At 69.7% G+C, this 57,671-nt stretch carries 43 protein-coding genes, 1 tRNA gene and 1 pseudogene (1 of these 45 running past the window's edge); 18 read left to right on the forward strand and 27 right to left on the reverse strand.

Annotation, left to right across the window (positions count from 1 at the left end; genetic code table 11):
* Both ACT3S3_RS11000 and ACT3S3_RS11005 read left to right on the forward strand, forming a co-directional pair.
* Positions 1-791, forward strand: a 791-nt coding sequence (locus ACT3S3_RS11000) for a hypothetical protein (protein WP_444626783.1), incomplete at its 5' end; no start/stop codon positions are given.
* Between the two features lie 56 nt (positions 792-847).
* Entirely contained in the window at positions 848-1,951 is a 1,104-nt protein-coding gene (locus ACT3S3_RS11005) for a hypothetical protein (RefSeq protein ID WP_444626785.1), read from the forward strand.
* A gap of 152 nt (positions 1,952-2,103) precedes the next feature.
* Here ACT3S3_RS11005 and ACT3S3_RS11010 read toward each other — a convergent pair whose 3' ends face one another.
* On the reverse strand, positions 2,104-2,535 hold the full coding sequence (locus ACT3S3_RS11010) for a hypothetical protein (protein ID WP_301442626.1): 432 nt from the start codon (positions 2,533-2,535) through the stop codon (positions 2,104-2,106).
* Between the two features lie 178 nt (positions 2,536-2,713).
* Entirely contained in the window at positions 2,714-3,637 is a 924-nt protein-coding gene (gene glfT1 / locus ACT3S3_RS11015; RefSeq protein ID WP_441578794.1) for a galactofuranosyltransferase GlfT1, read from the reverse strand.
* A gap of 153 nt (positions 3,638-3,790) precedes the next feature.
* Between glfT1 and ACT3S3_RS11020 the strand changes: the two are divergent.
* The 5 genes and pseudogenes from ACT3S3_RS11020 to ACT3S3_RS11040 form a co-directional block, all read left to right on the forward strand.
* Positions 3,791-5,104 (forward strand): annotated as a pseudogene (locus ACT3S3_RS11020) (NAD(P)/FAD-dependent oxidoreductase); the annotation flags it as partial.
* Between the two features lie 63 nt (positions 5,105-5,167).
* Complete coding sequence (locus ACT3S3_RS11025) at positions 5,168-5,941, forward strand: DUF1365 domain-containing protein (RefSeq protein WP_441582261.1); 774 nt, start codon at positions 5,168-5,170, stop codon at positions 5,939-5,941.
* 3 nt (positions 5,942-5,944) lie between these two features.
* On the forward strand, positions 5,945-7,240 hold the full coding sequence (locus ACT3S3_RS11030) for a class I SAM-dependent methyltransferase (protein ID WP_441578793.1): 1,296 nt from the start codon (positions 5,945-5,947) through the stop codon (positions 7,238-7,240).
* Complete coding sequence (locus ACT3S3_RS11035) at positions 7,237-8,610, forward strand: class I SAM-dependent methyltransferase (protein ID WP_444626787.1); 1,374 nt, start codon at positions 7,237-7,239, stop codon at positions 8,608-8,610. The genes ACT3S3_RS11030 and ACT3S3_RS11035 overlap by 4 nt, the downstream gene beginning before the upstream one ends.
* Positions 8,600-9,442 carry a DUF1295 domain-containing protein gene (locus tag ACT3S3_RS11040; protein WP_301443488.1) on the forward strand — a complete coding sequence of 281 codons (843 nt, stop codon included), beginning with the start codon at positions 8,600-8,602 and terminating at the stop codon, positions 9,440-9,442. Before ACT3S3_RS11035 ends, ACT3S3_RS11040 begins: the two co-directional genes overlap by 11 nt.
* On the opposite strand, the gene ACT3S3_RS11045 is transcribed toward ACT3S3_RS11040, so the two are convergent.
* The 3 genes from ACT3S3_RS11045 to ACT3S3_RS11055 form a co-directional block, all read right to left on the reverse strand.
* Complete coding sequence (locus ACT3S3_RS11045) at positions 9,387-9,881, reverse strand: MarR family winged helix-turn-helix transcriptional regulator (RefSeq protein WP_301443487.1); 495 nt, start codon at positions 9,879-9,881, stop codon at positions 9,387-9,389. The genes ACT3S3_RS11040 and ACT3S3_RS11045 overlap by 56 nt on opposite strands.
* A gap of 334 nt (positions 9,882-10,215) precedes the next feature.
* Entirely contained in the window at positions 10,216-10,470 is a 255-nt protein-coding gene (locus ACT3S3_RS11050; protein ID WP_301443486.1) for a helix-turn-helix domain-containing protein, read from the reverse strand.
* Entirely contained in the window at positions 10,386-10,715 is a 330-nt protein-coding gene (locus ACT3S3_RS11055) for a helix-turn-helix domain-containing protein (protein ID WP_301443485.1), read from the reverse strand. The genes ACT3S3_RS11050 and ACT3S3_RS11055 overlap by 85 nt, the downstream gene beginning before the upstream one ends.
* A gap of 360 nt (positions 10,716-11,075) precedes the next feature.
* Between ACT3S3_RS11055 and ACT3S3_RS11060 the strand changes: the two genes are divergently transcribed.
* On the forward strand, positions 11,076-11,447 hold the full coding sequence (locus tag ACT3S3_RS11060) for a histone-like nucleoid-structuring protein Lsr2 (protein WP_301443484.1): 372 nt from the start codon (positions 11,076-11,078) through the stop codon (positions 11,445-11,447).
* 198 nt (positions 11,448-11,645) lie between these two features.
* A complete protein-coding gene (locus ACT3S3_RS11065) occupies positions 11,646-13,463 on the forward strand; it encodes an amino acid transporter (protein ID WP_444626800.1) in 1,818 nt (605 codons plus the stop codon).
* A gap of 4 nt (positions 13,464-13,467) precedes the next feature.
* Here the strand turns inward: ACT3S3_RS11065 and ACT3S3_RS11070 are convergent, their stop codons facing one another.
* From ACT3S3_RS11070 to ACT3S3_RS11080, 3 genes are read right to left on the reverse strand one after another with little or no spacing between them, the layout of a single operon-like run.
* Complete coding sequence (locus ACT3S3_RS11070) at positions 13,468-14,268, reverse strand: anti-sigma factor domain-containing protein (protein WP_444626789.1); 801 nt, start codon at positions 14,266-14,268, stop codon at positions 13,468-13,470.
* 1 nt (position 14,269) lies between these two features.
* Entirely contained in the window at positions 14,270-14,869 is a 600-nt protein-coding gene (locus ACT3S3_RS11075; RefSeq protein ID WP_301442985.1) for a sigma-70 family RNA polymerase sigma factor, read from the reverse strand.
* A gap of 21 nt (positions 14,870-14,890) precedes the next feature.
* Positions 14,891-16,240, reverse strand: coding sequence for a hypothetical protein (locus ACT3S3_RS11080; RefSeq protein WP_301442984.1), 1,350 nt, complete (start codon positions 16,238-16,240; stop codon positions 14,891-14,893).
* Positions 16,241-16,483: 243 nt separating this feature from the next.
* Between ACT3S3_RS11080 and ACT3S3_RS11085 the strand changes: the two genes are divergently transcribed.
* Positions 16,484-17,908, forward strand: coding sequence for a hypothetical protein (locus ACT3S3_RS11085; RefSeq protein ID WP_444626791.1), 1,425 nt, complete (start codon positions 16,484-16,486; stop codon positions 17,906-17,908).
* Between the two features lie 4 nt (positions 17,909-17,912).
* On the opposite strand, the gene ACT3S3_RS11090 is transcribed toward ACT3S3_RS11085, so the two are convergent.
* The 11 genes from ACT3S3_RS11090 to wzm all read right to left on the reverse strand — a co-directional run bounded on the left by ACT3S3_RS11090 (position 17,913) and on the right by wzm (position 36,453).
* Positions 17,913-18,974, reverse strand: a complete 1,062-nt coding sequence (locus ACT3S3_RS11090) for a TRAFAC clade GTPase domain-containing protein (RefSeq protein WP_301442982.1) — start codon at positions 18,972-18,974, stop codon at positions 17,913-17,915.
* The gene (locus ACT3S3_RS11095; RefSeq protein WP_301442981.1) at positions 18,971-19,993 is read right to left on the reverse strand and encodes a hypothetical protein; all 1,023 of its coding nucleotides are present in this window, start codon (positions 19,991-19,993) and stop codon (positions 18,971-18,973) included. The genes ACT3S3_RS11090 and ACT3S3_RS11095 overlap by 4 nt, the downstream gene beginning before the upstream one ends.
* An 11-nt stretch (positions 19,994-20,004) precedes the next feature.
* On the reverse strand, positions 20,005-21,603 hold the full coding sequence (locus ACT3S3_RS11100) for a GAP1-N2 domain-containing protein (protein WP_301442980.1): 1,599 nt from the start codon (positions 21,601-21,603) through the stop codon (positions 20,005-20,007).
* 1 nt (position 21,604) lies between these two features.
* Positions 21,605-23,926 (reverse strand): cell surface glycoprotein, encoded by a 2,322-nt coding sequence (locus tag ACT3S3_RS11105; protein WP_441578791.1) that lies wholly within the window; start codon positions 23,924-23,926, stop codon positions 21,605-21,607.
* A 10-nt stretch (positions 23,927-23,936) separates the two neighbouring features.
* Positions 23,937-26,774 carry a hypothetical protein gene (locus tag ACT3S3_RS11110; protein ID WP_301443520.1) on the reverse strand — a complete coding sequence of 946 codons (2,838 nt, stop codon included), beginning with the start codon at positions 26,772-26,774 and terminating at the stop codon, positions 23,937-23,939.
* The gene (locus tag ACT3S3_RS11115; RefSeq protein ID WP_301443519.1) at positions 26,774-30,409 is read right to left on the reverse strand and encodes a tubulin-like doman-containing protein; all 3,636 of its coding nucleotides are present in this window, start codon (positions 30,407-30,409) and stop codon (positions 26,774-26,776) included. The genes ACT3S3_RS11110 and ACT3S3_RS11115 overlap by 1 nt, the downstream gene beginning before the upstream one ends.
* Before the next feature lie 58 nt (positions 30,410-30,467).
* Positions 30,468-33,206 (reverse strand): vWA domain-containing protein, encoded by a 2,739-nt coding sequence (locus ACT3S3_RS11120; protein ID WP_441579489.1) that lies wholly within the window; start codon positions 33,204-33,206, stop codon positions 30,468-30,470.
* 3 nt (positions 33,207-33,209) lie between these two features.
* The gene (locus ACT3S3_RS11125; protein ID WP_444626793.1) at positions 33,210-33,740 is read right to left on the reverse strand and encodes a hypothetical protein; all 531 of its coding nucleotides are present in this window, start codon (positions 33,738-33,740) and stop codon (positions 33,210-33,212) included.
* A gap of 360 nt (positions 33,741-34,100) precedes the next feature.
* Positions 34,101-34,574: an NINE protein gene (locus ACT3S3_RS11130; RefSeq protein ID WP_301442256.1), complete on the reverse strand. Its 474-nt coding sequence runs from the start codon at positions 34,572-34,574 to the stop codon at positions 34,101-34,103.
* 169 nt (positions 34,575-34,743) lie between these two features.
* The gene (wzt, locus tag ACT3S3_RS11135; RefSeq protein WP_301442257.1) at positions 34,744-35,535 is read right to left on the reverse strand and encodes a galactan export ABC transporter ATP-binding subunit Wzt/RfbE; all 792 of its coding nucleotides are present in this window, start codon (positions 35,533-35,535) and stop codon (positions 34,744-34,746) included.
* Between the two features lie 12 nt (positions 35,536-35,547).
* The gene (gene wzm, locus ACT3S3_RS11140) at positions 35,548-36,453 is read right to left on the reverse strand and encodes a galactan export ABC transporter permease subunit Wzm/RfbD (protein WP_441579490.1); all 906 of its coding nucleotides are present in this window, start codon (positions 36,451-36,453) and stop codon (positions 35,548-35,550) included.
* Positions 36,454-36,641: 188 nt separating this feature from the next.
* On the opposite strand from wzm, the gene ACT3S3_RS11145 reads away from it, so the two are divergent.
* Positions 36,642-37,949: an aminotransferase class V-fold PLP-dependent enzyme gene (locus tag ACT3S3_RS11145; RefSeq protein ID WP_301442258.1), complete on the forward strand. Its 1,308-nt coding sequence runs from the start codon at positions 36,642-36,644 to the stop codon at positions 37,947-37,949.
* Here the strand turns inward: ACT3S3_RS11145 and ACT3S3_RS11150 are convergent.
* Entirely contained in the window at positions 37,946-38,932 is a 987-nt protein-coding gene (locus ACT3S3_RS11150; protein WP_301442267.1) for an NAD(P)H-quinone oxidoreductase, read from the reverse strand. The two genes, ACT3S3_RS11145 and ACT3S3_RS11150, sit on opposite strands and share 4 nt — an antisense overlap.
* 120 nt (positions 38,933-39,052) lie before the next feature.
* Here ACT3S3_RS11150 and ACT3S3_RS11155 point away from each other — a divergent pair.
* Positions 39,053-39,140 (forward strand) — tRNA-Ser (locus ACT3S3_RS11155).
* A 188-nt stretch (positions 39,141-39,328) separates the two neighbouring features.
* Entirely contained in the window at positions 39,329-40,837 is a 1,509-nt protein-coding gene (locus ACT3S3_RS11160) for a GntP family permease (RefSeq protein WP_301442259.1), read from the forward strand.
* Positions 40,838-40,850: 13 nt separating this feature from the next.
* On the opposite strand, the gene ACT3S3_RS11165 is transcribed toward ACT3S3_RS11160, so the two are convergent.
* Both ACT3S3_RS11165 and ACT3S3_RS11170 read right to left on the reverse strand, forming a co-directional pair.
* Positions 40,851-41,447 (reverse strand): L,D-transpeptidase, encoded by a 597-nt coding sequence (locus ACT3S3_RS11165; RefSeq protein WP_301442260.1) that lies wholly within the window; start codon positions 41,445-41,447, stop codon positions 40,851-40,853.
* A gap of 77 nt (positions 41,448-41,524) precedes the next feature.
* On the reverse strand, positions 41,525-42,304 hold the full coding sequence (locus tag ACT3S3_RS11170; protein ID WP_301442261.1) for a hypothetical protein: 780 nt from the start codon (positions 42,302-42,304) through the stop codon (positions 41,525-41,527).
* A 441-nt stretch (positions 42,305-42,745) separates the two neighbouring features.
* On the opposite strand from ACT3S3_RS11170, the gene gltB reads away from it, so the two are divergent.
* The 5 genes from gltB to ACT3S3_RS11195 all read left to right on the forward strand — a co-directional run bounded on the left by gltB (position 42,746) and on the right by ACT3S3_RS11195 (position 51,081).
* Positions 42,746-47,338, forward strand: a complete 4,593-nt coding sequence (gene gltB, locus ACT3S3_RS11175) for a glutamate synthase large subunit (protein WP_301442268.1) — start codon at positions 42,746-42,748, stop codon at positions 47,336-47,338.
* A complete protein-coding gene (locus tag ACT3S3_RS11180) occupies positions 47,338-48,915 on the forward strand; it encodes a glutamate synthase subunit beta (RefSeq protein WP_301442262.1) in 1,578 nt (525 codons plus the stop codon). Before gltB ends, ACT3S3_RS11180 begins: the two co-directional genes overlap by 1 nt.
* A 57-nt stretch (positions 48,916-48,972) precedes the next feature.
* On the forward strand, positions 48,973-49,626 hold the full coding sequence (locus ACT3S3_RS11185) for a LysE family translocator (protein WP_301442263.1): 654 nt from the start codon (positions 48,973-48,975) through the stop codon (positions 49,624-49,626).
* A 277-nt stretch (positions 49,627-49,903) separates the two neighbouring features.
* Entirely contained in the window at positions 49,904-50,263 is a 360-nt protein-coding gene (locus ACT3S3_RS11190; RefSeq protein WP_301442264.1) for an RNA-binding S4 domain-containing protein, read from the forward strand.
* Entirely contained in the window at positions 50,263-51,081 is an 819-nt protein-coding gene (locus ACT3S3_RS11195; RefSeq protein WP_301442265.1) for a VOC family protein, read from the forward strand. Before ACT3S3_RS11190 ends, ACT3S3_RS11195 begins: the two co-directional genes overlap by 1 nt.
* 104 nt (positions 51,082-51,185) lie before the next feature.
* Here the strand turns inward: ACT3S3_RS11195 and ACT3S3_RS11200 are convergent, their stop codons facing one another.
* From ACT3S3_RS11200 to ACT3S3_RS11220, 5 genes are all read right to left on the reverse strand, one after another.
* Positions 51,186-52,850 (reverse strand): glycoside hydrolase family 25 protein, encoded by a 1,665-nt coding sequence (locus ACT3S3_RS11200; RefSeq protein ID WP_444626795.1) that lies wholly within the window; start codon positions 52,848-52,850, stop codon positions 51,186-51,188.
* 256 nt (positions 52,851-53,106) lie between these two features.
* Entirely contained in the window at positions 53,107-53,607 is a 501-nt protein-coding gene (locus ACT3S3_RS11205; RefSeq protein WP_441579428.1) for a hypothetical protein, read from the reverse strand.
* 58 nt (positions 53,608-53,665) lie between these two features.
* Positions 53,666-54,826, reverse strand: a complete 1,161-nt coding sequence (locus ACT3S3_RS11210) for a PrsW family intramembrane metalloprotease (RefSeq protein WP_441579429.1) — start codon at positions 54,824-54,826, stop codon at positions 53,666-53,668.
* Positions 54,816-55,703, reverse strand: coding sequence for a hypothetical protein (locus ACT3S3_RS11215; protein ID WP_301443219.1), 888 nt, complete (start codon positions 55,701-55,703; stop codon positions 54,816-54,818). The genes ACT3S3_RS11210 and ACT3S3_RS11215 overlap by 11 nt, the downstream gene beginning before the upstream one ends.
* Positions 55,704-55,713: 10 nt before the next feature.
* Positions 55,714-57,671: the 3' portion of a M13 family metallopeptidase gene (locus ACT3S3_RS11220; protein ID WP_444626796.1), read on the reverse strand. Its footprint extends 112 nt past the window's final position; only the last 1,958 of its 2,070 coding nucleotides appear in the window; the start codon falls outside the window, past its right edge; its stop codon occupies positions 55,714-55,716.

Genomic DNA, 57,671 nt, shown 5'->3' on the forward strand with positions numbered 1-57,671 from the left:
TGAGGAGCGTCAGGGATCCTGACGAGGACGCCTGGTTTCTTGACCGGATCTACGGGAATGGCTCCCTCCGGGACGGAGACGGTGAGGACATCGCACTGGATTCACCGTACCTGCGTGGCCTTATCCATGAGTACGGAATTAGTGACAAGCTTCTTGTGTTCTGTGAGCTGGAAGGCGGTCTCGACGAGTGCTTGGCCATCAACTACGGCATGCTGCGATATCCACCGCATTCCATTATCCTCGTCGATTCGGAGGTAGGTAAGACCAAGCTTGTGGCACGGTCTTTCTCCTCATTTCTCAACCGACTCCGCGAAGAGGAGGAACCAGAATGGCTAATACGAAGTAAACTGAGGGCTAAGTCCGGCGAGTTCTCTGAAGAGTTGCGTCAGGTTATGGACGTATCATGCCTTACGAGCGAGGTTCTCCGTGAGCAAGCGCGACGCGTTGCTAAGGAGCAAGATAACTTTGTCCTTCGAGGGGAGGATGAAGGTTATGTCATGCGGGATATTCTCTTTCTTGGCATGTCACAGTTTCGGCAGATATGCGATAAAAAAGACTACGTCGAAGATCCCGTGGAGGGCCCGAGCTACATCAGTATGTTCGGCCTGGTCGGCGAGGAGGACGACGACGAACGTTTTGGGCCCGGAATCTGTAGCCCGCTTTTCGAGTACAAGTGGTGGGATAAGAGGGCTGAGGAGGGAAAGATCGTCTCCACGGAGCACGGATACAAGTTCGCTGACTGGTACGAGGCCGAGGTAGTGATGAAGGTAGATGAGTTGTCAGGAAAGTAGTTCCACCGTCAACTACCCCTGAACGAAGCGCACGGTAATTACTCGGAAGGTCATTGATGTTCGGATTCGGTAAGAAGAAGTCACAGTCAAGCACAAGCCAGGAACCGGCCCCGCGCCCGGCACAGTCAACCGCGGAGCCGGTCGGTGATGTCACCCCGGGTGCTGTTGATGCTGCTGCTGCAACGAAGGCTGTTCAGCTCGTCGCTTCTGGTGCGGGCCTGACCGCCGTGAGTGACGGAACCACCAGACTGTGGTTGCAGTCAGCGGCTCTCGGGCTGGATGAGCTGGACCTGGGTGGCATCGACCTGCGCATCGATGTCTCTGGTTCGTCAGAGTCTCCGCTGGCCCATGATGCGGTGATGGATTGGCACGGCACCCTCGATGATCTGGATCCGATTGATATCCAGCGGGTGGTCAACACGTGGAATGACAGTTTCGTGGCCCCGCGGGTGTTCTCCTACGAGGACAGCCAGGGCCACACTCGGGTGCGCGGTGAGATGATCACGAACTGGTGGGAGGGGCACACCGTCGCCCAGCTCGACGAGTACCTGCGTGCCGTCGTTTTCGGTGCGATGAACCTGAACCAGTGGCTCGACGAGCAGTGGCCTGACGCTGTCCGGCAGCTACCCGACACCGAAGCTAGCCCCGGAGGGGTAGCACTGACTGGGCAACCCCAGGATATCGCTGCCACAGAGAAGATGGCCGCCCAGTTCATCATTCCTGGCAACGCCTTCGGGTTCGTCTTTGGTGACACTGCACCGGTGACGCCGCAGCGTATCACCGAAGACTTCGCGTCGCGGTCCGGGCAGCTTTCACGGGTCGATGAGGACGGGGTGCTGCGGATCCGCTGGGGTCAGCCGGCGGTGGATATTGCCGTCAACGGTGACGTGCTCAGTGTGTCGTCCAGTGCTGAGGTGATGCTCGCCGACCCGGAGAACGCGGATCCGCTGTTACCGGTGGCGTCGAGGTGGTCGACGAACCGGGCGGGTGCGGTGGTCGTCGTGCATCGCAATGCGGATGGGTCGACCTCGGTGATTTACGCGCTGCATCAGTTTGTTGGTGCGGGGATGACCGACCGGCAGTTGTCGGCGACGATGTCTCAGACCTGCGAGTTGGTTGCGGACTGCATGATGGGGCTGGCCGACGAGATCACTGGCTGATTTCATTCCTGCATTCACAGGAGAGGGTCCCATGCCTCCGGAGCTGAACCCCGGGTACGGCAGTTTGTAGAGGGGAATGCAGCGTGGCGGATGGGCTACGGCCGGCGTGGTGGACCGCGACCGGCGGACGGCGTCGCGGACGCCGTGCTCGGTCAGGAAGGGGGTGCTGACGAGGACGGAGGTTCTGTCGTACGGCAGATCTCTTCCCAGTCCTGGGGATAGGCGAGCGTCTGGTCGCCGCTCTTATGGGGTTTGCCGACCACAATTTGGCCGGCGGAGTCACTGATCCTGGAACGAGTGGACTCGGCATTCCGGAATTGAGTGTTGGAGTCTGCATCGCTGAGTTCTGGTGTGACCGTGATCTTTGAGTCCGGGTCTGTGGTCGTGGTGCCGACCTCTGAAACATCCCAGGAAACAGGCTCGGACGGTGCCGGGTCCCCGAGTACGAAAGTGAATGCGCCGGAGGCCGGTTCCGCAGGCGTGTACTCGGCGATGGTGGTGCCGTCCGAGGCTACGGTGACCCCCTCGATCTCCTCGCCGCAGGTATTGACGAAGACGGTCAGCCGCCCTGATTCGTCCTCCATCGTCCCGGAATCCCCAACGAAGGTCGATTGGCCGCATGCTGCCAGCGGGAGAAGCGCAAGCGTGGGAACGAGGAGTTTCCTGCGGTACACGGGTGATCATCCTTGATTCGGGTTGACACTGTTTCTGTCCACCGTACGGTGTCGAACGCCGCGTGGCGGCGAGACTGTGGCGGGCAGCCTACGGCCGGAAGAACTTCTCCCCGCGACCCTTCGCCTGCAGTGCCAGCCAGTCGCGGAAGCCCTTCACGTCGCGTCGCTGCACCAGGAAGAACCAGCCGAAGCGTGCGTATTCCTGCGGCAGCAGCCGGCGCATGCCGGGCTGGTTCATCAGGAAACCGCGGTTGCGGTAGGTGAAGTAGCGCTTCGTGTCGTTGTCCGGGTACTGGGTGTGCATCCGTCCGCCGAGGATCGGCTTGAACTCGTCGGCGCCGTCGGGGTGCAGGTAGGACGTCGTCAGGCAGGTGCCGAACGGCAGGCCCGAGCGCACCAGCCGACGGTGGTACTCGACCTCGTCGCCGCGGATGAACAGGCGGTAGTCGGGCACACCGATGACCTTCATCGTCTCGGCGCTCACCAGTGCACCGTTGAAGAGGCTCGCGATGCCGGGCAGGAAGTCGCCCTGCAGTTCGTGCAGGTAGCGTCGCCACACCACGCCCTGGCGCAGGGGGAAGGCCAGTCGTTCCGGCTCGTCGATGTTGCACACGGCGGGGGAGACCTCGGCCAGCCCGTGGGACTCGGCGACGTCGTAGAGGTTCTCCAGGACGTGGTCGTCGGCGGGACGCCCGTCGTCGTCGGCGCACCACACGGCGTCCACGCCGAGGGAGAGGGCGGTGAGGAAGCCCAGGGCGAAGCCGCCGGCGCCGCCGAGGTTCGTCTTCGAGGGGACGTACACGGCGCGGTCGCCGGCGAGCTCCTCGAGCAGGACGCGCACCTCGTCCTGGTCGCCGTTGTCGACGACGATGACCTTGTCGACCGGGTGCGTCTGCCCGCAGACGATGGCGAGGGAGTTGCGCAGGAGCGCGACGCGTCGGTGGGTGACGATGACTGCTGCGGTGGTCCCGTCGCGGTGGAGCTGAGCTGCTGACGGCATGGGGGTCTGCATGGATGTCATTGTGCCACGCGGTCGCCGTCGAACCGGGGTCGGCGCGGTCGGAAGAAAATAGCTAACCTGGTTGAACTAACCACGACCGGCAGATCCACCGCACCACTGACCCGGTGCAGGACAGGAAGTGACCCCATGGACCCCACGGAACCTATGGACACGTTGGACCCCGCCGCGACGCGACCACGCATCGCCGTGGTCGGCGCGGGCGTCAGCGGACTGACCGCCGCCCACGAACTGTCCACCCGAGCGCAGGTCACCCTGTACGACGCCGACGACCGGGCCGGCGGCCACGCCGACACGACCACGGTCACCACCGCCGGTGGCGAGGTGAACGTGGACACCGGCTTCATCGTCCACAACGACCGCACCTACCCGGTGCTGACCCGGCTCTTCGACGAGCTGGGGGTGCGCACCCGGCCGGCGGAGATGTCCCTGTCGGTGCGGGCCGACGACGCGCACGGTGGCGCGGGGCTGGAGTACGCCGGCGCCCGCGGCGCCGCCGGGCTCTTCGGCGACCGGCGCAACCTGCTGCGTCCGGCGTACCTCCGGATGCTCGGGGAGGTCCTGCGTTTCCACCGCCGGGCCCGCCGGCTGCTGGCGGTGGACGCAGGGACCTCAGAGGAACAGACCCTGACCCAGTTCCTGCACGAGGGCGGTTTCTCCGACTACTTCGTGCGGCACTTCATGACGCCGCTGGTGGCCACGGTGTGGTCCTGCGACCCGGACACCGCGGGCAGCTACCCGGCGCGGTACCTGTTCACCTTCCTCGACCACCACGGCATGCTGCAGGTGTTCGGCTCGCCGCAGTGGCGCACGGTCGTCGGCGGGTCACGCGAGTACGTCCGGCGCGTCACCGCGGTGGTCGCCGGACGTGGCGGGGAGGTGCTCACGGGCACGTCCGTCACCGGTGTGCGGCAGGACGCCGGGTCGGTCGTCGTCACCGTCGCCGACGGCACGTCCCGACGTTTCGACGGGGTCGTCGTGGCCACCCAGCCGCAACAGGCCCTGGACATGCTGGAGGAGCCGTCGGCGGTGCAGCGGGAGATCCTGTCGGCGATCCCGTACTCGCGCAACGAGGTGCAGCTGCACACCGACACCTCGCTGCTGCCGCGGGCGGCGGGTGCGCGGGCGTCGTGGAACCACCTGGAGCGCGACGGCGGGGGCGTGGTGGTGACCTACGACATGACCCGGCTGATGCGGCTGCCGCACGCCGACGGGACCCGCTACCTGGTCACGCTGAACGCCGCGGACCTGGTCGACCCGGCCACGGTGCTGGCCACCCGCCGCTACGGGCACCCGGTGTACACGCCGTCCTCGGTGGCGGCGTCGCGTCGGGCGGGTGAGCTCGACACCGGGCGCATCGTCTTCGCCGGAGCCTGGCAGGGCTGGGGGTTCCACGAGGACGGTGCGCGGTCGGGGCACGACGCCGCGGTGCGGCTGCTGCAGGACCCGGGTGCGACCCCGCCGGCACAGCCAGCACAGCCGGCACCGCCCCAGCGTCCGGTGAACCGCGTGCTGCGGACCCGGGTGCGCCACGCGCGCACCTCCCCGCTGGTGCACCGGTTCACCAACCGCTCGTGGATGTGGCTGGTGGACCTGGACCACCTGCCGGACCACGGGGCGGCGTCGTGGTGGCGTGGCGCGTTCGTCGCCGGCGACCACCTGGGCGACCCGGGGCGCAGCATCCGCGACAACATCGTCGACCTGCTCGTCGAGCGTGGGGTGCATGCCCCGGTGGGGCGGGTGGCCATGGCGGCGATGCCGCGGGCCTGGGGCAACGGCTTCAACCCGCTGTCGGTGTTCTGGTGCGACGCCGAGGACGGTTCGCCGCTGGCCACGGTCCTGGAGGTCCGCAACACCTACGGCGGACGCCACGCCTACGTGGTGCGTCCGGATGCGGCGGGCCGGGCGCGGGCGGACAAGGAGCTCTACGTCTCCCCGTTCCACGGCACCGACGGGAGTTACCGGATCCGGGCCCCGCGGCCGGTCGACGGCCGGGTGCAGGTGGGGATCACGTTGGAGACGCCGGGCTACTCCTTCACTGCCTCGGTGCACGGGCGTCCCGCCCACGACGGCGGCCCCCGCTGGTCCGACACCGTGCGCGCGGCACCGGCGGCACTGCTCACCGCGGTGCTCATCCGGGTGCACGGCGTGTGGCTGTGGGCCCGTCGCCTCCCGGTGCAGCCTCGACCAGACAGTCACCCAGAACACCACCCAGAACACCACCCAGAACACCACCCAGAACACCACCCAGAACACCACCCAGAAATCACCCGGTACACCACCCCGAACGGAGCCTGACCAGTGAACTCCCCCGTTGACACCACCGCAGACACCACCGCACACACACCCCTCGCCCCGCCCGTGCCCGCCCCGGCGCACCCGTCCGGTCTCGTGCCGGCCCCGCCGCAGGCGCGTACCGCCGCCCGCGTCACCCGGCGGCTGCTGGTGCGCGCGGCACGCACCGCGGGCATCACCGTCGCGCACGCCGGCGACCCCGCCCAGGCGTTGCAGGACGCCGACCTGCGTGTCCTGCGTCCCGGGGCGTTCTACGCCCGGTTGGGCGCCCGGGGGCTCACCGGGTTCGGCGAGTCCTACACCGCAGGCGACTGGGAGGCCGACGACCTCGCCGGCACACTCACCGCCCTGTGCCGCAGGTTCACCACCCTGGTACCCGGCTGGATGCAACGGTTCCGGGCGGTCTACCTGCGGCGACGACCACGTTCCCAGCGGAACACTGTGGACGGGGCGCGGGCGAACATAAGCCACCACTACGACCTGTCCAACGACTTCTTCGCCGCCTTCCTCGACCCCGGCATGAGCTACTCCTCGGCCCTGTTCGACCCGCCGGGGCTGGACCTGCGTGCGGCGCAGGACGCCAAGATGGACCGGGCCCTGGACCGTGCCGGGGTCGGCGCGGGCACCCGCCTGCTGGAGATCGGCACCGGCTGGGGTGAGCTGGCGATCCGCGCCGCCGGGCGTGGGGCGCGGGTGCACACGGTCACGCTCTCCGCCGAGCAGGCCGCCCTGGCCCGGGAGCGCGCGGCGAGCGCCGGGGTGGGCGACCTGGTGGACGTGGAGATCCGCGACTACCGGGAGGTCACCGGCACCTTCGACGCGGTCGTCTCCGTGGAGATGGTCGAGGCCGTCGGCCACGAGTACTGGGACGACTACATGGCGGGCATCCGGGACCGCCTCACACCCGGGGGCACCGCGGTCGTCCAGGCGATCACCATGGACCACGACCGTATGCTGGCCTCGCGGGACAACGCCACGTGGATCACCACCTACATCTTCCCCGGCGGGTGCATCCCGTCGGTGCCTGCGCTGGACGCCGCGGCGCGGCGGGCGGGCCTGCGTCCCGGGGCCCGTCGCTTCTTCGGCGCGGACTACGCCAGGACGCTGGCCCTGTGGGACGAGGCGTGCGAGCGGCAGGCCGGACGCATCGGAGAGCTCGGGTTCGACGCGCCGTTCCGTCGGCTGTGGCACTTCTACCTGGCGTACTGCCGGGCGGGGTTCGCCGCCGGCTACATCGACGTCGGCCAACTGGAGTTCCACCGGCCGGTGGACTCCACCACGGGACGGGAGGATCGGTCATGACCGGGGTGCGGAACGAGGATGAGGGCGTCGCGGGACGTCTGGTGTCGGTGGTCACGCAGCTCACCGGGGTGGCCCCGGAGGAACTGCCGGTGCGGTTGCGCGCCTGGGACGGCAGCGTGGCCGGGCCGGACGCCGCGGCGGGTGTGCCGACGCTGGTGGTCAACGACCCGCAGGCGCTGACCCGGCTGCTGTGGTCGCCGGGTGAGCTGGGCCTGGCGCAGGCCTACGTCACCGGTGAGATCGACGCTGAAGCCGCCGGGACAGGGGCCGGCGACCCGCTGGCCGAGGGGTTCGCCCGCCTCGCCGCGCTGGCCCGGCGTCCGGACGTCCGCCTGCGGATGCCGGCGTCCTCCCCGGGTTCTGCCGGGCTCGCAGGTCTTGCCGGGGTCGCTGACGTGCTGCGCACGGTGCGCGAACTGGGTGTGGTGCGGCGACGTCCGGCACCGCCGGCGTCCCAGGCACACCTGCGGGGCCGGGTGCACACCCGTGCACGGGACCGTTCGGTCATCGCCCACCACTACGACCTGTCCAATGAGTTCTACGCGCAGATCCTCGACGAGACGATGTCGTACTCCTGCGCCTACTTCGGTGCAGACGCCGGTGCGGTACCGGCACGCACACTGGCGGACGCCCAGCGCGCGAAGCTGGACCTGCTGTGCACCGCCCTGCAGCTCAGCGAGGGCCAGCACCTGCTGGACGTGGGCTGCGGTTGGGGGTCGACCGCGGTGCACGCCGCGGAGAACTACCGCGTGCGCGTCACCGCGGTGACGATCTCGTCCGAGCAGCGCGACTGGGTCGAGCGGCTCGTGCGTGAGCGCGGGCTGGACGACCGGGTCACCGTGATGCTGCAGGACTACCGGGACGTGCGTGGTGTCTACGACGCGGTCTCGTCGGTGGAGATGGGGGAGCACGTGGGCCAGCGCAACTACCCGACGTTCATCCGCACGCTGCGCGACCGGGTGCGTCCCGGCGGGCGGGTGCTGCTCCAGCAGATGTCGCGCCGGGGCCGTCACCCCGGCGGCGGGCCGTTCATCGAGGCGTTCATCGCCCCGGACATGCACATGCGCCCCCTGGGGGAGACCGTGGCGATGTTGGAGGACGGTGGTCTGGAGGTGCGCGCCGTGCGGGGGATGCGCGAGGACTACGCCCGGACCGTGGACCACTGGATCGACCGTTTCCTCGGCAACCGGGACCGCATCGTGGATCTCGTCGGCGAGGAGGTCTTCCGCGTCTGGAACCTCTACCTCGTCGGCGGGGGCATGGCGTTCCGGCAGGGGCGCATGGGAGTCGACCAGATCCTGGCCACCCGTCCCGGGGCGGACGCGGCCGACGGCACGACCGAGGGCACAGGGGGCGGCGATGTTCGCTGACTGGTTGGGCGTCGCGCTGGCCTGCGCCGCGACGACCGTGGTGGTGATGGCGGTCGTGGCGGTGGTGGTGCGCCGCAGCGGCCGGGTCGCGGTGATGGACGTGCTGTGGGGTCCGCTGATCCTGCTGAACTCGGTGACGGCGGTGCTCGTCGGGCCGTCCGGCGCGCCGGCGTGGCTGATGCTCGCGGTGGTGGCGGTCTGGGCCGCGCGGCTCTCCCGTCACCTGCTCACCCGCGTCGGTCACGACGTCGAGGACCCCCGGTACGAGGAGCTGATGGAGAAACCGGCGTCCTCCCTGCTGACCTCGGTGCTGCTGCCGCAGGGTGCGGTGGCGTGGCTGGTGTCCGTGCCGCTGCAGGTTGCGGCGGCGGCAGGAGCCACAGGTGATTCAGGTGCGCGGTGGGCGTTGGTCGTCGTCGGCGTGGCGGTGGCGCTGGCGGGGCTGGTGGTGGAGACCGTCGCCGACCGGCAGCTCGACGCCTTCCGGGCACAGGGGGTGTCCGGACGGGTGATGGACCGTGGTCTGTGGTCGTGGAGCCGCCACCCGAACTACTTCGGGGAGGCGGTGGTGTGGTGGGGGATCTGGATCGCCGCCGCCGGGGCCGTGCCGTCGGCCCCGGCAGCGCTCCTGGCGCTGGTCTCGCCGGTGGCGATGACCGTGACGCTGGTGTGGGGTACCGGCGCCCGCCTGCTGGAGAAGCGGATGCAGGGTCGCGCCGGGTGGGAGGACTACCGGCGACGGACCTCGGCGTTCATCCCGCTGCCCCCGCGGCGTTCTACGCCCCCGGAGACCCGGAATCCCCAGGGGCCTCAGGACCGACGGAGTCGGTGAGCGCGTCGAGGAACCTGATGATGGCCTGCCGGTCGCCGGACGGTACCGCGTGGGCTGCCTGCATCATCTTCTCGTGCATCGGGGAGAGCCAGTCGTCCACCTCCTCGTGGGCGTGGTCGGTGGCGACGATCACGACGGAGCGCCGGTCGTGGGGGTGTGGGGCGCGGCGCACGTGACCGGACTCGGTGAGCCGGTTGAGCAGCTTCGCCGTGGCGGCGGTGGAGATGTGCAGCGCGTCGGCCAGGCCGCGGGCCGTCACGGGCGTGCCGGCACGTTCGCAGGCGATGACGTGCCGGACGGCCTCGGTGTCGGTGGCGTTGATGCCCATGTCCACCCCGAGATGACGCCGCATCTCCTGGTCGGCGCGGCGGAAGCGGCGGACGGCGTGCAGCAGAGCCACTGCGGGGTCCGTCGCGTCGTACCAGTAGTCCGTTGACATGTACTCAGCATAACCGGTCGGCACAACTAACTCATATAGCTAGAGCGGCGAGGTAAGTGGGCGTCGCGGGATATTGGCCGAAGGGCGATCTCGGTCGCGGGCACCGGGCGTCACTGTCGTGTCCCCGGCACGACACCCCGGGGCGTATCTCATGTCAGTGCAGGTCCGACGCGGGAATATTGCCGCTGAGTCATCATTGGAATGTGGCGTGCGGAAGCCGGCGACAGACGCGGTTATTCGCCGAAATGGCCGACGCGGGAGATGCTGCCTCCGTCTGTCGCGGGCCCGTTATTCTTAGCCCGGGATATTAACTTTAGTTGTACGAATAGTCGGATTATGTCTCGAGGTTCGGAATGTCGAGATGTCCCCAAATCCGGCCGATCGTGGAGACCGACAGCCCGGTACGGCGGGAGAGCTCCCGCCGGGTCCAGCCCGCCGTTCCCGTCCGGCCGTGGTGGCGCCCGGGGTGGTGTGCCTTGAGTACCGCGCGGATCTCCTCGATGGTCATCGACGGGGGACGCCCCGGACGGGGTTCGTCGGCCAGTCCGTCGAGCCGGCGCTCGACGAACCTGCTGCGCCACTTGCCCACTTGCCCACGGTCGGTCGGGAGACGCCGAGATGCTCTGCGACACGGGTGTTCGGCGCCCCTGTCGCGCACGCGAGGATGATCCGGGAGCGCAGGGCGAGCTGCCCACCGTCCCCGTTCGGCGACGGTGTGTCCGGCGTGCCTTTCGCCCACTCGGTCAACGTCGCCCGTTCCTCGGGGGACAGCGTCAGCGCCGTCTTCGGGCGCCCTGGCGGGCGGGAGTTCCGGAGGCCGTGATCGTCGGTCATGTCGCTAGCCTAGCGAGATAGGTACTTTCCGTGCCACTTTTTGAGTTTTCCGGAACGGAACGAGGGAATGGAGGTAATGATCCTCGCCAGGTGAACGATAAAGGTCGGTCCACCTCCAATCGAGGGTGGACGTCCCCCTTATCCGACCGGTCGCCCCTAGCCCCGTACAGGGGATGGCGCCGGTATCGGTGTCCGGCCTTGCGTGGCCACCCTCGAATGGAAAGTCAACGAGAGAAAAAGAATGCTTTGCGCAAGAAATAGTGTGACGTTTGGGGGCACCGTCACGGGGGCGTTCGGAACCGCCACCGGACCGCCACCGAGCCTCCGGGGAAAAGGGGGGTCGATGGTAGACTGACCGGAATGGGACGACGAACAGTGATCACCTACGTAGACGACATCGACCGTGAGGAACTGGCCCCCGACGAGGTCCGCAGCGTGAAGTTCGGCTTCCGTGGCGACGACTACGTCATGGACCTCTCCGAGCTCAACGCCGAGATCTTCGCCGAGGAGCTCGAGCCCTACCTCAAGGTGGCGCGCAAGGTCCGTGCCTCCACCGGGCCGCGCCAGGCGAAGGGCACCCTGTCGGCCAACGCGGCGCGCGTGCAGCGCTCCAAGCGCAACCAGCGCATCCGCGACTGGGCCAACGACAACGGTTTCGTGGTGTCCTCCCGGGGAAAGCTCTCCGACGAGGTCATCAACGCCTACGAGGTCGCGAACCCGCAGGACATCTGACACAGGACATCTGACCTGCTAATACCCCTTGTCGCCGGGGGTGCACGGGCGTAGCTTCTTGCTATGCGTAGAGCGCAGGGCCATCCACCGGTCCGCCGGGACGCCTTCACCGCACAGGTGCCGCGTCCCCTCCGAACCGCCGGCCACGACACCGGTCACAGTACGGGGCACGACGCCCGCCACCCGTGGTGGAAGGTCATGTGCCTGTCCGGCGTCGACTACTTCTCCACCCTCGGTTACCAGCCGGGCATCGCCGTCGCCGCGGCCGGTGCCCTGGCCCCCGTGGCCACCCTGGTCCTGGTGGCGGTGACGCTGCTGGGGGCGGTTCCGGTCTACCGGCGTATCGCCGCCGAGTCGCCGGACGGTCTGGGCTCGGTCGGCATGCTCGCCGCCATGGTCCGCGGCTGGCGCGGGAAACTCCTGGTCCTCGTGCTGCTCGGCTTCGCCGCCTGCGACTTCATGATCACGGTCACGCTGTCCGCCTCGGACGCGGCGGCCCACCTGCTCAGCTCCTCGACCAGCCCCTTCCTCCTGCCCGTCACCCTCGTACTCGTCGGCCTGCTCGCCGCGGTGTTCCTCAAGGGTTTCACCGAGGCCGTGCGGGTCTCCGTGGTGCTGGTGGGTGTCTACCTGGCACTGACCACCGCGGTGGTCGTCGCCGGACTGTGGCGCATCCTCACCGAACCGGGCCACGTGGCCGACTGGACGGCCGCACTGTCCAGCCAGCATTCGAGCGTGTGGGCCATGGCCGCCGTGGCGGTGCTGGTCTTCCCGAAGCTGGCGCTCGGACTGTCGGGGTTCGAGACCGGGGTGTCGGTGATGCCGCTGATCCGCCCGGGCCCCGGAACGGATCCTGGAACCGAGATCACCGCTACCGCGGCACGTGACTCCCGCATCCGCGGGGGACGCCGCCTCGTGCTGGTCAGCGCGCTGGTGATGAGCGCCTTCCTCGTGGCGTCCTCCCTGTGTGTGACGATGCTGGTTCCCGCCGGGCAGCTGGCGTCCGGCGGTGAGGCCAACGGCCGCGCCCTGGCGTGGCTGGCGCACGAGCAGTTCGGGCCCGTCGTCGGCAACCTCTACGACGCCTCCACCATCGCGGTGCTGTGGTTCGACGGTGCCTCGGCGATGGCCGGGATGCTCGCGCTGATCCCGCGCTACCTGCCCGCCTACGGCATGGCGCCGTCGTGGGCGCGACGCTCGCGTCCGATGGTGGTGGTGCTGACCGGCGTGGCGGTGCTGCTCGTGCTTCTCTTCCGCGCCGACGTGGACGCCCAGTCCGGCGCCTACGCCACCGGTGTGCTGGTCCTGCTGTTCTCCGGGGCGTCGGCGGTGACGCTGCACACGAGACACCGTGGCACACGTCGGGCGACCATCCTGTTCGCCCTGGTCACGCTGGTGCTGGGCTACACCCTGGTGGCGAACGTGATTGAACGTCCCGAAGGGCTGCGGGTGGCGGCGTGGTTCATCGTGGGCATCATCGTGGTCTCGGCGGTGTCACGCACACGCCGCTCGCTGGAGCTGCGCGGCACCGAGATCCGGTACGACGCCGCGGCGCAGCACATCCTGCAGGCCGCTGCCGCCGGCACCGGGGAGCTGCACCTCGTCGCCACCTGCGCGCAGGACGTGGCGGGGGACGTGGCGGCGCGGGAGCGCGGCGTGCGCCGCGCCAACCACCTGCCGGCCGACCGGGCCTTGGTGCTCCTCGAGGTCAGCGTGACCGACGCCAGCGACTTCACCTCCGTGCTCGAGGTCACCGGCCGGGCCGTCGACGGGGTGCCGGTACTGAACGTCACGGCCACGACGATGCCCAACGCCGTCGCCGCGGTCGCCCTGGACGCCCGGGAGCACGTCGGTGTGGTGCCCGACCTCTACTTCGAGTGGGGGACGGGGACGCCGGTGCACGAGATGCTGCGCTTCCTCACCGTCGGCCGTGGCCACAACGCCGCGGTCACACGCGAGGTGCTGCGCCGGGTGGAACCCGACGAGGCCCGCCGCCCGCGCGTGCACGTGGGCTGACGGCTCAGCCGTTCCCGTCTGTGCCGCCGAGCGCGAGCACGACCACCGGGTCGCTCGTCGGAGCCGGTGAACCACCGGCCGGTTCCTCGGTGACGGCCATCGCGGCGGCCCCGGTCCCGTCCGCCCCGCCGTCGCCGCCGACGCTGATGACCCCGTCGGAACCGTCGAACAGGCCCGCCGAGGTCGGCTCGCCGGCGTCGTCGAGGGCCCACAACTGGTAGACGCGGTCGTCGGCGACCCCGGGCAGGTCGCGGGCGATGACGGTCATCTCCCCACCGGCGGCGACGACCGCCACGGACCCCTCTTCACCGTCACCGACACGTTCCGAGGTCACCGACGCGCCAGGGGAGGTGAGCATCCGGGTGATCTCCCGGGTGGTGTCCTCGGCCTGCACCGAGGTGTTGTGCTGGGAGATCGCCACCGTCAGCGACGGCACGGCGACGGCGAGGGAGACCGCGGCGACCGCCGTCATCACCCAGGCCGTCCTGCGGGAGCGGCGGTAACCGTCCAACCGGGTGACCGGTGTGACCGGGGCCGCCGGCGCATCAGGACCACCGGCACCGTCCGCGGCGAGGCGGCGCATGACCGCCTCCTTCACCTCCGGCGGCGGGGCGGTCTCGTGCGCCGCCGCCAGCTGCGCGGCGACCTCCCGGTAGCGGCGCAGCGCGGCCGCGGCGTCCGGGTCGGACGCCGCCAGCGCCTCGGCCTCCCGCACGTCCTGCGCGGAGTCCAGGGCGTCGAGCGCCAGCCCGACGAGAAGTTCATCGGTTCGGTCACGGTCAACATCACGGTCCGGTCCGGTCATCTCAACTCATCTCCAAACAGGTGCGCATGCGCGACAGGGCCGAGCGGATACGGCTCTTCACCGTGGCCAACGGCGCGGTGAGGTGGCTCGCCACCTCGGAGTAGGTCCGCCCACCGAAGTAGGCGGCGACCAGGGACTCGTTCTCCAGGTCCGTGAGCTCGCCCAGGCAGTGACGCACCCGGTCGGACTCCTCGCGCCGGAGCAGGTCGGTGTCCACCCCGCCCGAGCCGCCGGCGGCGTCCGGCACGTCGACGTCCCGGAACTCGTGGTGGGTACGGTGCTCGCGGACCCGGCGGGAGGACTCCGAACGCACCCCGTCGACGGCACGACGGTGCGCGATCATCGCCGCCCAGGCGTACACGGTGCCACGGGCGGGGTCGTAGGACGACGACCTCGTCCACAACTCCAGCATCACCTCCTGGGTCGTCTCGGCGGCGATGCCCTCGTTGCGCAGGACGCGACGGCAGATGCCGTGGACCACGGGGGACACCTCGTCGTAGAGCAGACCGAAGGACCCCCGGTCGCCGGCGGCGGCACGCTCGACCAGTGCGGTCAGCTGCGTCTGGTCCCGTCGCCCGGGGTCGGGGGTCTGCTGGGTCATGAGGTCGATCATAGGGATGGTTCAGTCGACGAGAGCGTCCTTGAGCGACTGGATCGTCCCGGCCACGGTGGAGATGTGTCCGGCCAGGCCCTCGGCCAGCTCATCGGCGTCGAGCTCGCCGTCGGTGATCCCGGCGAAGAACTCGCCGGCCTGCGGACGGTAGCCGTCGAGGTTCTCCAGCGCCTCGTCCGCTGCGGCGGTGTCGTCGGTGGCCAGGGCGTTGGCGTAGTCCACGAAGTAGCCGATGTGCTCGCGCCACAGCGCCAGGAACTCCTCGCCCTTCTCCTCCCCGGCGACGGAGCCGACCGCCTCCGACAGGGCCATGGAGTTGTGGTCCAGGGTGTCGGCGGCCGCGGCGAACGCCTCGGAGTCGGTGCCGCCCTCCGTGGTGTAGGCGGTGAACACGGCTACCCCGGCGAGGTACACGTGCTCCTGCAGCCCGGTGGCCAGGGTGACGCGCAGGGTCGCGGCATCGTCGGTGGCATCTCCCTCGATGTCGTTGCCCTCGGCGAGTCCCGAGGCGAGCGTGGCGATGAAGTCGCCACCGTGGGACGCCGCGGCGTGCAGGTCCCCGTAGGCGGCGGTGTCGCCGGCGGCGAGGGCGTCGATGGCCTGTGAGAGACTGTCGACGTGGTGCTGCAGGCCCTCGGTGGCCTCACCGGCGTCGATGACCCCCTGCGACAGTCCGGAGAACGCCTCGCCGGCATCCACCGTGTACTGCGTCAGGTCGTCCTGGGCGGCGGCCTTCGCCGCCTCGTCGCCCTCCTTGGCGGCGGTGGCGTAGTCCACGAAGTAGCCGATGTGGTCACGCCAGAGCTCCAGCACGGCGTCGCGCTTGTCCGGGTCGATCGTGGCGACCATGTCGGCCAACGCCACGGCGTTGGCGTCCAGGGCGTCGGACGCGGCGGCGAAGGCGTCGGAGTCCGCTCCCTCGGTGTAGGCGGTGGCCACGGCCATGCCCGCGAGGTAGACGTGTTCCTGCAGGTTGGACGCCAGGTCGGCGTGCAGGGTGGCGGCGTCGGAGTCCGGGTCACCGTCGATGCCGGCGGAGGCGACGATGCCGTCGGCGAGGGTCTGGCCGGTCATCGGCATGTGGGACGCCGCGGTCATCGCGTCGGCGAAGGGGTCGCCGGTGCTCACCGGGGTGATGTCCCCGCCGGAGCCGTGGCCGGAATGCTCGTCCATGGTGGAGTCGGTCATGTCATCCATGTCGGAGGTGCTGGAGGTGCTGGAACTTCCTGAGGTCATTGAGCCGGTCGACCCGTCGGAGCCGTCCGAGTCGTCCGAACAGGCGGCGAGGGCCAGGATCAGGGCGGCGGCGGAGCCGACGGCGACCGTCTTGGCGGTGTACTTGGTGGACTTGGTGGACATGGTGGGCACTCCTCGGTGTGTGGGCCTGACATGAGGCCCGGGGATGGTGTCACCCCTGAGTTCGGAGCCGCACGCGCCGCGGATTGGTCGGGTGGGGAAAAAGTTTCGGGAAAGTTCCCCGGCCGCCGTCAACCGGGGTGTTGCGCGACCCGTCCACCGGGTATTCCTTAGAATGATGGGCGACGACACAGTTTTTGCAGTCTTCGCCCTTCATCTTTTTCTTCGTCACCACAGGAGCCCACCATGGTCGCAGCACCGCTGGACACGTTGACCGTCATGCAGGACCTCGACCAGCTCCGGGACCTGGCCGACGAGAACTGGGACGCGCTGTCCTCCGCCGGCCAGGCGGAGGCCTTCCTGGCCCAGACCGCGGAACTGGACACGGTGTCGCTGCGCATCGGTGAGCTCTCCGTCGACGACCCGCGGCTGCGCAGCGTGCGCGACCTGGCCTTCGCCCGCTGCGTCGCCGCGCAGGCGTGCCAGCTCGGCGACGAGCTCGAGGCCGCGGCGTCCCTGCTCGCCGCCCTGTCACTGTCAGCGGGCGACCCGGTGATGCTCGCCACCGCCCGGCTGCACCTCGCCGGGTCCGCCCTGCTCCAGGGCAGGAGGGAGGACGCGGAGAACCTGGCGCTCAGCGTGCGCATGGCCGAGGGCGAGATCGACGCCACACCGGTGGCCGGAGGCCTGCTGGAACGCATCCGCCGGCCCGAACCTGAGCCGGAGCCGGAGCCCGAGGTCGTGCTGCCGCAGACCGTCACGGCGTCGGTGACCTGGGACGACCGCGTCCGCGAGCTCGCCGCCGAGCCGTTCACCGAGGACAACGACGCCCGGTGGGACGAACTGCTCGGTGAATGCCGGTACAGCCTGGAGACCGCCGACAGCACCGGCGACCTGTCCGCCCTGCGGCACCGGCTGGGGGAGCTGATGGACGTCATCGCCGGGTCACCGTCGCTGGAGTCCCCGCACCTGCGGCCCGAGGTGATCACCCGCGCCGTGGGCGTGCACCGCCTGCAGCAGGCGGTCATGGAGGCCCTCGGAGACTCCATCCGTGCACGCCAGGACCGCAACAGGTTCTTCGAGACCGTGCTGTCGCGGGTGAACCGCGAGCTCCCGTCCTCGGTGCCGCTGGACGACAGGATCCTCGTCACCCGCCTGCACCTCAACCTGTCCGCCGAGGTCACCGGGCACGACCCGGAGGCACGCAGCGGGTACGCCTCGCAGCTCGCGGAGCTCTACCAGCGCAAGAACGACCACAACGGCGAGATCATGGCCTTCCTGGAGAAGGGCGCGTGCCTGGAGAAGCTGGGTCGGCTGGCCGACATGTACGACGTCTACGAGCAGTCGCTGAACCTGTCGCGACGCTACGGGCTGACCAGCGGGGTCATCTGGTCCACGATCCGCCTGTCCTACGCGCACTTCCTGGCCAAGGATCCCCGCACCGCCACCCAGCTGCTGCTGGACATGGACGAGCGGCTCACCGAGGACGAGGTCAGCGGGGTCGACGAGCGCGAGGCCTACGCCGAGGCGAAGGTCGCGCTGGCCAACCTCTTCGCCCACGCCGGTGCGCAGGACGGCTCCCAGCGTTTCTACGGTGAGGCCGCCGACATCTTCGACTCGATCGGCAACGACGGCCGCGCGTGGGAGTGCCGGCAGAAGTCCCTGCAGTGACCGGCTAGCCGGTGAACACGCCGTGCGGGGCGAGCACGGAGAGCACCGGGTCCAGCACCCGGTAGGGGGCGATGCCGCGGCGGTTCAGCTTCTCGCCGTTCGGTGACTCGCCGAGCGCGGAGACCGCGCAGTACTGCCACAGGTCCGGGCGCACGTGTCCGGCGGCCTGCGGGGCGGCGTCGTACGTCCAGCCGTAGTCCTGTCCGATGAGGTTGACCAGCTTGTCCGCCGACATGTAGCGCAGCAGGCTCTCGATCTCCAGGTGGAGCAGCCGTTGGTCGTTGACGTCGTGGTCCCAGCCGGTGTCGCGGCGGAAGGCCGCACCGTGGTTGCCCATGATGCGCGCCCATTCATTGTCGCCGGTGCGGGCGAGCTGCTGGAGCGTGTCGAACTTCGAGATCGTGACCGCCAGTTTCGGGCGGCTGCCGTCCAGCAGGCGGATGAGGTTGCGCAGCACGTCCTCCGGGTCGCCGCCGGTGAGGTTCTGCGGCGGGATGATGCCCTGCAGGTAGGTGCGGATCGCCGGGACGCGCAGCGGGTCGAACAGGAAGATGATCAGGTCGGCGTGGCGGAAGAACGACAGTTCCGACGGGTCGGACGGCAGGTTCTCCAGGTCCTCGCCGGCGACGTCGCGGAAGACCAGGTAGTGGGGACGCAGCGTGCCCTGGGCATCCGTCCACCGGCCGAGGGAGAAGATCAGTGGGTCGCGCTGGTACGCGTCCGAGCTGGAGGCCGGCGGGGTGGCCGGCATGTGCTTCATCTCCCGGTAGAGCGGGGTCTCGTAGTGGGTGCGGAAGCGTTCCTGGGTGGAGTCGTCCGCCGCCTCGACCACGCGGTTGTGGTGGCTGGCGATCTCCTCGAGCTGTTTGATCAGCACCGCGGTGTACAGGCTCTTGCCGGACGCCCGGGCGCCGGCCATCGCCACGCAGTGCACGTGCGCGTGGTCCCAGTCGGACGGCAGGTCCTGGTGTCCGGAGACGGAGGCGCCCGGGTGGAGGGGCTCGAAGGTGTACGGGTCGCGGGAGAGCGATCCGGCCTGGTTGGGGGCCTGGTGGGCGGATGTCACGCGGAGACCTCCTTCACGGAGTCGAGGATGGAGGCGACGACGGCGGCGCCGTGGTTGAAGGCCCCCGGGTCGCCGGCGAGCAGGCCGGCGGCGAGGCGGGCGTCGACCGGCAGCACGCCGGTGGCGGCGGTGAGGTCGGGGGAGGAGGAGAACAGCGACGCCTCCTCCACGGACCCGTCGCCGAGGACGAGGACCAGGGAGGTGGAGCGGCCTGCACCGTCTGCGACCATGCCGGTCACCGGTGTGGAGGTGAGGTGGACGGTCAGGGTTCCGGGGGCGGTCCCGGCCGGACCTGCCGCCGTTCCTGCCGCCGGGGTCCCGGGCAGGACGGACGCGCCGACGCGGGTGACGTCCGCCGCCGCGGCCTGCAGGACGAGGTCGTCGAGCTCGGGGACGGAGACCTCGCCGCGGCGTCCGGCGCCGGTGAACAGTTCCACGGTGTCGAGGGAGAAGGTGGTGGCCAGGCCACGCACCGCGGTGACCGCGGCGGTGAGGGTGTCCGGCTCGGTGGCGGCCGACAGGGTCGCCCCGGTGTCGGCGAAGACCCGCAACGCGGAGACGCCGGAGACGCCGGCCGTGGAGGTCAGGTGGGTGCGCACGGCGGAGGACACCGCCATCACCGCCCGCGGCAGGTCGGTGGACACGGAGGAGCCGTAGGCCGTGAGGTTGTAGGAGGAGCCGGTGTGGTCGATGCGGCCGAGCTTCTTCTCCGGGACCCCGCCGACGCGCACCACGGGGAACTCCACGGTGGTGCGGTCGGTGCCGGTGACGGTGAGACGCACCGCCTGGTCGATGCCGAAGTCGCCGCCGGAGGTGGGGGCGATGGTGATCGTCGCCGAGGCGGGCACGGCGGTGACGATGGCCAGGGTGTTGTTCGGGGTGGTTGCCCGGACGTCCTCGCCGGTGACGCTGATGCGCAGGTCGGACGTGCTTCCCCCCACGGGGAAGACCTGGACCTTCAGCAGGCCACCGTCGTCGACGGCGTGGGACTCGCCGTCGTTGAGTGAAATGGTGTGCATGGATGGTGTCCTTATCGTCGGGGGGTGCGGTTGAGCGGGAGGTGGTCGGGCTGGGCCTTCGCCAGTGAACGTTGCCGACCGAGGTACACGGCCTCGGCGAGCTCGCGGAGGCGGGGATTGACCAGTGAGCTCAGGTTCGGGTGTCCGGTGTCGTAGAAACCGTGTTCGGAACCGTGGTGGACGGTGTAGTCGACGGTGTCGTCCACCAGCCGGTCCCGGTCGGTGTCGTCGACGGCGCAGAGCGCGTCCTGGTTGCGGTCTCTCCCGGCTTGCCGCAGCGCAGGGAAGTACCCGTAGGACGCCAGCGCCAGCATGCGCACCCGCGTGGTCCAGCCGAGTTCCGTGGCCGGGTCGAGCAACAGGTACTGGGGGACGGGCTGGGTGAACCCGTGGCGTGCCTCGGTCTGGGTGAACACGTTGTTCCACTCCGAGAGCGGTGCACCCAGGATGAAGTCGGTGTCGATGTCGGAGGTGAAGACGATGGCCGGCAACGTGCCCTCGGGTGTGGACCGTGCCGGTGCTGGTGCCGGTGCCGCCGGGGCAGGCCGGGGCTGTGTCGGCAGTGTCGGCTGTGCGGGTTCGGCCGTGGCACCGGTGTCGAAGGGGTTCGCGGTGTGCGACGTGGCCTCCGGTTCCCCCGGTGTCTGTGGCGCGGTCACCGGTGCCCAGGTCGTCCCGCCCCAGCCGGACATGACGGACGTGGCCGCCAGGCTGGACGTGCTGGGCGCTGCGGGCGCCGGGGCGTCCGGCACGACGGGGAGCACCGCTGCGGTGTCCACGACGAGGACGCCCGGGGCGTCCTGCATCTTCTCGGCCTCGGCGGACGGCACCACGGCGAAGGACACTCCGGCGGCGAGGGTCTCGGTGACCGTGGCGGCCTTCTCGTAGGTCGACCAGGTGAAGGAACGGTCCGCCGGCAGCGTCGGCGGGAGCTGGTCGGCCAGGGCGGTGATCCACAGGGGCCCTTCCGCGACGTCGGTGAGCAGCACCACCGGTGTGCCGTCGGTGACCCGGGCGGCGAGGAAGTCCAGGATCTCGCGGCGCGGAACCGGACCCGCATGTGGCCGGACCCGGCCCAGCTCCTGGGGCCAGGACAACTCGTCGGCGGTGCCGGTCCCGTCGAGGAAGCCCTCGATGACCTTGTCGGTCAGCACGGTGGTCTCGGTCATGTCGGTATTGCCGGGGGCCTCGGCGGCGTCGACCTTGCGCTTGCCGTAGGGCGCGGGGACGGACGCGGAGAACATCAGCTTCACCGCGTCGCGCCGCGGCAGGTGGCCGGGGTCGCTGACGAAGACGTAGGTGAAGACGTTGCCGGGGCGTCCCGTCGCGTCCTGACCGGCGGGCACGGAGGCGAGGAACACGCCGGTGTCCGCGGACTCCACCGGCTCCCACGGGGCGGGCAGCCAGGCGAACCGGCGGATCCGCCGGGCCAGCTCCTCGCGGTCGGGGAAGGTCGGCAGCGCGACCGGGTCGGACAGGTGGGTGGGGATCAGCGGGACGACCTCGTCGACCTGGAAGGCGGCGAGCTCCCCGGTGCGGTGGCCGACGCCCCATCCGCCGGAACGCTGGTCGGACGGTGAGAACGAGGCGTAGGTGAAGGAACCGGACATGTCAGGGGTGCACCTTCCGACGCGACGGGTAGGCGAGCTTCGTGGTGACGACGGACTCCACCACGATGGCGGGGATGGTCGCGGCGTTCCACGACGTCGGGGTGGTGCCGGTGGAGGCGCCGGTGCCGGCGGCGTCGGGGTTGCCGAGGCTGCCGCCGAACGCGCCGGCGCTGAAACCGGCGCGCGGGGTCGGGCTGGCGGCCGGTGCCGGGGTGGCAGAGGAGGCAGGGGTGGTCGGGGTCTCCGGTTCGTCGACGAAGAGGCGCAGGTAGCCGCCGTCGATGGTGGTGTGGTCGATCCACCAGGTCGCGTCCTGCGACGATGCCGAGGTCACTCCCCACCCAGGGGTGGACTGCGACCCCTGTTCCGGGCCGGACAGCGATCCCGACGGCAGGGCGGACTGGTAGAGGTCCGTCGTCGGCTGCGGCTGCCCGGCGGGCCCGGCCGACGCACCGTCCTTCGCGCACGTCACCGCGGAGCCGTCGCCGATGTGCAGCGGGAGCCGGGACGGGTTGTGCACCAGGCGGAAGTGCGGGGCGTTCGCGTCCGGGTTGCCGACCGACCAGATCTGCAGCTGCGGGAAGCCGTCCGGCGAATCGGTCAGGTCGTAGGAGTACGCGCGCAGCCCCGGGTAGGTGATCTCCGTGGGGGAGTCGGCGTACTTGTCCTTGCCCGCCCAGATCGCCGCGGGGGTCAGCGTGACCTTGTCGCCGGTGTTCAGCAGGTTCAGGCGCACCCCGCCCTGGCGGCGGTAGGCGTCCTCGTCGAGACGCATCCGGTCCTGGGTGGTGCGCACGTTGATGTGCGTGGCGCCGGCCGGCCAGTCGAACGTGATGAGCTGGCCGGACACCCGCTCCACCAGCTGCGGGTCGGTGATGTTCTCCACGCGCTGCAGCACCCGGCTGTCACCGACCCACGCCCGCTGCTCCACGATGTTCACCGGGGTGATGTACACCTGGTGCCAGTCGGCCGGCCACACCAGCGTGCGGGTCACGTGCTCGCCGGGCACGGAGTTGTCGTCGGTGGTCCACTTGGTGGAGCCCAGGGCATCGTCGTCGTCGAGGTAGCCGCGGTCGACCTGGCCCAGGGGGAGCTCCGGGTCCGGGGCGGTGTCGGTGAGGAAGACCCGGACCTGACCGGTCGGCGGGGCCTCCCACTCCAGGATGATCTGGTCCTCGTTGTTGTGGTCGGGCAGGTAGCCGGCGGTGATCAGGGAGACCTTCTGGATCTCCGCACTGACCAGGATCTTCTGTTCCGGGATCGCCGGGCCGGTGTGGGTGCGCCCGCGGAAGGAGACGACCGGGGCCAGGGTGAAGTCGTAGTTCAGCCCGCGGGTGCTGACGCGGTAGCTGAAACCGGACTGTTCCACACCACTGACCAGCATGTTGCCCGGGTCGGTGAGACGTCCGGCGTAGCCCTGCCTGGCGTGGTAGACGCGCACCTCGTCGTGTCCGGGCATGGCGTCCCAGGAGCCGTTGACGGTGCCGTTGGACTCGACGAGCTTCACGTCGCGCGGCGGGTAGATCGCCACGTCCTCACCGATGAACAGGGCAGGGGCGTTGAGCAGCCCGGCGGGGCCGCCGTCCCAGGTGTAGGCCCAGACCATGTAGTGGCGCAGGCCGGTGGAGTTCGGGCGCTCGTCGCGGAAGGCGGTTCCGTGGGTGATGACCAGTTCGGTGCCGGCGCCCGGGGCGCACTCGGCCTCGTGGTCGGCGGCGATGACGCGGTAGAGGGTGGTCTCCTTCGGACGGTTCGGCAGCTTCGGCCAGGTGATCAGCACGGACTCTTTGCCGGTGACGTCCGGGTCCTGCGAGGCCTGCGGGTCCTGTGGGGCGGGGTCCTCCACCGAGTAGTTGACCTTGATCGGGCCGGGGGAGGTGTAGCCCTCCGGCGCGCTGTAGGCGAACGCCTCGTCGGAGCGCTGGAAGATCTGGGTGAAGATCGGGTCTCTCTCGAAGTCGGACTCGTCCACGGTGTTCGTGGCGGCGTCGCCGTCGAGGAGCAGCTTCATCTGGTCGGCGAGGGACATGGGCGCCTTCGGTTCCTTCTTCTGGTTCTTCGAGGACGGGGCGGGGGACGTCGCAGGCTCGGGTTCGGGGGTGGGCTCAGGTGCGGGCACTGGGGCCGGTTCGGGGGCTCGCTCTGGGGCTGGATCTGGGGTGCGGCCCTCGAAAAGACCGCGGACGTCGGACGCCAGGGCGTCCTTCGCCTGGTCGTCCAATCCTGATGGCAGCAGGTCGCGGACCGCGTCCTGTGTGGGGTCGGCGAGGGTGGCGATCCGCCGGCAGACGTCGAGGGGCAGGTCGTGGATGTGGGAGGTCATGTCCTGTCCGTCACTCCCCGAACCGGGGGCCGTCGAAGGTGGGCGCCTCGAAGGACGGTGCCTCGAAGGACGGTGCATCGAACGTCGGCGTCTCGAAGGGGGCGGCCTCGAACACGGGCATCTCCGTGGAGGTGACCGGCACGTCGGCGGCGGCCTCGGGCTCGCCGCCGAGGTTGGACAGGGCGGTGGTGCGTCCGAACTGCACCAGGGTGGCCGAGCGGGTCAACGTGTGGGACGCGTCGCTGCGCGTGCGGTCGAGACGGCACACGTTCGGGTCCATCGACGTGGCGCCGTCGTTCAGCGCGACGGTCGACACCACGTCCTGCAGGAAGTTGCCGGCGACCCGGTTGTCGGTGTGCAGGGTGCTGAGGAACTGCTCCTTGGTGGTGGACATCGGAGCACCGTTCTCGAAGTAGAGAACCGTGTCGATCGTCTCGGCGAGTTCGCGTCCGAAGTTCTTCGACGCCTCGGGGGAGCCGATGATCCGCGCCCAGTGCTGGCGGGTGTGGTCGCGGTCCTCCAGCTGCGGGGCGACCGACCAGGCGGTCAACCGGTCGAGCGGCGAGCCGGTGCCGGCACCGGACTGGCCGCGCAGCTGCCCCTCCGGCGGGGTGTGCTCGCCGGTGTGGTGCGACAGGCTGGCGGCCGCGTCCTCCATGAGGGAGTCCAGGGCGTTGGACGCCCACTGCGAGGGGAAGAGCTTCTCGCGGATGGAGTTGACCAGGGGGACGAGCTTCTCGTCGGGGACGGCGGCCTGCCCGATGCGGGTCGACAGCGGCAGCCCGGCCGACGGCGACGCCAGCCCCTCACCGGTGGACAGGTCACGGCCCAGCGGGCGCGAGATCGCCCGGCCCAGCACCGTCGACCAGCTCAGGAGCTGCCGGTAGGCGGCGATCTGGCGGTTGTAGTTCTCCATCGCCGCGTTCACGTTCGTGCCGGTGATCTGCACGTTCGCCCGGAACAACCGCAGGTTCTCGAGGTAGCGTTCCACCCCGCGCCGGGCACGGGCGTAGGCCACCATGTGGATGACCATCAGCACGAAGGAGCCCAGCAGGAACCAGCCCAGCGCCCAGCGCCAGTCGAAGCCGGAGAAGAAGCTGAGCTGCCACTCCGACTTGTAGTGGATGGTCGTCGAGTAGGCGAGGAACAGGATCAGCAGGAACTCGAGCCCCAGGAGGGAGAAGGTGGTCCTCGTGTAGGCCGAGTTCCTTCCGGCGGTGTCTCGGTGGTCGAGGTCGTCCAGGTTCTGCTTGTGCCGGTCGTACCTCTCCAACTGGTCGTGGACGTTGTGGCGGGACTGGTCGATCAGCCCGGTCAGGCCTTCGCCGGTCTGCCAGGCGAAGCTGCGGGACGCGGTCTGCTTCCACGCGGCGAAGTCCGCCTGGAGCTGCCGGATCTCCGGCTCGCGGGTCTGCCCGGCGACGAAGGCGATGCCCTCCTCGTAGGCGGCGGCCTTGCGCGCGTCGAAGGGACGGATGGTGGCGTCCTCCTCGGAGATGCCGAGGCGCTGGCCGAGCAGCGGGTGGAAACCGTGGAAGGAGTCGTCGACGTCCGGGACGGCCTGCCAGCCCTGGCGGACGATGGCGCGGTTGCCCCAGGCGTCCTTCGGGGACTGCAGGTTGCCCTGCTGGCGTTCGGTGCCGTCCACCAGTGTCAGCGAGATGTCCTTGTAGGAGTCCCACATCTCGGAGAGCTGGGGGACCTCGCCGACGCGCACGCCGGACTGCAGCGCCTGGCGGCGGTACCAGGCGGCGGTGGCGGACATGTCGTCCAGCGACATCGACTGGGCGGGGGACGACGCCGAGTTCGAGACCACCCGGACCGGGGAGTCCTCACCGTAGAGGAAGGTCTGGGTCCGGTTCTCCGCGGCGCGCAGCGTGGCCTGCCCGGCCTTCTGCGCCCAGCTCTTCGGACTGCCCAGACCCATGCGGAAGTAGTCGCCGAGGAAGGAGAACAACGCCTTCCACCACTTCTTGCGCACGACCTGTCCGCTGTCCTCCGGCTGCATGGGGGTGGTCAGAGACGGGCCGTGCTCGGCGAGCAGGCGTTGGGCCATGGCCTCGGGCACGCCCTCGTCCTGTCCCAGGTAGCTGGCCTGACGTCCGTCCGGGGTGACCGGCTGCGGCAGCCGGTCGCGGACGTCGGACGCCTGGCGGCGCAGCTGGTCCTCGACCGTGGAGGCGTCGATGGTGCGGTGGTACGAGCGTGCCAGACGCACGCGGTACTCGCCGCCGGTGGAGATCGGCGCGCCGTTGTCCTCGGTCAGCGCGCAGCCGGTGGCGCTGGACCACAGGCCGGTCAGACCGCACAGCGTGGGTGCGGCGACACTGGCGATGTCCGTGGGGTCACCGGCCCTGAGCACCGGCTCCAGTGGGGTGTGCGGGGCCTCGGAGTCCTCCGGGGCGATGGCCACGGTGGTCGGCCACGACTGGTGGCTGGTGGGGCTCCAGTTGCCGCGCGGCACGCGGGGCAAAAGGACCCGCACGCGGCCCGGTGCCGTCGACAGGCGCGACTCGACCGCGTTGGTCCACCGGTCGACGGCACCCATGTCGAGTCCGGCGCTGGTGGTCGTGGTGTCCGTGGCGCTCTCCACGTCGAGTGCGAGGAAGAGGATGGTCCCGGAGATCGTGCGCAACGCCTGGTCGAGGGGCAGGATGCGTTGGCCGCTCCCGCTGACAACGCGTACGGAGGGCGTGGCCGCCGCCGAGTCCGGCAGCCGGGGGTCCACCCAGTAGAACGGCTTGACCATGCCGAGCGAAGACAGGTCGGTCAGGTTGCGGCGCACCTGGTCGGCCACGGTGCCGTGGCCGAAGAAGATGACGGTCGGTGTGGTGTCGGTGGCGCTCATCAGAACAGGTCACCCCCGAAACCGGTGAAGGTCGGGCCGGACGTCGGGGCGGGCTGGCCGGCCGGCGGGCCGCCGGGTAGACCACCGGGCATCCCGGCCGGCGCCGCGGGCGCCTCGGCGCGCTGCTTCGCCTCGTCGAGCCTGGTCCGCAGTTTCGCGGTCATCTCGACCACGTCCGGGGCGAGGTCGTGGAACAGCGGCATGTTCGAGGCGTAGGAACGCTCTCGCACCGTGGCCCACGGCTTCTCCTGGGTCTGCGCACCGGGCAGGCCGGAGCCCTGACCGGGGATGAAGGCGTCGGCGTTGGTGGCGTAGGACGTGAGGTAGCGGGTCACGATGCCGTGGCGCTCCTCGACGTCGGCGCCCTGCGGCGCCTGGTCGGGACGCTCGCCGGAACCCAGGAAGGTGCTCAGACGCTCCACGACCGGGTGGATGATGTTCGTGCCGTCCGGTGTGGGGCCCTCGGTGGCGTTGTCGTACAGGCCGCGCAGCAGCTGGTAGGGGCGCAGCGACCAGGCAGGCTGGCCCTTGTCGTTGCGGGTCTGGATGTTGGCGTAGGCCAGCAGGACCGACTCGATCACGGCCGGCATCCAGTCGATCTTGTGGCGCATCTCCTTCGGCGGGGTGAGCAGCGGGTGCGGGAAGGGCACCCACTCGGAGCGGGCGTCGTCGTACACGTGCGCACGTGCGGTCGGCAGGCCGTCGTCCTGGATGTAGATCCGGCCGGTCGCGGTGCCCACGATCCAGCCGGCGACCATCGCCTTGCGCTCGTCGTCGGACAGCGGGACGGAGCCGGCGATCGTGCGGCTGCGGCGGTCCTTCCAGAAACCGGCGTTGTTGCGTCCGGTGCCCCATTCCTTGGCCACATGCGGGAACAGCGAGCTGTAGACCACCGGCGAGTAGTTCGGGTACGAGCCGAAGACGTCGATGTGGCGGATCTTCGTGTCCGTCGACAGTGCCCCGGTCAGCACGCTCTCGGTGGAGGGGTCCAGGTTGGTGGTCTCGTTGAGCACGGAGACCAGCTGGTCGGTGGCGGAGTTCGCCTTCAGCGGGATCTCGGAGAAGGTGTAGCGGTAGCTCTCGTCGGTGCCGTGCACCTGGCTGACCATCGTGGAGTCCACGGCGGCCAGGGGGCGGGCCTGCGCCAGCGCGGTGCTGAAAGCCTCGCGCAGGCGGGCGATGCGGCGGGCGAAGGTGGCGTCGTTCGTGGCCTCGTCCTGCGTCATGTAGCTGCGCAGGTCGGTGCCGATGAACTTCGAGAAGTGGTAGTCGGGACGCTGGATCCACAGCCGGGACCGCTCGAGCAGCTGGGCGGGGCGGATCCGCGCGGTGAACGAACCGTGGCGCGACTCGCGCTCCTCGTGACCGGATGGGGAGGAGACCAGGTGGCGGCTGACCCAGCCGGCACGGTTGCCGCCGGGACGTGCCGCGGCGGAGAGGGTGTTGTTCGGCGCCTTCTCCGAACCGTTGGTCTCCCACGTGCCCAGAACGACCGACTGGGAGGCGAGCTGTGTGGCGGCGGCCGCGTCGAAGACGGACGGCTCGGCGACACGCACGTCCTGCAGGACGTGGGCCTCGAAGTCGGAGGGGAAGCTGTCGACGTCGCTGATGAGGATCTCGTTGGCGGAGCCACGGAAGCGGTCGTTGATCATCTCGTCGCGGTTGCGGGGCCAGGCGACCGGGTCGTTGGTGGCCACGTCGGCGAGGTTGACGTTGACCTTCTTCTGCTTGTCGGCGTACTCGAGGTCGGCGTGGGCGTCGGTGAGTTCGCGGGTCAGCCGGCTCAGCGCGTTGTTGAGGAAGTCCTCCAGGACCGGTGCGAGGTATGCGGCCACGCGGATGCCGAAGTACTCGGTGAACTGGCCACGGTACTGCGTGGCGATGTTGTCGAGGATCTGGCCGGAACCGGTGACGGCCCCGTTGCCGGTGAGCGGCTGCAGCAGCTGGTCGATCGGCGGGGTGACCACCGCGGGGCTCCTGCCCCGGGTGGCGGCCACGTAGTTCTCCATGGGGTTGATGAGGCGCTGGCGGATGTCGTCGGCGAGCTTGTCGAGCACCTTCTCCACGAAGGGCAGGCCCACCGAGGCGAGCTCCTCCTCGGCCATCTGGATCACCACGTCGCAGAACCGGTCGGCGAACTCGTGCACGGACGCGTACGCCGCGGTGTCCAGCTGATCGTGGACGCCCGCCGGCACGCCCGGGTCGGTGAGACGGCTGCGCACCAGCGAGCCCCATTCGGCGGCCTTCATGCCGTCGGACGCGGGCAGACGCTGGCGCAGCCACACCTTGGACTGCTCGGCTGCGGTCTCGGCGAACTGTCCGAAGAGGTGCCCGATCCAGCCGGCGATGAACTGCTGGTTGGGCTGGGACTGCAGGACCGCCTTGTTGACCCAGACCCGGTCGAGGATTCGCGGGTAACGCTCGTTGAGCCGCTTCTGGAGCTGCTCCTCACCGGTGTCCGAGCTCAGCGGGTCCATGTGGCCGCGCAGGATCCGGTCGAAGGAGGTGCGGGCCAGGCGCTGGGCGGAGTACTCCGCGTAGCGGTCGCGGCCCATGCTGAGCTGGGCGTACCCCATGGAACCCCAGGGCATGGCGCTCCACGGCACGCGGTCGGCGTTGGCCCAGCCCAGGATGTTGCGGTCTGGCTGGTTGGCCGGCGGGTTGCCCAGGGAGTACTGCACGAAGCTGTCCGCGGACTTCTCCGAGGACATCAGTGCTGCCAGCGAGCGGCCGAGGCCACGGAAGATGGTGTTCGGGTCGCCGTCGCCGAAGCGGGCACCGGTGGCGCCCATGCGACCGCCGATGGGGAACAGGCGGGCGAAGGTGTTGCGCGAGGCGCCGGCCTCCACGCCGAGCGCCTTGAACAGGTCCACGTCCGCCTTGGTGGAGGACCCGGTCTGGGTGGCCACGGCCTCACCGAACATGGCCAGGGCGTTCGGCCAGGCGCCGACCATGGCGTCCGACGGGAGGTTCTCGAAGACCTCCGGGGTGTACATGAACACACCGGTGTGCTCCGGCTTGGCGTTCGGCAGGGTCGACAGGATCCGGCAGACGTCCAGGAACATCGAGGCACCGGCACCGCCGGCCATGGAGGAGACCACGAGGATCACCGGGGAGGCGTCCGCGGCACTGCTCTGGTGGCCGGTGATGCGGTGGTTCAGGTCGTTGAGTTCGGCGATGGTCGACGCCTCCTCGAGGACGTCCATCGCGGACTTGAGTTCCTCGCGCATCTTCGCGATCGACTGCAGGGTGAGCATGCGGCCGACCGCGCGGAACTGGCCGGCACCGTCGGAGACCGGGGTGGTGTTCGTCTCCGGTGCGCGCGGTGCCCAGGTGGCGATGTCGCCCAGGGCGCCGCGGCGGCCCAGGTACTGGGAGAGCCCCGAGTCGAAGGTGCGGTACTGCTGCTTGGAGCCGATGCCGACGTAGCGCCCACCGTTCTCGGGGACGTTGCCGAGCCCGCCCGGCCCCTTCTCCGGGTCGATCGGCACGTCGATGCTGACGAACTGCCATGCCTTCGGCAGCGAGGTCAGCGTGGGGTCGAACGACCGCAGGTGCGCCTTGAGCTGGTCGATCATGTACGCCTGGGTCTTGGCTCCGGAGCCACCGCAGCCGACGACGAGGAACTTCTTCACACTGTCTCCTTAGGGGTGATACTTGGGTCTTGCAGGGGTGTGCCGGGTGCGCTGGGGGTCAGCGGGGGCCGAACGGGCTGGATCCGGGGGATCCGAAGGGGTTGTCGCCGAAGTCGGGACCTGACTGGGTACCGGGCTGGGTGCCGGAGGGACCACCGTCGGACGGGGAGCCCCATCCGGTGGCCGGACCGCCGAAGGGGCTGGCCCCGGCGTCCGGTGAGAACGGTGCCGCGCCTGCGGCGCCGGCTGCGGGGTCGGAGGCGGCACCGCCGTCTCCACCTGCCCCGGCGCCCGAACCGGGTGCTGTCCCGGTCTCGGCCAGCGAGGTCGACAGACGGTTGAGCAGGTCCGGGGTGTCCGTGGTGATCTTGCCGACGAGCGCAGTCAACCGGTCGTCGGTGATTCGTTCGTCCACGGCGAGCACGACCTCGCCACGCGAGGGGTCACCCGGTGTGCCGATCACGAACCAGTGGTTGTGGACCGCCAGCGGCAGGCGCGCGGAGTCCTTGACCTGCAGGCCCTCGTCACTGATCGACGGGGTGGCGTCCACCACCGCGTACGGCGCCGACAACGGGTTCGCGCCGAGCTTCACCCTGACCTGCGTTCCGGCGAGGTTGACCTCGCGACCGGTGGAGGTCACCCGCGGGGTGCCGGAGACGATCTCGTCGAAGCCCACGGTGAAGGCGCCGCCGGTGTCCGGGCGCACGAGGCGTCCGTTGTCCACGCTCACCGGGATCCGCAGGGCGTGGATGCCGGGCGAGCCCGGGATGCGCCCGGTGAACCACTTCATCAGGTAGAGCACGCCCAGCGGGATGAGGATCGCCGCCAGCAGCGCGCCGATCAGCGTCGCGATGAACACGGCCGTGTTGACCGGGGCGGACATCGACCCGGTGAGCTCCACGTCGATCTCAGCGGTGGAGTCGCCCTCGGCGGAGACCAGGTTGACCGTGGGGGTCACCGAGACCCGGCCGTCGGCGAGGTCCTCGGTGCTCACGGTCACCGGCAGATCGGCGGTCTCACCCTCGGCGAGTTCCAGGGCGTTGTCGGCGCTGTTGTGTGGCGAGGACACCGACACCTGGTCCACGCCCTCGGGCAGCACGGTGGGACCGTCGCCGGCGGAGTAGGACGCGTCGGCGACCCACACCTTGCCGGGGCCGGTGACCGGCACGCTGACCTCGGTCTCCCGCGAGTCGATGGTCAGGTCGGCCGACCCCAGGGTCGGCATGTTGACCGGGGTGACCGTGACGGGGAAGCCAACGACGATCGGGCTCAGCGCCGTGCCGGGTGCCGAACCGGAGGCCTTGGTGGTGATGTTGGTCTGCACGACCACGTCACCCGCGGTGGGTTCGGTGATCGCGTCGAGGGGGAACTCGACGGCGTCGCCGTCGCTGACGGACGTCGGCTCACCGAGGTCGGTGCTGCGTCCGTTCCGGTCGATGAAGTGGGCGGTCATCGTGGCCTCGCCCTCGAGGTCCACGCCCGCGCCGTTGCGGTCGACGAGCGAGGCGGTGAGGACCTCGTCGGACTTCATGCCGCTGGGGATACCGTCGTCGAGCTCGTCGACCTTCACGGTCAGGCCCGGTTCGAGCACGACCTTGGCGTTGTAGCGGGCGGCGTCGGGGGCGTCGGCGCCGGAGGTGTCGTAACCGAAGGACCACTCGCCCTCCCAGCTCTCGCCGTCGGCGAGGGTCAGGTCGGCGTCGACCATGCCGTCGACGGCATCGGTGGTGGTCACGTTCACCTCGGCACCGCCGACGGTGTGCTCGCCCTCGGTGAGTTCGAGCTCGTCACCGTCCGGGGAGGTCAGCACCGGGGTGATGCCGTCGCCGATGGACGTGGTGGGCTGGGCGGAGAGCCGGACGGTGGTGATGGAGTTGTCCAGGGTGAACGGTTGCGGTTCGTTCATCGACAGGGTGGAGTCGATGCTGTTGGCGGTGGGGATGAAGTTGCGGAAGGACGCCAGCAGGCCGGCGGGGTCGGTGCCGGCGTCGAAGAACGCGCCGTTGGGTGCGGCACCGCCGCAGTCCTCCTCGGCCATCCGGGTGAGCAGTTCGCGCGGGTTGGCGGTGCTCTGCGGGATGAGGCCGACGCTGAAGAAGCGCACCCCGGAGTTGCGTAGGGAGGCCAGCGGGCTGCCGGGCCGGCAGACGTCCTCGGCGGCGGCCTCGCTGCTCTTCTCCTTGTCGGTGACGGCACCGTCGGTGAAGAAGAGGACGGACTGGCAGTCGCTGGGCTGTCCGTCCTCTCCGGTGGGGGCCGAGGCGAACTCGGTGAGCGCACCGTTGAGGGCGTCGCGGTAGGAGGTGTAGCCGTCCTCGTTGCGGTCGGTGAAGCCGTCGATGGGGTCGTCGAGCTCGTCGACGCCGTCGCGCACGTTCACCCATCCGCCGTAGTCGGAGGTGTCGTTGTGGTAGCCGTCGCCGAAGCCGGCGAGCTTCACGTTGATGTCGGCGTTCAGGTCGCCGGCGTGGATGCCGAGCTGGTTGACCAGGTCGCGGGTGGCGTCGACCCGTACGTTGCGGGGGTCGGTCGGCGGCTCTCCGTCGAAGCCCTTCAGTGACTCCGACTGGTCGATGATCAGCAGGATGTCGGCGGACTTCGTGGCGGCGATGCAGCTACCCAGGTCGGCGATGTTGTCCTGGCCGGTCTGCGACAGGCCGGTCTCCCCGCCGGGCTGGGCCGTCGCGGCGGGCAGGCCGAACATGGTGGCCGTGGACAGCAGTGCCGCGGCACCGACGGCGCTGACGGTGCTGACGGCACGGCGGGCCCGGGGGCGCAGGATGGTGTTGTCGGTCATTCGTCAGGCTCCCACGGTCTTGCTGATCCACAGTGCGATTTCGATGGCGGTGGCGATGACGCCCACGCAGGCCACACCGATGGCGACCTTGTACAGGACGGCCTGCGAGGAGGTCTCCACGTAGAAGTTCTCGGCGCGGCGGCGGGTGTCCTTCGCGGTGTGCACGCCGAGCAGGATGAAGGTCACGATGCCCGCCAGCGCCCAGCCGGCCAGGGCGAAGACCCGGAAGACGAAGTCGGTGGGTGACCCGGTCACCACGGCGATCACGGCGAAGACCACGCCGAGGACGGCCGTTGCCGTCGCCGTCGCGACGAAGGCCCAGGGGCCCGTGACGGGACCCGAGACCGGGCCGGAGGACGGACCGTCCGACGGGGTGGCAGCGGACGGCGCGCCGCCCGGCGTGAAACCGCCCGGGGACGACGCGAAGCCGGGGGAGGCTGACAGGGATCCGGACGGGGACCCGGGTGAAGACGACCCGGGAGAAGACCAGGTGGGGCCGTCGGAGGCAGGGCTACTGCCGAAGGGACTTGTCATGGTAAAGACCTACTTGGCGCTGAAGGACGACGGGGAGGAGCGTGGGCGGATGAGGACGGACTCGCGACGGGGACCGCCGGTCCGACGCCCACGGCTGAGCTTCAGATGTGCAGTCCCCTGGCGGGGGCTTGGAGAGGACCTCATGAGGCCAGGTATTTGCCTGGCCGGAAAATTAATACCCCGACCGTATCAGAACTATCTCATGGTTGATTCAGGTCTTGCGTGCCTGGGCGGATGCCGGCCGGGTGGGGCCGGAAGGGCACGGTGGGGAGGTGTGGTGAGGGAGGGTGGCGGAGCGGGGCTCTGGGGGCGCTGACGGTGAGGCGGCGAGCGGGGTGGTGCCCGGTCGGGTGTTCGGTGCTAGCTCAGCGGGATTCCGCGGGCGTCGCGGTCGTACTTCCCGCCGCCGATGAGGATCATGATGAACTCGATGAACGCCCAGATGCCGACGGCGAAGATGAACAGGAAACCGATGGCGAAGATGGCGGTGAGGTAGCCGAAGATGGTGAGGATCAGCTGGCACACGGCCTTGCCGGTGTAACCGAGGTAGAAGTTGTGGATGCCCAGGGCGCCCAGGAAGAACGCCAGCAGGGCGGCGGCGAGCTTCGACTTCTGGGGGCCGGTGTACATGGGGGCGCCGTAGCCGGCGTGCTGCGGCATGTTCCCCTGCGGGTAGTGCTGGGGAGCCTGCTGCTGGTACTGCTGCGGCTGCTGGTGGTTCTGCTGGTACTGCTGCGGCTGCGACGGGTACTGCGCCGCACCGTAGGAGCCGCCCTGCGGCGCCGGGTTTCCGGAGTTGCCGCTGTCCTGGGGGGTGCTGAAGGGGTTGGTCACTGAAGGCTCTCCTCGATCTACTGGCTACTCGACGTGGTGTCAGGGGCCACGTCGGCAAGTAGAGGATAACCTACCAGATAAGAAGCGTTTATTTAACCTCTTCTATTCAGGCTGCTCTTGGTAAGAGCGTGGACCGCCTCCCACCTGGCGGTCTGCCCTGGCGGTACCGCTAGTCCAACCGCCCCAGGTCGCGCAGCACGTTGCGCACGTGCTCGGCCGCCCCCGGCCCCTCGTACTCGCCGACGATCTCGTCCACCGGCCCGCAGGACCGGATCTGGCCGTGGTCGACCCACAGGGCGGAGTCGCACAGCTGCGCCAGGAACTCGTTGGAGTGCGAGGCGAACACCAGGATGCCGGACTTCTCCACCAGCGACTGCAGGCGGATCCGCGCCTTCTCCATGAAGGCGGCGTCCACCGCGCCGATGCCCTCGTCCAGCAGAAGGATCTCCGGCTCGATCGAGGTCACCACGCCCAGTGCCACGCGCACGCGCATGCCGGTGGAGTAGGTGCGCAACGGCATGGCCAGGTAGTCGCCGAGCTCGGTGAACTCGGCGATCTCGTCCATCTTCTTCTCCATGGACCTCCGGCTCTCGCCGAGGAAGAGGCCACGGATGATGATGTTCTCGAAGCCGCTGATCTCCGGGTCCATGCCCACACCCAGGTCGAAGACCGGTGCCACACGTCCCTTCACCGCGGCGGAACCGCGCGTGGGTTCGTAGATGCCCGACAGCAGGCGCAGCAGCGTGGACTTGCCGGCACCGTTGTGGCCGACCAGGCCGATGCGGTCGCCCTCCTCGAGGTGCAGGTTCACGTCACGCAGCGCCTCGACGACCACGGTGTTGTCGGAGTTTCGTCCGATCGCGCCGCCGGCCGCGCCGAGGAAGGCCTTCTTCAGGGAGCGGGACTTGGCGTCGAAGATGGGGAAGTCGACGCAGGCGTCGTAGGTGTCGATGGAAACCATGGTTGTTCTCCTTTAAACCCAGTAGCTCACGCGGGAGCGCCACTGGCGCATGAACACCATGGCGAACAGGGTGCCGAGTACGGTCAGTCCGATGACGATGAGCCAGGAGTGCATCTCGACCGGCTCGTCGATCATCGGTCCGCGGACCACGCTGAGGTAGTGGAAGAGGGGGTTGATCTCGGCGATCCGTGCGCGCTCGGCCACGGCACCGCCCTGCTCGAGCAGTGTCTTGGTCGTCCACACGATCGGGGTCATGTAGAACAGCAGCTGCACCAGCGACTCCAGCAGCGGGGCGACGTCGCGGTAGCGGGTGGCGATGATGCCGAAGAACATCGACACCCACACGCCGTTGGCGACCAGCAGCGCCAGGCCCGGCACGGCCAGCAGGACCTCCCAGCCCACGGGGATCTGGAAGACCACCAGCAGGATCACCCAGATGACGAGGTTGTGGCACAGGATCAGGAACTGCTTCCAGACCAGTCGGTAGACGTGCACGCTCAGCGCGCTGGGCAGCTGCTTGATCAGCCCCTCGTTGGCGATGAAGACCTGCGAGCCCTCGATGATGCACCCGGAGATGAATCCCCACATGATCAGGCCCACGGCGACGTGGGGGAGGAACTCCTTGAGGTCCATCTGGAAGAGCATCGAGTACAGCAGGCCGAGGGCCAGGGCCATCACGCCGGTTGCCAGGGTGATCCACAGCGGGCCCAGCAGGCTGCGCCGGTAGCGCTGCTTGATGTCCTGCCAACCCAGGGCGAGCCAGAGCTCACGCTGGCCGAACCCGCTCTTCAGGTCCTGCCACGCGGCACCGAACGTCTGGGAACGGGAGGTGGGTGCCTCGCCGTCCACAGGGGCGGCGACGAAGCGCTCGTACTGCGGTGCGGTGGCCACCGGCCGGGGGTTTTCTGAATCTGACACGTGGTTACGGTACTCCGGAACGGGCGGGTGTGCGGTAATCAACGCCGGTACCACTCATGTCCGTGGGTCGATGTAGTATCGGTGACGTTGACGGGACGGCGCGGTGGTTCACTGCGCCCAAGTAGCTTGACCTGCAGGAATATTCTCAGTCTGCCGGTGTGGCGAGATGCGGAAAGGGGCAGTCGGAAGTGTTCGACATCGCGAGGGTGCGAGGCCTCTACGAATCCCTGTCGGAGGGCTGGACCTACCTCAATGCAGGACGGCGCGCGCAGGTGCCCGAGAAAGTCAGTTCGGCCGTGTCACGGGCGTTCCGTGCGTCCCCGCTGCAGGGGCAGGACGGTGGCCCGCGTGGCGACCGGTACGTGTCGGCGGCCCGTGAGGCCGTCGCCGACCTGGTCGGTGCGTCCCCCGAGTGCGTGGTGCTGGGGCCCAGTCGGGCCACGTTGCTGAGCACCCTGGCCACGGCCGTGCCCGCGAAGCTGCGCATGGGCCGTGAGGTCGTGCTCAGCCGGGTGGACGAGCCGTCCAACATCACGCCCTGGAAGCTCGCCGCGGACCTCTACGGTGCCTCGGTGCGGTGGGCGGAGGCGGACCTGACCACCGGCGCGCTGCCTGCCTGGCAGTTCACCAGCCTCATCAGCCTGGACACCTCGATCGTCGCGGTGCCGGCGGCGAACGCCCACCTGGGCACCGTCACCGACGTGCGCGCGATCGCCGACATCATGCGGGCGAAGTCGCGGGCGTGGCTCGTCGTGGACGCGGGCGCCTACGCGCCCTACCGTCTGATCGACATGGACGCGTGGGACGCGGACGTCGTCGCCCTCGACCTTGCCCCGCTCGGCGGCCCGGAGGTCGGCGCCCTGGTGTTCCGCGACCCCTCACTGCTGGCGGAGCTGCACCTGGTGGAGCTGCGCCGCGGACGCCACGCCGCTCCGGACGCGCAGGAGCTCACCGCCCGCCGCGTCGCCGAGCTCGAGCGTGACGGCAACGCCCCCGGCATGTTCGGCGGCGTCCCCGCCGCCGTGGACCACCTCGCCGGGTTGGACGAGGAGGCCACCGGCCCGCGTCGCGAACGTCTGCGCACGTCCCTGCAGTCCGCCGAGGAATACCTCGGACGGCTCGCCGGATACCTCGTCGACGGACTGCGGGACCTGGAGAACGTGCACGTGGTGGGTGTGGACGGGGAGATCGACGTCGACACCGAGCACGACCACAACAGCTGGGGCTCGGTCCCGGACGACAGCGGCCGTCACTTCGGCCCGGTCGACCGCCTGCCGCGGGTGAGCTTCCTGGTCCAGGGCATCGAGGCGTCCACGGTGGGTGAGCGGCTGCTCAGCAACGGGGTCGTGGCGCAGACCGTCGGCCTGGAGGAGAGTGCCCTGTTCGACCAGATGGGTGTGGCTGAGATGGGCGGCGCGGTCTGCGTCGCCCTGGCCCCCCACAACACGCAGATGGACATGGACCACCTCGTCCGGGTGATCGGCGGGATCGTCTAGTCGGTGACCTCGAGGATCGCCTTGCCGGTGATCCTGCCGTCCAGCAACTGCTGGTGGGCGTGGGCGGCGTCCTGCACCGGGAAGACCCGGTCAACGTGGTGGCTGATCCGTCCGTCCTCCAGCATCGGCCACACGTTCTTCACCGTGTCCGCCACCACGCGTGCCTTGTCCTCGCGGTCACGGTAACGCAGGCCGGTGGCGGAGATGTTGCCGCGTTTGGCGAGCAGCTTGCCGATGTTGAGCTCGCCCTTCACACCGCCCTGCATGCCGATGATCACCAGGTGACCGTCCGGAGCCAGTGCGGAGATGTTGCCGTCCAGGTACTTCGCGCCGATGATGTCGAGGACCACGTCCGCACCGCCGAGTTCCTTGATGACCTTGACGAAGTCCTCCTCGCGGTAGTTGATCAGCACGTCCGCGCCGTAGCGACGGCACACGTCGAGCTTCTCGGAGCTGCCCGCGGTGACCGCGACCCGTACGCCCAGCGCGTGGGCCATCTGGATGGCGAAGATGCCGATACCGCCGCCACCGCCGTGGATGAGCAGGGTGTCGCCCTCGTGCAGGCGCGCGGTCATCATCAGGTTCGACCACACGGTGCAGGCCGCCTCGATCACGCTGGCGGTCTCGGCCAGGCCGAAGCCGTCCGGCACCGGCACGAGCTGGCCGACGGGGACCACCGTGTACTGCGCGTACCCGCCGCCGGAGAGCAGGGCGCCGACCTCGTCGCCCTCCCGGTAGGGGGTCCCGTCCGGACGCTCGCAGCCGTTCGGGTCGACGACGATGCCGGCGGCCTCCAGCCCCAGGATCTCCGACACCCCCTTCGGCGGCGGGTAGTTCCCCTTGGCCTGGAGCGTGTCGGCGCGGTTCAGGCCGGCGGCGGTGACCTGCACGAGCACCTCACCGTCCTGCGGGGTGGGGATGTGGGTCTCCTGCCAGTGCAGGGCCTGGGGATCGTCGGGGTCAGTCTGGATGATGGCCTTCATGTTCCCGTTCATGGCCGCCAGCCTAGTCATCCTGCGGCTACGAGGGGTGGACACCGACAGGAGGCCCGCGGTGGGTTAGAATCAGGGCGCGCCGGACGCACCAGGTGTGCGTGCGGCCAGGGAGACGTGGCAGAGCGGCCGAATGCACTGGTCTTGAAAACCAGCGACGAGCGATCGTCCAGGGGTTCAAATCCCCTCGTCTCCGCCAATGTGAGTGCGGTACCCGCGGGAGGGGCGCGCGACTTCATCCTGGGGCACGGCATGGAATGGCGTGGCCGGATGATCCGGGCGTGAGGATTTTGTTGTCCACGGCTAAGTACTCGTGTAGGTTCAGCGGCGTCCCTCACACGCCTGCCCCCCGGCGGACGGTGGTCACACATCGACCGGAAGTCACCGATGCCCCCTACGCAACAGTCGGCACCGCGTCCGTCCTCCTCGCAGAAGACGGGCCCCACACCCGGCCCCACGACGGGAGCGTCCTTCGGGATCGGCCTCGTCCTCATCGCCCTCGGGCTCCTCGCCGTCGCGCTCGTCCCGAAGCCAGAGATCTACGGCTCCGGCCTGCTGCTGACCATCGCCGCAGCTGCCGTGGCGGTCCTGCTCCTGCTCATCATGAAGATGAAGCTGCACCCGGTGATCGCGCTGGTGCTGGTGAGCCTCGGAACCGCCCTGGCCACCGGCATCACCATGACCGAGGTGCTCGACGTCCTGCTCGACGGCTTCGGCAGCACCCTCGGCGAGGTCGGGCTCCTGCTCGCCTTCGGCGTGATGTTCGCCCGGCTCTTCGAGACCAGCGGCGGGGCCGCGGCCCTGTCCTCGGCGATGATCGACCGCCTGGGGGAGAAGCGCGCCCCCTTCGCCCTGGGTGTCGCCTCGCTGATGTTCGGGTTCCCCATCTTCTTCGACGCCGCCTTCATGGTGATGCTGCCGATCCTGCTGGCCACCGCGCGCCGGCTCGGCGGCAGCGTCCTGATTTACGTGCTCCCCGCTGCCGCGGCGCTGTCCACCATGCACGTCCTGCTGCCGCCGCACCCCGGGGTCGTCGCGGCCACGGTGCTGCTCGGCGCGGACGTCGGCCTGGTGGTCCTCGTCGGCCTCGTCGTCGCGATCCCCTCCTGGTACATCTCCGGCTACCTCTACGGCATGTGGATCGGCAAGCGGATCGACCTGCCCGTCCCCGAGCTCGTGACCGGTGGTCCGCAGGTCGACGACGTCGAACCGCCGCGCGTCCGGGTCCTGGTCGGCCTGCTCGCCCTGCCCCTGGTGCTGATCTTCATGAACACGCTGGTCACCACGTTGGGACGCACGGGCACGATCGACCCGGACGCCACCTGGGCCGCGGGCCTGGTCCTGCTCGGCTCCACGCCGATCGCGCTGTTGATCACCGTGCTCGCCTCCTGCTGGGTCATCGGCGTCCGCAGGGGCAACGCCCCCGAGGTGATCGAGGACATGCTCGACAACGCCCTGAAGCCCATCGCGCCGGTCATGTTGATCACCGGTGCCGGCGGCATGTTCGGCGGCGTCCTGCTCGCCAGCGGCATCGGCGACGCGCTCTCCGGGACGCTGCAGGACACCGGCCTTCCGCTCGTCGCCGCTGTGTTCGTCGTCGCCGCCATCGTCCGCGTCGCGCTCGGCACGGCGACGGTCGCGATCACCACGGCCGCGGGGCTGCTGGGCGCCTCGGTGGCGGCGGCCGGACTGAGTCCGCTGCAGACCGCGGCGTTGACCATCGTGCTCGCAGGTGGGTCCTCCGTGCTGTCCCACGTCAACGACGCCAGCTTCTGGCTCATCGGCCGACTGCTGGGGATGAGCGTGCCGCAGACGTTCAAGACCTGGACGGTCATCAAGACCCTGATCGGCTGTGTCGCTGCCGCGCTCGGAACCGTGATCTACCTGATCGCGTAGACGGACGGAGGCCTCAGGCGACCACGTCCACCACGTCGCCGACCTGCAGGGAGTTGAAGAAGGCGACGGCGTCGTCGTGCAGCAGGTGGACGCAGCCGTGGGAGAGCACGCCCGGATCGCCCTCGTGGAACGCGATGCCGATGTCACCGGGGTACGTCGACCCGGCGGAGAAGAACACCGAGAACGGCATCGGCGCGTCGTAGGCGGTCGACCACCAGTTGGCGTCCTTGCGGGTGACCTGCGTGGTGCCGACCGGGGTCTCGAAGCCGGCGCGCCCGGTGCTCGCCGCGACCGGGCCGCGCGTGACCGTTCCCGCGCCGTCCTGCAGCCAGGCGGTCTGGTCGCCCAGGCTGATGCACGCCTTGGCCTCCACGGCACACGGGGCGTTCACGGGAGCCGGAGACGGGGACGGAGCTGGAGACGGTGCAGGTGCAGGCGCCGGCGCGGGAACCGGTGTCGAGCCGTCCGGCAGCAGGTCGGAGGCCCACGAGGGTAGCTGGGGGAGCGCAGGCATCTGGAGTGCCGGCGCGGCGTTCGCCGGGGCGGCGAAGCTCAGGGTCAGGGCAGCGGTGCCGGCGAACAACGACAGGACTCGACCGATTCTCTTCATCGGACGCACCTCCGGAGGATAGTTTGTACCTGAAACGTGTTCGGTCAACCTTACCTCCCCTGCGCGGTGCGGCGCAGCTACTCCAGCACGGTGACCTGCTCCACGACCGGCAGGTGCATCCGTCCGCCGCCGTGGCGCTCCACGGTCAGCTCCGCGCCAACCGCGGCGGAGACCAGCCGTGACCAGCGCACCTTGTCGCGGTGGACCTCCCGCCGGGAAACGTCGAAGATCCACAGCGAGCGGTCGACCAGCACGGTCGTCCCGGCGAACTCGTCGCCGGCGAGTCGCAGCAGGTACACGTGCCCGCCCAGCCGGTCGTGGGTGAGGCCGTCCAGGTCCGGGGCGTCGGTGGGGGAGGACACCGCCGGGCTCAGGACACTGATGCGGGTGACCAGGCCGAAGCGGTGCACGGTGCCCTCGGCGTCCAGCACGCTCAGCGGCTGGCCGGTCGCGCACCGCCGGACGCCGCCGTGGCGCCAGACCGTCGGCTGCGGCGCGTCGCGCGCGTCCTGCGCCGTGCCGTCCTGCGTACGGGAGGTCCTGGAGGTACTGGAGGTGCGGCCGGTACGGCCGGCGCGGCCCGGACGCACCGCCGCCCACCAGGGGTCGAGGGTGATGCGGTGGTGCGGGTCCTCGGTCTCCACGAGGTAGCGTCCCGGCGACTCGGCGGTGAGGTGGGACGGTCGCTCGGCGACCAGGGCGTCCAGCACATCGGTGACCTCCTCGTCGGAGGAGTTCCAGCCGATGCCGCGGGACTCCAGCACGCCGTAGAGCTGGGGGAGGGTGAGCTCGGGTTGGCGCTCCCATGCCTGCGAGAGGGTCTCCAGGACGCGGGGAATTCTCAGGGGGTCCTTCACCACTCCCATGGTAACGGCGCGACAGTGTACGCATGCGTCGGGTCCGGCGGCGCGTTTCAGACGCGTTGCGGCGCCCTCGGGACGTACACAACGAAGAAATGGCGATGTAACTGCGTTGTAACAATCATCCCGAACCGTGGGATATGCCTCAGCGCCAAGTGGGAATACGCTGCTGTATCGATATGTCGTCCCGCGGGAGATAGGATACAAAGACAACCACAGAACGAGACGGACACCGGCACGACGAAAAAATGTGTGCTGCATCACATTTCGCCGAGCGCACCAGCGGCTCTAAGCCAAGCCTAATTTTGTGTCGCCTGCGCAGGTCCGTATCAGTAGGGCAAACGCACCCGTACCGAGGAAAGGCCACCACCCCAGGCCACCGGCGAAACGCACTGCCCGACCCGACGACCGGAGGATGACCACCCCGTGAACAACCAGCTGAAGAACTACCCGGCGCCCCAGGGGCTCTACAACCCCGCCCACGAACACGACGCGTGTGGCGTCGCCTTCGTCGCCGACATGCACGGACGCGCCACCCACGACATCGTCGAGAAGGGCATCCAGGCGCTGGTCAACCTCGACCACCGCGGTGCCGCCGGAGCCGAGAAGAACACCGGCGACGGCGCGGGCATCCTCATGCAGGTCCCGGACCGCTTCTACCGCGAGGTGCTGGCCGAGCAGGGCATCGACCTGCCCGCACCCGGCGCCTACGCCACCGGCATCGCCTTCCTCCCGGCCGCCCGCATGGCCGCCCTCGACGCGATGCGCGCCGTGGAGTCCATCATCGCCGAGGAGGACCTCACCCTGCTCGCCTGGCGCGAGGTCCCCGTCGACGACTCCGCGCTGGGCGCGATGGCGCGCGACGCCGAGCCGATCTTCTACCAGCTGTTCATCTCCGGGCAGGACGCCGAAGGCAACGAGCTCTCCGGCATCGAGCTGGACCGCCGCGTGTGGTTCGTGCGCAAGCGTGCCGAGCGCGAGCTCGGCTCCAAGGGCCCCGGTGAGGGCCCGGGGTCCGACACCGTCTACTTCCCGTCGCTGTCCTCGCGCACCATCGTGTTCAAGGGCATGCTGACCACCCCGCAGCTGCGCGACTTCTACCCTGACCTGCAGGACGAGCGTGTCGAGTCGGCGCTGGCGGTCGTGCACTCCCGCTTCTCCACCAACACCTTCCCCTCCTGGCCGCTGGCGCACCCCTACCGGCTGCTCGCGCACAACGGTGAGATCAACACCGTGCGCGGCAACGAGAACTGGATGCGCGCCCGCGAGTCCCAGATCCGCTCGGAGGCCCTCGGCGACATCGAGCGCATCCTGCCGGTCTGCGACCCGTCCGGCTCGGACACCGGACGTTTCGACGAGGCCCTGGAGCTGCTCCACCTCGCCGGACGCTCACTGCCGCACGCGGTGATGATGATGGTCCCGCAGGCGTGGGAGCGTAACCCCGCCGTGGACCCGGACGTGCGCGCCTTCTACGAGTACCACTCCTCGCTGATGGAGGCGTGGGACGGCCCGGCGGCGCTGGTCTTCACCGACGGCACCGTCATCGGCTCCGTGCTCGACCGTAACGGACTGCGTCCCGGGCGCATCTGGGTCACCAAGGACGGCCTGGTCATCGGTGGTTCCGAGGCCGGTCTGCTGCCCGTTCCCCCGGAGGACATCGTGCAGCGCCGCCGCGTGGAGCCCGGCCGCATGTTCCTGGTCGACACCGCCGAGGGGCGCATCATCCCCGACGACGAGATCAAGACCCGCCTCGCCGACAAGCCCTACCGCCAGTGGGTCGACGACAACATCGTGCGCTTCGCCGACCTGCCCCCGGTCGAGTACGAGGCGATGAGCCACGAGCGCGTCGTCCTGCGCCAGCGGGTCTTCGGCATGACCGAGGAGGACGTCGACGTCCTGATCCAGCCGCTCGCCGTCACCGGCGGCGAGCAGCTCGGCTCCATGGGCACCGACACGCCCATCGCGGCGCTGTCGGACCGTCCCCGCATGCTCTTCGACTTCTTCGCGCAGCGTTTCGCGCAGGTCACGAACCCGCCGCTGGACTCCATCCGCGAGAAGATGGTTACCAGCATGTTCACCCAGCTGGGACGCCAGGTCGACGTCACCACCGAGGTGCCCGAGGCCGCGCACCGCATCCACCTGGAGACCCCGGTCCTGCTGAACTCCACCCTGGCCACCCTGCGCCAGGCCGGCGACCACGAGGGTTTCGGCGACTTCCGCTCCGCGGTGATCTCCGGGCTCTACCCGGTCGCCCACGGCGGCCGCGGCATGCGCCAGGCCATCGAGCGCATCCGCCGCGAGACCTCGCGGGCCATCGAGGACGGCGCGACGCTGATCATCCTCTCCGACCGTGAGTCCGACGAGCGCATGGCGCCCATCCCGTCCCTGCTGCTCACCAGCGCGGTGCACCAGCACCTCGTCGCCGAGCGCACCCGCACGCAGGCCTCGCTGATCGTCGAGTCCGGTGACGCCCGCGAGGTCCACCACCTGGCGATGCTGATCACCTTCGGCGCCGACGCGATCAACCCCTACCTCGCCTTCGAGACCATCGACGAGCTCGTCAAGCGCGGCCAGCTCGGCTCGCTGAGCACCGACGAGGGCTGCCGGAACTTCATCGAGGGTGCGACCGCCAGCGTGCAGAAGATCATGTCGAAGATGGGCATCGCCACCGTGGCGTCCTACCGCGGCGCCCAGCTCGCCGACGTCACCGGCCTGCACCAGAACCTGCTCGACGACTACTTCGAGGGCTGCAACAGCCCGATCTCCGGCATCGGCCTCGACGAGGTCGCCGCCGACGTCGCCGTGCGTCACCGGTTCGCCTTCCTGCCGCGTCCGGAGGAGGCCGCCCACCGCGAGCTCGAGATCGGCGGCGAGTACAAGTGGCGCCGCGAGGGCGAGTACCACCTGTTCAACCCGGAGACCGTGTTCAAGCTGCAGCACGCCACCCGTACCGGGGCGTACCGCATCTTCAAGGAGTACTCCGAGAAGGTCGACAACCAGGCCAAGCGCCTGGCCACGCTGCGCGGTCTGTTCGAGATGCACAGCGACCGCCCGTCCATCCCCGTCGACGAGGTCGAGCCGGTCTCCGCCATCGTCCAGCGCTTCTCCACGGGCGCGATGAGCTACGGCTCGATCTCCGCCGAGGCGCACGAGACCCTGGCCATCGCCATGAACCGGCTCAAGGGCATGTCGAACTCCGGTGAGGGCGGCGAGGACCCGGGACGCTTCGAACCCGAGGCTGACGGCACCTGGCGCCGCTCGGCGATCAAGCAGGTCGCGTCCGGCCGTTTCGGCGTGACCAGCCACTACCTGAACAACTGCACCGACATCCAGATCAAGATGGCGCAGGGCGCGAAGCCCGGCGAGGGCGGCCAGCTGCCCCCGCACAAGGTGTACCCCTGGATCGCCGAGGTGCGCGTCACGACCCCGGGCGTGGGCCTGATCTCCCCGCCGCCGCACCACGACATCTACTCCATCGAGGATCTCGCGCAGCTGATCCACGACCTGAAGAACGCCAACCCGGACGCCCGCATCCACGTCAAACTCGTCGCCGAGCAGGGCGTCGGCACCGTCGCCGCGGGTGTGTCGAAGGCACACGCGGACGTCGTCCTGATCTCCGGGCACGACGGCGGCACCGGTGCGTCCCCCCTGAACTCGCTGAAGCACGCCGGCGGCCCGTGGGAGCTCGGCCTGGCCGAGACCCAGCAGACCCTGCTGATGAACGGTCTGCGTGACCGCATCACCGTGCAGTGCGACGGCCAGATGAAGACCGGACGCGACGTCATTATCGCCGCCCTGCTCGGCGCTGAGGAGTTCGGTTTCGCCACCGCACCCCTGGTCGTCGAGGGTTGCATCATGATGCGCGTCTGCCACCTGGACACCTGCCCCGTCGGCGTGGCCACCCAGAACCCCGACCTGCGCAAGAAGTTCACCGGCCAGGCCGAGCACGTGGTCAACTTCTTCACCTTCATCGCCCAGGAGGTCCGCGAGTACCTCGCCGAGCTCGGCTTCCGCACCCTGGAGGAGGCCGTGGGCCACTCCGAGTGCCTGCGCTCCGGGAAGGTCGACCCCGGCCACAAGACCGCCGGGTCGCTGGACCTCTCGCCGATCTTCGCCCGCCCCGACAGCCCGTACATGCACCAGGACCTGTACAAGACCAAGCAGCAGGACCACAGCCTGGACGGCGCCCTGGACAACCGCATCCGCGAGGACGCCGAGGAGACCATCCGACGCGCCGCCGCCGGTGAGGGCACCACCATCGAGCTGGCGTACCCGATCACCAACGTCAACCGCTCCGTGGGCACGATGACCGGCTCGCTGATCAGCCGCGTCGCCGGACGCGAGGGGCTGCCCGAGAGCACCGTGAACCTCACGTTCACCGGCTCGGCCGGCAACTCCTTCGGCGCCTTCGTACCCCGTGGCATGACCCTGACCCTCGTCGGCGACGCCAACGACTACGTCGCCAAGGGGCTCTCCGGCGGCACCATCGCCATCCGTCCCAACGGCCGCGACGGCGCGGTCGGCGAGCACCAGATCATCGCCGGCAACGTCCTGGGCTTCGGCGGTGTCTCGGGTGAGATGTTCATCCGCGGCGCCGTCGGCGAGCGCTTCTGCGTCCGTAACTCCGGCGTCACCGCCGTGGTCGAGGGCATGGGCAACCACGGTTGCGAGTACATGACCGGCGGCCGGGTCATCAACCTCGGCCCCATCGGCGAGAACTTCGGCGCCGGCATGTCCGGCGGCATCGCCTACCTCATGGACGACGGTACCGGCGTGGAAGGCATGTCGAAGCACATCAACCCGGGTCTCGTCGACGTGGAGGCCGTCGCCGAGGACGAGCTCGACTGGCTCGTCGACACCATCGAGCGCCACCGGCGCCTCACCGGCTCCACCGTGGACGTGGACCCCCGGTCACTGATCAAGGTCATGCCGCGCGACTACCGCCGCGTCCTGCAGACCATCGAACAGGCCCGCGACGCAGGCCTGGACGCGGACGGCATCGCCGCCGCCATCATGGAGGGAGTCAAGTAATGGCTGATCCGCACGGTTTCATGAAGTTTCCCCGCGAGGAGGCGGCACACCGCCCCGTCCCGCTGCGCCTGATGGACTGGAAGGAGGTCTACGAACCCTTCGCCGACTCGAAGGTGCAGACCCAGGCCTCCCGCTGCATGGACTGCGGCATCCCCTTCTGCCACGACGGCTGCCCCCTGGGCAACATCATCCCCGAGTGGAATGACCTGGTCCGCCAGGGCCGGTGGAAGGAGGCGTACGACCGCCTGCACGCCACCAACAACTTCCCTGAGTTCACCGGTCGCATCTGCCCCGCCCCCTGCGAGGGCGCCTGCGTGCTCGGCATCGAGGGCATCGGGGCCGGTGCCGGCGTCGGTGACCCCGTCGCGATCAAGACCGTGGAACTTCAGATCGTGGAGCACGCCTTCGAGGAGGGCTGGGTGCGCCCGGTCAAGGCCAGCTTCTCCACCGGGCAGTCCGTCGCCGTCGTCGGCTCCGGGCCCGCCGGCCTGGCCGCCGCCCAGCAGCTCACCCGCGCCGGGCACGACGTGACCGTCTTCGAGCGTGACGACCGCATCGGCGGCCTGCTGCGCTACGGTGTCCCGGACTACAAGCTCGAGAACCGCTGGATCGACCGCCGTCTGGTCCAGATGGAGGCCGAGGGCACCACGTTCCGCACCGGTGTCTCGCCGTCCACCACCGACCTCGCCGGCTTCGACGCCGTGGTCATGGCCGTCGGTGCCACCGTCCCGCGCGACGTCTCCCTGCCCGGACGCAACCTCGACGGCGTCCACCAGGCCATGGAGTACCTCCCGATGGCCAACCGCGTGGTCGCCGGCGACATCGACACCCCCGAGATCGACGCCAATGGCAAGCACGTCGTGATCATTGGCGGCGGCGACACCGGCACCGACTGCTTCGGCACCGCGCTGCGCCAGGGCGCGGCCTCCGTCCGGCAGTTCGACTACCACCCCGCCCCGGACCCCTACCGCGCCGAGGACAACCCGTGGCCGGTGTGGCCGAAGATCTGGCGTGTGGCGTCCGCCCACGAGGAGGGCGAGTACCACATCAGCGGCGACGAGTCCGCCGACGAGATCGTCGCCCTCGGCCTCGCCGAGCGCGAGGTCGGCACCCCGCTGGGCAAGCGCGAGCACCGCATCAACACCGTGGAGCTCACCGGTGAGGACGGCCGGGTCACCAGCCTGCGCGCGGCCACCTGCGACCGCACCGCCGAGGGCACCGTCAACCTGCCCGGCACCGAGGTCGACATGGACGCCGACCTCGTCCTGCTCGCCGTCGGCTTCACCTCCGTGGACACCAGGGGCATCATCTCCGAGCTCGGCCTGCCCGTCGACGGCCGTGGACGCCTGAAGCGCGACGACAACTACCGCACCTGGTGGGCGGAGTCCTCCGCCGTGCGCGACACCGGGTTCGACGCACCGGTGTTCGCCACCGGTGACGCCGGACGCGGCGCCTCCCTGATCGTCTGGGCGATCTCCGAGGGACGCGCCTGCGCCGCCGCCGTGGACCGCGCGCTGATGGGCGAGAGCGCCCTGCCGCGCCCCGTCGCGCCGTCCGACATGCCGCTGAGCGTGTAGTCCGGACCCCGGGGGCGGGGCCGGTCCCGTCTTCGTCCCCGGGTAGATTTACTCCCCATGACCGGCGGCGCACTTCTCAGCATCCTCGTCGCGTGGCTGCTCGCCATCGCGTCGCCCGGGCCCGACCTCGTCCAGATCCTGCGCCTCGGTGCCGTCCGGCGCAACGGGGTGGCCTGCGCCCTCGGCATCATGAGCGGCAACACCCTGTGGATCCTCGCCAGCATGGTCGGCCTGTCCGCCCTGGTGGACGCCTTCCCGTGGGTGCTGACGGTCCTGTTCCTCGTCGGCGGCGGATTCCTGCTGTGGATGGGCCAGGGCGCTCTGCGCGGGGGTCTGGCCGAACGACGCTCCGCCGGGACCACCGTGACGGCCACCACCGCTGAGAAGGTCTCCACGGCCACCGCGTGGCGGCTCGGGCTGATGACGAACCTGGCCAACCCGAAGGCGCTGGTGTTCTTCGGCGCGGTCTTCGCCGGCTTCGTGCCGCCGGACACCGGGTGGGGAATGCGTCTGGTCGTTCTGCTGATGATGCTGGTCACGGGCGTGGCCTGGTTCGTCCTCGTCGCCGTGATGGTGTCGGTGCCTGCGCTGTCGCGACGCCTCCAGGCCGCCGGGCCGTGGATCGACATCGTCGCCGGCGCGGTCTTCCTCGTTCTCGGCGTGATCCTGGTCGGCGAAGGAGTCATGGAGACCGTGGCGCTGCTGCGCTGACCGTCCCCGGCGCTCCTGGCCGTCACATGCGGCCGGATCACCCTTCCAGGTAGCTGTTCTGCCCGAAACCCTGCCTGGGCGGGCGACAATTCAATCGGCGCGGGGCACAGGGCCACCGTCTCCGGTGCGCAGCGCCCCACCACGCAGGCGGAAACCACCATGAGCGCCGCCCGTGAGCGCCCTGAAACTCCCAGCGCACACCCCGTGCCCCGCAAGTTTGGTAACGATATTCCGGCTGGACTTCCCACGCACCGCGCGGAGTCGTAGGATGGTCGGCATGCCTGAGCGAGAAGAGCACAAGGTACCGGCGCAGGACGTCTCCGTCCGCGGTGACGACATCCGGCTCGGCCAGTTCATCAAACTGGCGAACCTGGTCGATTCCGGCGGCGCGGCCAAGGAGGTCATCGCCGCCGGTCGGGTGACGGTCAACGGCGAGGCCGACACCCGCCGCGGACGTCATCTGCGCACCGGTGACGAGGTGGCTGTCCTTGACGAGGACGCCACCCCGGTCGCCACCGCACGCGTCGTCACCCAGGGTGACGGTGTGGACGGTGACGGTGCCAGTGACGATGACGACTACTTCGACGAAGCAACTGCCGATGACGATTTCGACCCCGACAAGTGGAGGAACCTCTGATGCCCGCTCTCGTAGCGGAGCCAGGAATGCCGATCTGGATCGACCTGGCTACCACTGACCTGGAGAAGGCGAAGACCTTCTACACCGAGCTCCTGCACTGGGAGTTCGACACGCAGTGCGACGGCTACCTCGTCGCCAAGAAGAACGGCATGCCTGTCGCCGGCCTCGGTGAGGTCCCGGACGACAAGTCGTCGTTGTGGGGCATGCTGCTGTACGCCCCGGACATCGACACCGTGCACGATGAGGCGGTGAAGGCGGGCGCGACGAGCGTGCTGTCCCCGCGCAACGTGGGACGTCGCGGTCGCATGGCCGTGATCGTCGACCCGTCGGGTGCGACGGTGGGCCTCAAGCAGCCGTCCGGCGACGAGCCGTTCTTCGCCGCGGGCGAGCCCGGGACCCCGGTGTGGCACGAGCTGCTCGTCGGCGAGCAGTTCGACGCGACGATGAAGTTCTACCACGACCTCGCAGGATGGGACATCCGTCAGCACAGCGACACGGACAAGTTCCGCTACGCCACCGGCGAGTACAACGGTGCCCCGCTGTGCGGCATGTGGGACACCAGCGAGCTGGACGAGAACCCGTCGATGTGGACCCTCTACCTGGGCTGCGTGGACGTGGACGCGGCGGCGAAGAAGGTCAAGAAGCTGGGCGGCAAGCTGGTCCGTGCCCCGTGGAACTCCGAGCTGGGTCGTCTGTGCACCCTCGTCGACCCGACGGGTGCGCTGGTGAACCTCTGCGAGATCGCCGAGCCGACGCCGGAGAGCCTCGAGGACATCCACGAGCCCGACATCATGGCCCCTGGCGCGCCCCAGCCCTGACCCGGACTGGCGCGTACTGACGCACGACAACGCCCTGACCGGTGCTGGCGAAAGCACCGGTCAGGGCGTTGTCGTATGTTGTGTCTCTCCCCCGGGGTGGGGTTCTACAGCTGCGCGGCGAGCATGGGGGCGGTACCGACGGGGTCGATGCCGGCCTCGTCCAGCGCCTGCAGCGCACCGGCGGGGTCCGAGGCGAAGCGGGACGCGGTCTCGTGGTCGACGCCGAGGCGTTCGGCGGCGGCGACGGTCGCGGCCGGGTCCGCGGCGAGCTTGCCGGCGGTCTCGGCGTCCACGCCGGCACCTTCCAGCGCGGCGCGCAGCGCCTCCGGGTCGGCGTCGGACGCGACGGCGTCGGACGCGACGGCGTCGGCAGCGGCGTCGGACGCATCGGCGGCCGGGGCGTCCTGCGCGGGTGCCGCCGGAGCTGACTTGACCTGGGCCAGGAGGGCGTCGGTGTCGACGGTGCCGTTGGCGATCTGGGCGGCGTAGTCCGTGGCGCCGAAGGCGGTGAGCAGGCGCAGGATGCTGTCGAGCGTGACGTCGCCGCCGCCGATGAGCTCGGCGAGGCGGGAGATGTCGGGGCCACCGTCGCCGAGGGGCTGGCCCTGCTCGTCGACGAGAGAGCCGACGAGGTCGCCGACCTGGTTGGCGATGTCGCCACCGTCGGCGCCGAGGCCGAGGGCGCCGAGCACGAGGGCGGCGATCGCGGCGACGGGCATGGTCTCGCCGGCGTCGCGCGCCTCGATGCCGGAGGACGCCAGGACCGAGCCCAGGCCCTCGCCGAGGCCGGAGTTCATCGCGGCCTCGAGGACGGCCTCCGGGCCGACGGCGCCGCCGACCAGGCCGAGAAGGTTGACCAGCAGGTCCGTGCTCAGCGGCTGGTCGAGGCCCGGCTCGCCGCCCGCGGCCTCCTGGTGCTCGGTGTCGTTGGCCTCCTCGGCCTGGCCGAGTGCCGCATCGGTGATCGGCTTGAGTGCGTCGACGATGTTGCCGGCGGCGCTGCCGTCCGAGGGGGCGCCGGTGAGGCCCTGGAGCTGCTCGTCGGTGCCGTAATAGGTGTTCATGTCGACGTTGGTGTAGATGCCGTCGACCTGGCCCTCGGAGGAGTACTGCCAGAAGGTGACCTCGTCCCAGCCGCCGGGGATCTCGTTCGGCAGGGTGGGGTTGTAGTAGGCGAGCCACAGCGGGTACTCGGAGAACTCCGTGGTGTTGCCCATGTCGTTGAGCCAGAAGTTCTGGTACGTGTAGATGATCGGTTCGCGGCCGGTCTGGACCTTGATCTCGTCGATCCAGTCGCGGACCCAGTTCTGCAGGTCCTCGGGGGCGAGTCCGCCGGACTCCTCGAGGTCGAGGGTCGGCGGCAGGGAGGGCTGGACGCCGGTGGCCAGGGTCGCGGCGTAGTGCTGAGCCTCGGCACGCGGGTCGGTCTCGCCGGGCTTGGCGTAGTGGTAGCTGCCCGGGGTCACGCCGGCGGCGGAGGCCTTGGCGGAGTCGGAGGTGAAGTAGGGGTTGACGTACCCGGTGCCTTCGCTGGCCTTGATGAAGGCGAAGCTCTGGCCGGACGCCGCGACGCTCTGCCAGTCGATGGCGGAGTCGCCGGGGTGCTGGTGGCTCGCGACGTCGACCCCGTCGAGCGCCCAGGTGGGCACGGGGAGGACGTCGGTGGCGACCAGTGCGGCGACCGCTGCGGCTGAGCCGAAGAGGGTCACTGCGGTGAGTCGGGCGGGGACGGTGGTGCGCGCCGATCGACGCCAGGGGAGAGACAACATGCGCCACACGATACACACGATTCACAACATTCACACTAGTAACACGCGCACCGCGTGTCGGATTTTCTGCTGCTCACCGCGCCGAGGTCGTTTTCTCAGGGGTGCCACAGAGCACGGGAAGAGTCGGGGAAGGCCCGGGAAAGGCGCTGGAAAGGGAGCGGGAGGAACGTCAAAGGTCCTCCCCGCGCCCGCCCGGGAGGTACCGGGGACGGGTGCGGGGAGGACCAGGGTTCGTGCTGGTGGAAGGTGGTGTTTCCTACAGGTTGGCGGCGAGCACGTTGGCGGCCCAGGCCGGGTCGATGCCGGCTGCGCGTGCCGCGCCGAGAGCCTGCTCGGGGTTGTTCGCCGCCCAGACGGCGGTCTGGCGCGGGATGCCGAGACGCTCGCCGGCGGCGATGGTGGCCTCCGGGTCGGCGAGCAGCTGACCCACCACGCCGGGATCCACACCGGCGGCCAGTGCGACGCCGGCGACGCGGCCCGGGTCGTTGATCGTGGCCTTCGAGTTGTCCTGGCCGCCGGTCGCACCGGTTCCGCCGGGAAGCGACGGGAGTTCAGGCAGGGACGGCAGTTCGGGCAGCGACGGGAGGGTGGACGCGGACGACGCCGGGGAGGCGGAGGACGCGGTGGCGGCCCCGGCGGTGGGGGCGGCGATCGCGGTGAGCGTCCCGGTGGTGAGGGCGAGCGCGGCAGCGGTCGCGGCGGCGCGGCGGAATCGGGGGCGGCGAGGGGCAGTGGTCGTGCTGGAGAGAATGGTCATGGCGCCGATGATAGTCATATCAGGAATGAACACAACTGTGCCGGTCTGCACGCCGGTACTACCGGGGCTGTGGCGGGCCGTTCCGGCCCTGCTGTGGGTACTGCTGTGGCGGGTACTGCCGGGGTGGGAACGGCGGCGCCTGCTGCGGGAATTGCTGCATCGGCTGTATCGGCGGCATCTGCTGGCCCTGCTGAGCAGCCACCGGCGGCAGGAACGGCCGCACCGGTGCGACGGGAATGCGCTGGTAGATGCTCGCCGCCGGGTACAGTCCCGCGTCTGCGAGCACCCGGGCCTCCTTCGTGGAGATCACCACCGCGGTGACGAGCAGTACCGCGCCGACGGTCCAGATGAACACCATGTTCACGATCTGGGCGGTCAGGGAGTCCAGCTGCAGATTCCATCCGGCGTGAACGAGGAAGCCCGCGGCGCCGCCGCCGAGCACCCAGCTCAGTCGTCGCGTCCAGGTCAGCCCGGCGGCGTAGACGGCCATGCCGATGCCGAATCCGACGAGCCCGGCGCAGATCCCGTGCAGCAGCGGCCCGGCGACCAGACGGAACAACCACATCTCCGAGACCCCGGCCAGGTCGGAGCTCGGGTGGTAGAAGCTCAGCATCATGGCGTAGCCGAAGTTCTCGAAGGCCTCGAAGCCGATGCCGATGAGCACCCCGGCGACGAGCCCGTGCCACGGCCGGTTCCACCAGGCGCGGCCCAGGTGCAGCAGCAGCCACACCCCGAGCCCCTTGGAGAGTTCCTCCGGGTAGGCGCCGCCGAGGGAGAGGGCCATCTCGTCGATGTTCCAGCTGTAGGACAGGTCGATCAGCCGCTCGCCGATGGCGAAGGCGGGCAGCATGGCGCCGGTCATGCCCCACAGCACGGCGGCCGCGGCGAGCAGCCAGGGCGTGCCCCGGTAGATGAGCAGGCGGGAGAACAGGAACCACATCACGGCCGTGAAGACCACGGTGTACAGGGCACACAGGGCGACCGGTCCGGGCCCGGGGAAGATCATCATGATCAGGGGGTTCAGCGCCGCCACCAGCAGACCGATGACGGTGAGGACCAGGAACGTCCACCCGAAGACGTCCCAGGTGGGACGGAGTTTCGGACGCTGCGTCGGTGGGAAGGAGTCGTGGTGGGCACGCGGGACGTCGATCACGCGCCAGCCCTGCCGCGTGGTGTCCCGGGCGCTGACCCCGGGGTCGTTGTTGCCGTTATGCTGCACGGACGCTCCCCAGGAGTTGCTCGGCGGCGGCCGCCACGACGTCTGCGTCGTCGCCGGTCACCGTGACGGTGTAGAGGACCCGTTCCGGGCCGTCCAGCAGGAAGGACGCCGCGGCGGTGTACAACCCCGACCCGGTACTGCCGTCGCTGCCGCTGCCGTCGCTGTCGCCGTACTGCACGGGGCGGGTGTCCGGCGAGGCGGGCTCGCGGAGGCCGTCCTCGAAATCATCGAAGAAGCCGTCGGGGTCGTTCAGCAGGGTAGGTTCCAGTTCGAGCACCGGGGTGGTCAGAACTTCGGTGGTGCGCGCGGCGAGCGTGGGGTGCAGCAGGTCGGCGGCGTCGGAGTCGTCCACGGTGGTGAACGTGGCGCCGGACATGTCGCCGTAGAAGATGGCGCGCATGGACCGCCGGGCGGCCTGCGTGGTGTCCCCGTCCTCGTCGCCGACCCCGTTCATCGACATGATGTCGAGGTCGACGTAGTTGCCGAACCGGTCGGCGCACTCGGCCTCCAGGGTGCCGGGCAACATCGCGTCACCGGTCGCGACGCACTGCGGGTCCAGGGCCGTGAGGTCGAGGGGGTCGTGGTCCCAGGACAGGAGGCTGTCGGCGGCGGCCTCGTTGAGTAGGTACGGTTCGGTGTCCGGTGACGGGTTCATCGGCACGGCGAACGGGACGACGAGCGCCACCAGCACCACGCCGACGAGGATGAACCAGCGCGCGGTGCGGTGCCCGCCGACGGCCGCGGGACGGAAGCGTCCGTCCGGATCGGCGTTCGGCGGGAGAGAAGGAGGCCCAGAAAAAGACCCGGAAACTGGGCCGGGTGCTGGACGCCCCCACCCGTCCGCCCCCGGGTCCGGGGTGATCGGTGCTACCGGCATTCTCAGGAGATTACCAGATCGTCACGCGCTGCTCCTCGGGCAGCCACATGCCGTTGTCGGCGTCCACGCCGAAGGCCTCGTAGAACTCCGCGACGTTGGAGGCGACCACGTTGCAGCGGAACTCTCCGGGGGAGTGCGGGTCGATGGCCACGTACTGCGCGGCCATCTGCGGGCGGATCGCGGTGCGCCACACGGTGGCCCACTGCAGGAAGAAGCGCTGCAGGACGCTGAACTCGCCGTCCAGCCCCTCGACCGGGGCGGTCGGTGCGGAGTCCACGGTCTCGCCGCGGTCGGCGAGCCACTTCTTCAGCGCGACCACGGCGATGCCGAGGCCGCCGAGGTCACCGATGTTCTCGCCCAGGGTGAAGGAATCGTTGACCTTGTGGTCGGTCTGGCCGCGCTGCGCCAGGCCGGTGGGCACCAGCCCGTCGTACTGGGTGACGAGCCGGTCGGTCAGTTCGGTGAAGGCGGCGCGGTCGTCCTCGGTCCACCAGGAGTTCAGGTTGCCCTCGCCGTCGTACTTGGAGCCCTGGTCGTCGAAGCCGTGGCCGATCTCGTGGCCGATGACCGCGCCGATGGCGCCGAAGTTGGCGGCCATGTCGGCGCTGTCGCGGTCGGCGTCGAAGAACGGCGGACGCAGGATCGCCGCGGGGAAGGTGATGTCGTTGCGCACCGGGTTGTAGAAGGCGTTGACGGTCTGCGGGGTGGTGAACCACAGGTCGCCGTCGCTGGGCTTGCCGAGCTTGGCGACCTCGAACTCGTGGTTGAAGTCGGAGGCGGCACGGTAGTTGGCCAGCAGGTTCTCGCCGCGTCCTGCGTGCTCGCCGAGCTCCAGGCCGGAGAAGTCGCGCCAGGTGTCCGGGTAGCCCACGCGGGCGCGGAAGGTGCCGAGCTTCTCCAGGGCACGTTCGCGGGTCTGCGGGGTCATCCAGGGCAGCTCGCTGATGCGGTCACGGTAGGCGGCGAGCAGGTAGTCCACGAGTTCGCCCATGAGCTCCTTGTACTCGGGCGGGAAGTGCTCGGCCACGAACTCCTGTCCGACCTCCTCGCCCACGGCGCCCTCGACCATCATCACGGCCCGCTTCCAGCGGTCGCGCTGTTCGGTGGAGCCGGAGAGCGTGCGCCCGTAGAAGTCGAAGTTGGCCTCGGAGAACTCGCGCGGTAGTTTTCCGGCACGCGCGGTGAGCACCCGCCAGTACGCCCACAGCTTCCATTCGTCGAGGTCACGGCCGTTGTCCGCGCCGGGTACCAGGGAGGCGACGTGCTCCAGGTAGGACGGTTGGCTCACGATCACCTCCGGCGCGACGTCGGTGGTGATACCGACGCCGTCGAGCCAGGCGGCGAAGGGGAAGCCGGACGGCAGGGCGTCCTGCGCGGTGGGGTTGTGCGTCTTCTCCGCGTCGCGGGATGCCACGGTGTCCCAGTGGCCCGCGGCCAGCGCGGTCTCGAAGGCCATCAGCGCGTCGGCGGCGGTGGACGCGTCGGCGTCGGCGAACCTGCCCGGCAGCGGCTGCCCGCCGGTGGCCTCGACCAGGCCCAGGAAGCGCTCGATGAACGCCCGGTACTCGGCACGGACCTCGGCGTGCTGCTCCTCGCGGTAGTAGGCCTCGTCCGGCAGGCCGAGACCGGTCTGCACCAGGTAGGCGACCTCCAGGCCGCTGCCGCCGGCGTCTTTCTCCGTCCAGAATCCGACGACGCCGCCGACGCCGTGCCGGTCGAGCTGCGCGAGCGCGGCGACGAGTCCGTCGGGGCCGTCCAGGTCCGGGGCGTCCCGCACCGGGTCGAGGTCCGGGGACAGGACGGACAGGCCGGCCTGCTCGATGCCGTGCTCACCGTCCTCGTCCATGTAGGAGCTGAACAACGCGCCGATGCGCGTGGACGGGTCCGCGCCCGCCACGATCGCCTTCACGTCCAGTTCGGCGCGGTCGCGCAGCTCGTGGAACTTGCCGTCGACGGCGCGGTCCGCCG

Origin of the sequence: Corynebacterium sp. AOP40-4SA-5, assembly GCF_052377355.1 — a bacterium.
GTDB lineage: Bacteria > Actinomycetota > Actinomycetes > Mycobacteriales > Mycobacteriaceae > Corynebacterium.

What these genes read in the sequence shown, in the direction of transcription:
- ACT3S3_RS11005 (WP_444626785.1), top strand. Translation starts at nt 848, where the DNA reads ATGTTCGGATTCGGTAAGAAGAAGTCACAGTCAAGCACAAGCCAGGAA.
- ACT3S3_RS11010 (WP_301442626.1), bottom strand. Translation starts at nt 2,535, where the DNA reads ATGGAGGACGAATCAGGGCGGCTGACCGTCTTCGTCAATACCTGCGGC.
- glfT1 (WP_441578794.1), bottom strand. Translation starts at nt 3,637, where the DNA reads ATGCAGACCCCCATGCCGTCAGCAGCTCAGCTCCACCGCGACGGGACC.
- ACT3S3_RS11035 (WP_444626787.1), top strand. Translation starts at nt 7,237, where the DNA reads ATGACCGGGGTGCGGAACGAGGATGAGGGCGTCGCGGGACGTCTGGTG.
- ACT3S3_RS11040 (WP_301443488.1), top strand. Translation starts at nt 8,600, where the DNA reads ATGTTCGCTGACTGGTTGGGCGTCGCGCTGGCCTGCGCCGCGACGACC.
- ACT3S3_RS11045 (WP_301443487.1), bottom strand. Translation starts at nt 9,881, where the DNA reads ATGTCAACGGACTACTGGTACGACGCGACGGACCCCGCAGTGGCTCTG.
- ACT3S3_RS11055 (WP_301443485.1), bottom strand. Translation starts at nt 10,715, where the DNA reads ATGACCGACGATCACGGCCTCCGGAACTCCCGCCCGCCAGGGCGCCCG.
- ACT3S3_RS11060 (WP_301443484.1), top strand. Translation starts at nt 11,076, where the DNA reads ATGGGACGACGAACAGTGATCACCTACGTAGACGACATCGACCGTGAG.
- ACT3S3_RS11065 (WP_444626800.1), top strand. Translation starts at nt 11,646, where the DNA reads ATGTGCCTGTCCGGCGTCGACTACTTCTCCACCCTCGGTTACCAGCCG.
- ACT3S3_RS11070 (WP_444626789.1), bottom strand. Translation starts at nt 14,268, where the DNA reads ATGACCGGACCGGACCGTGATGTTGACCGTGACCGAACCGATGAACTT.
- ACT3S3_RS11075 (WP_301442985.1), bottom strand. Translation starts at nt 14,869, where the DNA reads ATGACCCAGCAGACCCCCGACCCCGGGCGACGGGACCAGACGCAGCTG.
- ACT3S3_RS11080 (WP_301442984.1), bottom strand. Translation starts at nt 16,240, where the DNA reads ATGTCCACCAAGTCCACCAAGTACACCGCCAAGACGGTCGCCGTCGGC.
- ACT3S3_RS11085 (WP_444626791.1), top strand. Translation starts at nt 16,484, where the DNA reads ATGGTCGCAGCACCGCTGGACACGTTGACCGTCATGCAGGACCTCGAC.
- ACT3S3_RS11095 (WP_301442981.1), bottom strand. Translation starts at nt 19,993, where the DNA reads ATGCACACCATTTCACTCAACGACGGCGAGTCCCACGCCGTCGACGAC.
- ACT3S3_RS11100 (WP_301442980.1), bottom strand. Translation starts at nt 21,603, where the DNA reads ATGTCCGGTTCCTTCACCTACGCCTCGTTCTCACCGTCCGACCAGCGT.
- ACT3S3_RS11105 (WP_441578791.1), bottom strand. Translation starts at nt 23,926, where the DNA reads ATGACCTCCCACATCCACGACCTGCCCCTCGACGTCTGCCGGCGGATC.
- ACT3S3_RS11110 (WP_301443520.1), bottom strand. Translation starts at nt 26,774, where the DNA reads ATGAGCGCCACCGACACCACACCGACCGTCATCTTCTTCGGCCACGGC.
- ACT3S3_RS11120 (WP_441579489.1), bottom strand. Translation starts at nt 33,206, where the DNA reads ATGACCGACAACACCATCCTGCGCCCCCGGGCCCGCCGTGCCGTCAGC.
- ACT3S3_RS11125 (WP_444626793.1), bottom strand. Translation starts at nt 33,740, where the DNA reads ATGACAAGTCCCTTCGGCAGTAGCCCTGCCTCCGACGGCCCCACCTGG.
- wzt (WP_301442257.1), bottom strand. Translation starts at nt 35,535, where the DNA reads ATGGTTTCCATCGACACCTACGACGCCTGCGTCGACTTCCCCATCTTC.
- ACT3S3_RS11150 (WP_301442267.1), bottom strand. Translation starts at nt 38,932, where the DNA reads ATGAAGGCCATCATCCAGACTGACCCCGACGATCCCCAGGCCCTGCAC.
- ACT3S3_RS11160 (WP_301442259.1), top strand. Translation starts at nt 39,329, where the DNA reads ATGCCCCCTACGCAACAGTCGGCACCGCGTCCGTCCTCCTCGCAGAAG.
- ACT3S3_RS11165 (WP_301442260.1), bottom strand. Translation starts at nt 41,447, where the DNA reads ATGAAGAGAATCGGTCGAGTCCTGTCGTTGTTCGCCGGCACCGCTGCC.
- ACT3S3_RS11180 (WP_301442262.1), top strand. Translation starts at nt 47,338, where the DNA reads ATGGCTGATCCGCACGGTTTCATGAAGTTTCCCCGCGAGGAGGCGGCA.
- ACT3S3_RS11185 (WP_301442263.1), top strand. Translation starts at nt 48,973, where the DNA reads ATGACCGGCGGCGCACTTCTCAGCATCCTCGTCGCGTGGCTGCTCGCC.
- ACT3S3_RS11190 (WP_301442264.1), top strand. Translation starts at nt 49,904, where the DNA reads ATGCCTGAGCGAGAAGAGCACAAGGTACCGGCGCAGGACGTCTCCGTC.
- ACT3S3_RS11195 (WP_301442265.1), top strand. Translation starts at nt 50,263, where the DNA reads ATGCCCGCTCTCGTAGCGGAGCCAGGAATGCCGATCTGGATCGACCTG.
- ACT3S3_RS11200 (WP_444626795.1), bottom strand. Translation starts at nt 52,850, where the DNA reads ATGTTGTCTCTCCCCTGGCGTCGATCGGCGCGCACCACCGTCCCCGCC.
- ACT3S3_RS11205 (WP_441579428.1), bottom strand. Translation starts at nt 53,607, where the DNA reads ATGACCATTCTCTCCAGCACGACCACTGCCCCTCGCCGCCCCCGATTC.
- ACT3S3_RS11215 (WP_301443219.1), bottom strand. Translation starts at nt 55,703, where the DNA reads ATGCCGGTAGCACCGATCACCCCGGACCCGGGGGCGGACGGGTGGGGG.